Raw genomic sequence first — 56,680 nt, forward strand, 5'->3', positions numbered from 1 at the left:
CCGATGTGCTGACAAACGCCAGCGTATAAGCGACACCGAGTGACATCATCCACACGCTGCCGAGGAAGTATCCGCAGGCCGTTCCCCAGAAGTTTTGCCGCGCCGATTTGCCAAAACGGGTGTAATCCGACACCAGCGGCAACCACGAAAATGCCATCGACACCACGATGTCACAGGCCAGCGCGAACGGCATCGAACCGTCCCCGGCTTTATGCCACAGTGTGGATAACCCGGCGTGCAGGAACAGATAACCGGTCAGCCACGCACAGCTCGCCAGCAACAGCCAGATCCCCCAGCGGCGCAGCACCAGACGGATAAATGCCAGCGGCCCGCTGGCTGCCAGCAAGGTGGCAACGACGCCGAAGGTAAACGTCCACAGTGTCGGGTTCGCCCAAAAACTGCCGTCACCCCAGACGCGTTTCGCCAGCAGACTGGCGGCATCGCGCATCACCACAATTTCAAACGCGCCCCAGCCGATCAGCTGGATCAGATTAAACAGCACCGGCAGCGCCACACCACGTTTGCCCAGACTCAGCTTCAGCGACGCCATTGATGACATGCCTGTCTGCCCGCCGGTCACCCCGACCAGGGCCAGCAGCGCAACGCCGACGGCAGACCCCAGCACAATGGCTGCCAGCGAGCCCGCCAGTCCGAGGCCCGGAGCCAGAATCGCCCCAGCCTGCAACACCATCAGGCCCATACCGAGTGAGAACCACAGCGAGAATAAATCAGACCAGCCCAGCACCCGTGATTTTTCCGGCACAGAGACCTGAGGAGAATAAATACTATTATCTTTCATAAGGTTAATTTCGTGGCTAAAGCGAAGGTCTGTTATAGCATAGTGCGGTGAGATCCTGATGAAGGGCGGGGGAGAAGCGCACTTTTCGGCGGGGCGTGAGGATTTCAGACACAAAAAAACCGCTTCAGAGAGCGGTTATTTTGTCGAGGAAGTTCAGTTAGCGCTAAGCTTTCTCAATTTTCATTTGCTTAAAATAAGCGGGACAAGCAGCCCAGACTGAGAATGATGGATGGAGCATTAATGTTTCTCATATCAATATCAACGTCAATATTGGCCCGGTTTTATAGCAGTAAATGAACCGCCCTTCGGGGCGGTTTCATGCGAGGGTTAGATTAACCGCTATTTTTGCAGTCCGGGGAAACAGGTAGAATAAATCCATTGTTTGCTGAATCAACGCCCGTGCTGGCTGAAGGAGTAAGTACCGATGGATGAACACATTACGCCTCTGGCGCCGGAAGGTGAGTTTGTTCTGTTTCGGACTAAGGATGGACAGTTTCAGGTTGAGTGTCGGTTTGAGTCGGAGACTTTGTGGTTGTCTCAGGCTGCGATGTCAGTGCTTTATCAGGTAACTCCGCAGGCGATTACCCAGCACATTAAAGCGATCTACGCTGAAGGTGAACTCATTCAAAGTTCAACCTGTAAGGATTACTTACAAGTTCAAACTGAAGGTAAAAGAGAGATAAACCGCCAAATTCGGCATTACAATTTATCGGTTATTCTTGCGGTCGGATATCGCGTCCGCTCTGCCCGTGGTACGCAATTCCGTCAGTGGGCGACACAAACCCTGCAAGAATATGTCATTAAAGGGTTTGTCATGGACGATCCACGACTGAAAAATCCGCCAGTGGGTCAGTCAGTCGTGCCGGATTATTTCGACGAAATGTTGGAGCGCATCCGGGATATACGTGCCAGCGAACGCCGTATTTATCTTCGTATCAAAGATATTTTTGCGATGGCGGCGGATTATCGGCCCACAGATAAAGATACCGCGCGTTTCTTTCAGGCAATCCAGAATAAGTTGCATTTTGCCTGCACCGGCCTTACAGCGGCGGAAATTATCGCTCAGCGCGCGGATGCCAGCCAGCCGGATATGGGACTGACCAGTTTCAAATATGATCAGGTGCGTAAGACTGATACGACGATTGCGAAAAATTACTTACGCGAAGAAGAAATTGATCAACTGAATCGCATTATTTCAATGTGGCTGGATTACGCAGAAGATCAGACTAAGCGCCGCCAGCAGATATTCTTAAAAAGCTGGGAGGATAAACTTGAGCAATTTCTCAATTTCAATGAGTTTGACGTTTTGCAGGGCAGCGGTAAAACCAGCAAAAAAGAAGCGGATGAAAAAGCCTGCCAGCAATATGAGAAATTCGCTGAACAGCGTCGCAAGCTGAAAGAGGCCGAAGGCGAAAAAAGTAATATTGAGGCGCTTTGCACTCTCGCACAGAAAAAACGTTAACTGCTCTTTCAAATCCCGTCATTTCGAATGAATGACAATCACACCCAATTTCTCCAGCAGATGACTCTGTTGCCAGTCATCGATTTTCACGCCATCCAGATCAACTTTACGGATATTCAGCTCGCCCAGATCTGAGTTCGTCAGGTCGCAATGGGTGATGTTGAGGTTGTTCCAGTCGAACTCGGTGAATTCGCCGCCGGAAAGATCGGAGCCGCTGAAGTTTGCGCCTTGCACATTGGCACCCGTCCAGCGGTTTTCCCACAGTTCACATTTCTCCAGAATAACTTTGCTGAAGTTCGCATAACTGAAGTTATTTTTAGTCATGAACGCGCTGCAAAACCAGGTGCGCGCGGTGATCATATTCATAAAGCTGGCACCGCTGAAATCTGCGCCGGTGGCTTTGCATTCGCGGATTTCACAGCCCAGCGCCTGAACGTTTTTAAAATCAGCCATCGTCAGATCACAGCGTTTGAAGCTGGCATCCTGCAATTTGGCATGCTGGAAAGAGCAGCCTTTTTGCTCTTCATCATCGTAAAACAGACAATCGACAAACGCGGTTTCCGACAGATCGGTGCTGTCGAAACGGCAGCGATAAAAGCGGCAGTTTTCCAGTGTTTCACCGGTAAATTGCCTGGCGCTAAAACGTTGGTCTGTAAAGAGTTGATTGGTGAACATATCAATCCCTATAATTATTATTTCAGTTATGAGTAAGTTATCAGAAGTGCAGAGCCTCGTATAATAATTTTATCCCGGCGTAACCCGATTTATTATTGTTATGCTTTAGGTGTGATTAATTATTAAGTAAGTGGTTGAACAGGTTTTTTTATTCTACAGTGATCATTGTTTTTATTTAATATGGAATGTTAATATATGTTTGAGCCTAATAAAAAAGTTCTTACAAAGAATGAAGCAGGAAAACGAATTTTACACAACATGCGTAATAAATGGGCTACGCAGGTGAATGATATTATGACAGCAAAGGGAATAATATGGGATCCCGGTAAGAAAAAAATAGATGATTATTCCTTGCACAATTATCATGTGTTACGCATTGCATTGGGTAAACTGACCCGTCAGGAGCAGAATTTTTTCAATGTTCTGACGCAGGCACCTTTTTATGCTGTTCACTGTACGGATTCATTTGATGTGGTTAATAAGGGTAGCGATCTGACCTTATATTCCAGAAAGAATTTAATTTCCAAAGGGATCCGGTTTAATGAAGATAACACTCAGCCTGTTGATATTTCTATGCTGGGAAATGATGGTTATGTGTTTTTTTCTTTGGAAATTGGATTGCCATTACTCAAAACCTCAAGTCGTTTTGGCAGTATATTTTATAAAGTAGCCTATTCTCATTCTGTTTTCCGAAACTCATCAATGGTATTAACGGATCAGGTCGCTCTGGTAATACCGAGATGCCATATTCCCGAGCTGAGCAGAGAGGCTGTCAGAATATTAGAAACCCGGGAGTTTAACCGTCACGCGATAATTTTTAATGGGAAAATGTTCTCTGTTTTAGGGCTGGCTTATTCTATTATTCTCGCTAACAGAAGTTTACCGCCGGCAGATCAGCAAGTCATTCTTTCTGCCCGTAATGACACCCAACTGTCTAACATCGTGAACAGTTTTTACCGGCCTGAAATTCGCGTTCCGAAAATGGTGTCCCTCAAATCGGATGAATACTCAATAAATATGGATCATTACAAACCACGAGTCATGAGTTCAGGTGAAAGTGATGATGGCTGGTCAGGGATGGACTCCTCTGGTTCGGGGTCAGATTACTCAGACACTGAAGACTGATAGCCCGTTGTCTTTTGAGTCTGGGGTGGGGGACTCATTACAAACTTATTGGCGCAGAATGAAATTGTCTGAAAATTGCATCCCTACAATTTTGCCCAATTCCCCGCCTGTTACTATGCTGAAAGACTTAAAGGAACTCAGGTAAAGGAAAATCCAAAATGCGTATTTCTCCTCTTTTTCTGGCTATTACTTTGGCATGCAGCCAATACGCGGTCGGTGCAGAACCCACATCTGCACCAGCATTAACGCAGGAGCACGTCATGAATCACGCAATCAATGCAGATAACCCATTTCTGAAACCCAGCCCGCTGGAATATCAGGCACCGCAATTTAATCTCTATAAAGACAGCGATTATGAACCGGCGATCCTCGAAGGCATCCGCCAGAAACTGGCTGAAGTCGATAAAATTGCCAGCGACAGTGCACCGCCAACCTTTGAAAATACCTATGTGGCGCTGGAAAAATCCGGCGTCATGCTACAACGCGTACAGAATGTTTTTGGTGCGATGACCGGTGCGAACACCAACGATACGCTGCAAAAAATTGACGAAGATACCTCGCCAAAACTGGCGGCGATGGATGACAGCATTCATCTCAACAGCAAGCTGTTTGCGCGGCTGAAAGCGGTCTATGACCAGCGCAGCAGCCTGAAAATTTCCCCGGAATCACAGCGCCTGATTGAGGTAACTTTTAAGGATTTCGAACTGGCAGGTGCCAATCTTTCTGATGCCGATAAAGACAAACTCAGGGCGCTGAACCAGCAGGCCGCGACGCTCAGCACGCAGTTCACTAATAAATTGCTGGCCGCCACCAAAGCGGGCGGGCTGACGGTGAAAGATAAAGCGCAGCTCGCCGGGCTGAGTGATGCCGAATTATCGGCAGCCGCGCAGGCCGCCAAAGATCGCAAACTGGATAACGCCTGGCTGCTGGTGCTGCAAAACACCACCCAGCAGCCGTTGTTACAGTCGCTGGATGACCGTGAAGCGCGCAAGGCGCTGTATGAGGCCTCGATCAATCGCGCTGAAAAAGGCGATGCCAATGACACCCGCGAACTGATCGCGAAGCTGGCAAAAGTGCGTGCGGAACAGGCCCGTGTACTGGGCTTCCCGAGCTATGCGGCATGGAAGCTGGAAGACCAGATGGCGAAAACGCCTAAGGCGGCTCTGGATTTCATGCATAAAATTGTCCCGGCAGCGACCGCCCGCGCCGGGCGTGAGGCCGCTGACATTCAGGCAGAAATCGATAAACAGAACGGCGGCTTCAAAGTGGCCGCCTGGGACTGGCAGCATTACGCGCAGCAGGTGCGCAAAGAGAAATATGATCTGGACGACGCGCAGATCAAACCCTATTTCGAGCTGAATAATGTGCTGGAAAACGGTGTATTTTATGCCGCTAACCTGCTGTACGGCATCACTTTTAAAGAACGTAAAGACCTGCCGGTGTATAACCCTGATGTGCGGGTTTTTGAAGTATTCGATAAGGACGGCAAATCGATGGCGTTGTTCTACGCCGATTATTATCAGCGCGATAATAAAGGCGGTGGCGCATGGATGAGCAATTATGTCGATCAGTCGAAACTGCTGGGTAACAAGCCGGTGATTTATAATGTGGCGAATTTCCAGAAACCGGCTGCGGGGCAACCGGCGTTGCTGTCGTGGGATGACGTGATCACCCTGTTCCACGAGTTTGGTCACACGCTGCACGGCCTGTTTGCCGATCAGGAATACCCAGGCCTTTCCGGTACCGCGACGCCGCGTGATTTTGTCGAATTCCCGTCGCAGTTTAACGAGCACTGGGCGAGTGACCCGAAAGTGTTTACTCATTTTGCGAAACATTATAAAACCGGTGAAGTGATGCCGCAGGCCTTGCAGGACAAAATCGAGAAAGCCAGCAAGTTCAACAAAGGTTATGACATGACCGAACTGCTGGCGGCTGCGTTACTGGATATGCACTGGCACAGCCTGGGCGCGGACGCACCGCAGCAGGATGTCGATAAGTTCGAAGCGGAGTCGCTGGCGAAAGATAAAGTGAATCTGGCGTATGTGCCGCCGCGCTACCGTTCCAGCTATTTCCAGCACATCTGGGGTAACGGTTATGCAGCGGGATATTACGCTTATCTGTGGACCGAAATGCTGGCCGACGATGCCTTTGCGGGCATTACCGAACAGGGCGGGCTGACGCGGGAGAACGGTCAGAAATTCCGTGATCAGATCCTCTCGCGCGGCAACAGCGAAGATCTCGAAAAACTCTATGAAACCTGGCGCGGCAAAGCACCGTCGATTGAGCCGATGCTGAAAAACCGCGGGCTGGAGGAGTAAAAATAGCCGTGCCCGGTATCCTGCCGGGCACGGATACTCTTGTCGGAAAGGATTAACGGAAATAGTTAAAATCAACGCCCGAAAAACGTCGCTTCTCCCGCTGAAATTCCCCTATGCTTTTCCTCACGTATCCAGCCTGTGAGTAAAATCATGCTGTTCGATTTGCCTGACGATGATGTTCTTTATGCTGCGCTGATTGCCCGTGACCCGGCTTACGACGGCTTTGCTTTTGTCGGCGTCAAAAGCACCGGTATTTTCTGCCGTCTGACTTGTCCGGCACGAAAACCTAAACGTGAGAATTCAGTATTTTATCCGTCGATAGTCAGCGCGATGGAGGCCGGGTTTCGCCCGTGTAAACGCTGCCAGCCGCTGATGCAGGGCGGAGAAAAAGACCCGCTGGTACTGAAATTGCTGGCTGCGCTGGAAAACGAGCCGGGCAGAAAGTGGAGCGAGGGCGATGTACAGGCGATGAACGTTGATCCTTCCACCGTCCGCCGGGCTTTTAAGCGACAGTTTGGCATCACCTTTCTGGAAATGGCGCGTTTGCGGCGGATCGGCAAGGGCATTGATGCGCTTGCCAAGGGTGAAGCCGTGATTGAGGCGCAACTGGATGCCAGTTTTGAATCTGGCAGCGGATTCCGTGCAGCGCTTACCCGGCAAATCGGCAGTAATCCCAGCCAGGTCAGAAAGCATCAGTTTCTGAAAGCAGACTGGCTGGATACGCCGATCGGTTCCATGCTGGCGATTGCCAGTCGCGACGCGCTGTATCTGCTGGAGTTTATTGATCGTCCGGCATTACCCAATGAAATTGAGCGGCTGAAACTGCTCACGTCATCTGAAATTATTTTTGGACGAACGCCCCTGATTGATCAGGTTGAACAGGAGCTGACCGCCTATTTCGCGGGCGAAAAACATACGTTTGCCACACCGCTGGCAGAGTTTGGTTCGTTATTTACCCGCAAAGTCTGGGATGCACTCAGGGCGATTCCGGCAGGTGAGCTGCGCAGTTATTCCGCGCTGGCGGCGGATATCGGGCAGGCAACGGCTTCCCGCGCGGTAGCCCGTGCCAACGGCGCTAATCAGATTTCAATCCTGATCCCTTGTCATCGCGTCATCGGTGCTGATGGATCGCTTACCGGTTACGGCGGCGGATTATGGCGCAAGCGGTGGCTGATTGAACACGAACGAAGAATGGCGCTGAGCCGTTAAACGAGGAGCAGGCAGGAGCAAAAGCCATCGCGACCGGAAGCTGGTCATGTGCGGCGGCGCAGGGTTATCAGGATGGTGAACCTGACACCGCCGCTGGCCGGACTCACGGCGGCGGGTGTCAGCCGGATAAGCTATGGTCCGCATCCTTATATCGGGCTGATGGACACCCTCAGATTGCAGGCGGGCGCGTTGTATTAGCCGCCAGCCGGTGCCCCATCCAGAAGAACACCAGGCCGCCAACCGAGGCGGCGATCAGTGCGATAAACATTACCGGCGGGGCGGTGTAACTGAGCAGAAAACCGCACATGACCGGGTTTATCGCGCCACCCAGATTGCTCAGGTTCTGCATGCCGTAATAGCTGCCCTTCATATTTTCCGGTGCGATAAAGTCGATAAACATATATTCCACCGGGATAACAATCAGTTCGCCAAAGCTGAAAATCGCCATCGCGATCACCCAGAACAGCACCGATTGTCCGGCGGTCATAAAGCCGATCAGGCCGATGATGAAGAAAATGGTGCCGAGCAGCAGCCATTTCAGCAGGCTGTTTTGTTTCATCCGGCTGCTTAAGACGTACTGGAAGGCGATAACAATCACGGCGTTGGTGATCATCACCGCGCCGATGATTTTGTAGGCAAAATCGGCGTTTGACACCAGAATCAGATACTGCGACAGATAACCGGCAAATTGCCCGAACACCACCGAACCCAGCGTACTGCCCAGCGTGAAGTAAATCAGGCGGCGGTCATGGGCCAGAATGCTCAGTGTCTGACGGAGGTTCGGTTTCGGCAGCGGTTTCTGTTCCTGTTCTGTTTGCGGCGGCTGATGCGGGATATTGCGCAATCCCCAGGTGAGGGAAATCACGGTGCTGAGTGCCAGCATGCCGGAAATCATGAACGGCAGCAGCGGGCTGAAGCCCGCCAGCCACACGCCAAGCGACGAGCCCACCGCCCAGCCGACATTCACCAGCGTATAGTTCATCGAAAATGCCTTCACCCTTTTTTCTACCGGCAACCAGCTGGCGATACAGGCTTTGAGCGTGATACTGAGCAGGGCGTAAGAGGCATTGAGCAGCGCCAGAACCAGCAGCACGCCGGTCACATTTGGCAGAAACGGCAGCAGTAAAAAGCTCAGTCCGAACAGGCTGATTGAGACGGTAATCAGCGTCCGGTGATGGAATTTATCCACCAGATAGCCGCCGTACAGACTACTGAGAATGCCGATCGCCAGACTGGCACCGAGAATAATCCCGACGCTTTTGGGCAGCAGATGATAGTGCTCAGTCAGATAAATAGTGATAAACGGCAGTGTGACGCCACGTCCGATAGTCAGCACTAACGAACTGGCGAGTAAGGCGAGGATTAACGGTGGCATTCCCTTCATATTGAACGGCATTCCCTGATTAACAGCAACACTTTTGTTACATCATAAAGGAGTCCGCGCAGTATTTTTCATTACAAAAAAGAGGGTTTTAAGAGAGTTGCGCGGCGGTACCCGCGCTGGCCGGGGATCCGCTTACGGCTTCTGCGGTGCAACGCCGTGGAACAGCAAAAGGGCGACGTGTTTGCGCAGCATATCGGGGGAAATCGGCGAGGCGCCTTCCTGTCTCATTTTCATTGAGGCCATCGGGAACAGCGTCAGGCCGAACAGGGAAATGAACAGCAATGCCGGATTGAGATCCGGATTCAGTTTGCCTTCGGCCTGCCAGCGGGTAATGCATTCCTGCACGATTTTGCGGTTCCTGTCACCGTTACGTTCTTCCATGCGTTTTTTCAGCATACCGCTTTCGCTGATGACTTCGCGCACCCACAGCGGTGCCACCCAAGGGTATTTTTCTGCCGCATCAATCATGCACTGCGCCATGTTAGTGATCGCCATCAGCGGGTCATCGGCGTGCGTTTGGAAAATGTCCGTAAATCCGGCGCGGACCGGCTGAAAACGTTCGTCGATCATCACGTCCAGCAGATGTTCACGGGTCCTGAAATAGTAATGCAGCATGGCGGTCGTGACGCCTGCTTCTTTGGCGATCATGCTCAGTGGCGTTTCGGCGATGCCGTATTGGGCAAACAGTTTCAGGGCCGTGTCCAGCAGCAGTTCGCGCTTATCCGCGCCTTTTTTGGCACTGTGAGGGCGACCCGGACGACGCGCGGGCGTGGTGGCTTGCGTTTGATCCTTTTGTGCGGATCCAGCCATATCTGAGATTTTTCTGTCTGCCATAAGAAGGGTGATCCATTGACCAGATGAATTTGATGCTTCAATATTAATTATACAGTTAATTAATTACAAGTCAGGATGTCATTCATGACGACAATAAATTCGGCACAGAGCGATGCGGCGGAGCACAAGCCATCAATAAAGCTGCTGTTCTCCGCGCTGCTGCTGGTGATGCTGCTGGCCGCACTCGACCAGACGATAGTGGCCACCGCGCTGCCGACCATCGTCAGTGAACTCGGCGGGCTGGATCAGCTCTCGTGGGTGGTGACCTCATATCTGCTGGCCTCGACGATTGTGGTGCCGCTGTACGGTAAGTTTGGTGATCTGCTCGGCCGCAAAATTGTGCTGCAAACGGCGATCATCGTGTTTCTGCTCGGTTCGGTATTGTGCGGACTGGCGCAAAACATGACGCAGTTGATCCTGATGCGTGCCTTACAGGGGCTTGGCGGCGGCGGGCTGATGGTGGTCAGCATGGCGGCGGTCGGTGATGTGATTCCGCCATCAGAACGCGGGAAATATCAGGGGCTGTTCGGCGGGGTATTTGGTCTGGCGACCGTCATCGGCCCGCTGATCGGCGGTTTTCTGGTTGAGCATATTTCATGGCGCTGGATTTTCTACATCAATCTGCCGCTGGGGATTTTCGCCCTGCTGGTGATTGGTGTGGCGCTAAAATCGCAGACTGCGCGTATCCGCCATGAAATCGATTTTCTCGGCGCGGGTTATCTCGCGGCGGCGCTGACCTGCATCATCTTGTTCACCAGCGAAGGCGGCACGGTGTATCAGTGGTCGGATCCGCAACTGTGGTGCATTCTGGCGTTCGGGCTGGTGACCCTTGGTGGCTTTATTTATGAAGAGACGCTGGCGGCCGAGCCGATCATTCCGCTGGGTTTGTTCCGCGACCGCACGTTCCTGCTGAGTTGTGCGATCAGCTTTATTATCGGGATGTCTCTGATGGGGTCGATGACCTTCCTGCCGCTGTATTTGCAGGTGGTGAAAGGCTCGTCACCGTCAGAAGCCGGGATGCAACTGCTGCCGCTGATGGGGGCACTGCTGGTCAGTTCGATTATCAGCGGGCGGCTGATCAGCCATTTCGGGCGTTACCGCATCTTCCCGATTATCGGAACATTACTGAGTTTTGCCGGTATGGTGCTGCTGGGCTTTCTGAAAGTCAGCACGCCGGTGCATATGTTGTATCTCTACATCGGTGTACTTGGCCTCGGGCTGGGGATGGTGATGCAGGTGCTGGTGCTGGCGGTGCAAAATGCGGTATCGATGAAACAGATGGGCGTGGCCACCTCCGGGGTGACGCTGTTCCGTTCGATTGGCGGTTCGATTGGCGTGGCGATGTTTGGCGCGATTTTCACTCACGTGCTGCATGATCAACTGGTGGTGCTGATCCCCGAAGGCACGGTGCTTCCGCGTTCGCTGGGTGCGCAGGCGGTGCAGGAATTACCGGCCGACATCCGTACTGATTATTTGCAGGCCTTTGGTTCGGCGCTGCACTCGGTATATCTGATTGCCGCGTGCGTGATGCTGCTGGCGTTTGTCCTGTCGCTGTTGCAAAAAGATGCGGTGCTGAAGAAATAACCGGCCGCAATCCCGGCGATTTGCACTAAGCTTTGCCCTTTACGGCGTTGAAATGGCATGGAAACCAGCAGCGCCGACAGGGATATCATCAAGGGGATCGCTATGCTGTTTCGCCGTTTCGAGCGAATGATCGACATCTTCCGTGAGGCACCGGCCGCTGAGCCGCCGGATCAGGTTCTGCCTTTCTATCTTTATTATCTGCGCCAGGTCTGGCCGAGTTTCGCCATTTTACTGGTGGTGGGGTTGATCGGCGCGCTGATTGAAGTCTCGCTGTTCAGCTATCTCAGCCAGATTATCGACCTGACCAAAGACACACCGCCGGGCAGTTTTTTCACCGACCATCGGGGCGAGCTTTTATGGATGGCGGCGGTGGCGATGATCCTGCGGCCGGTGTTTATCGGGCTGCATGATTTGCTGGTTCACCAGACCATCAGTCCCGGTATGACCAGCATGATCCGCTGGCAGAACCACAAATACGTCCTCAAACAGAGCCTGAACTTTTTCCAGAGCGATTTCGCCGGACGTATTGCCCAGCGCATTATGCAGACCGGTAGCTCGCTGCGCGATTCTGCGGTGCAGGCGGTGGACGCCATCTGGCACGTGGTCATTTACGCCGCCAGTGCGCTGTTCCTGTTTGCCGAGGCGGACTGGCGGCTGATGATCCCGCTGATTATCTGGATTTTCGGCTACGGTATCTGTCTGCGCTATTTCGTGCCGCGCGTGAAACAACGCTCGGTGCAGTCATCGGAAGCGCGTTCAAAACTGATGGGCTGCATCGTCGACGGTTACACCAACATCACGACGCTGAAGCTGTTTGCGCATACCGATCTCGAGCAGAAATATGCACGCGAAGCCATTACCGAACAGACCGAGAAAACCCAACTGGCCGGGCGTCTGGTCACCGGCATGGACGTGTCGGTCACCACGCTGAACGGATTGCTGATTGTCAGCACCACCGGTCTGGCCTTGTGGTTGTGGACACAGTCGCTGATAAGCGTCGGGGCTATCGCCCTGGCGACGGGTCTGGTTATTCGTATCGTGAATATGTCAGGTTGGATCATGTGGGTGGTGAACGGTATTTTCGAAAATATCGGCATGGTGCAGGATGGCCTGCATACCATTGCGCGGCCGCTGACGGTCACGGATATCCCGCAGGCGAAAGCGCTGAAAGTGGATCAGGGGGCGATCCACTTTGATCATATCGATTTTAACTACGGTAAAGAAAATCACGGTAAAGAGAATGGCGGCAGAGTGATCCCGAATCTGGATCTGGCGATCCGCCCCGGCGAGAAGATCGGCCTGATCGGGCCTTCCGGCGCAGGGAAATCCACGCTGGTAAATCTGCTGCTGCGCCTGTATGACATCGACGGTGGCCGCATTCTGATTGATCAGCAGAATATCGCCGAGGTCACCCAGGAAAGCCTGCGCGCGCAAATTGGCATGATCACGCAGGACACCTCGCTGCTGCACCGTTCAATCCGCGATAACCTGCTGTACGGCAGGCCGGGGGCGACAGAAGAGGAGTTGCAACTGGCCATCCGTCAGGCGCGTGCCGATGAATTTATTCCGCAGCTTTATGATTCCCTGGGCAGAACCGGTCTGGATGCGCATGTCGGTGAGCGTGGCGTCAAACTCTCCGGCGGCCAGCGTCAGCGTATTGCGATTGCCCGCGTGTTACTGAAAAACGCACCGGTTCTGATCATGGATGAAGCCACGTCGGCGCTGGATTCCGAAGTGGAAGCGGCGATTCAGGAAAGTCTGGAAACCCTGATGGGCGGCAAAACGGTGATTGCCATTGCACACCGCTTATCGACGATTGCCAAAATGGACCGTCTTGTCGTGCTGGAAAAAGGCCAGATTGTCGAGACGGGCAATCATGCCGAACTGCTGGCGCACGGCGGGCTTTATGCGCGCTTGTGGCAACACCAGACCGGCGGATTTGTCGGCATGGATTAAGGCCCGCACTTAACAGACGTCGTGCCGGTAGGGCAGCACTTGGCGGGCTTCGTCCGCCCAGCGCTGCACGGCGGCACGTTCTTCCACCAGAAAATCTTCCACGGCGTCACGCAACCCCGGATGGCGTAAATAGTGCCAGGAGTCGGTGATCACCGGCTCAAAACCGCGCAGCAGTTTGTGTTCCCCTTGTGCTCCCGCATCGAAGCGCGCCAGCCCGCTGGCAATCGCGTATGCCATGCCCTGATAGAAACAGGTCTCAAAATGCAGCCGGTCGAATTCCGCCACGCATCCCCAGTAGCGGCCATAAAATGTATCCCCACTGATTAAGCTGAACGCCATCGCTACGTCGCGACCGTTAAGCTGTGCGAATACCACGCGGATCGCCTCCGGCATTCTTTCCGCCAGCAGGCTGAAGAAAGCGCGGGTCAGATACGGTGACTGACCGCGAATGTGATAGGTGTTGCTGTAGCAGGCATACACAAAATCCCATTGTGCTTCAGTCAACTGCGCGCCTTCCAGCCAGACAAAATCAATTCCCTGCGCGGCCACCTGTTCGCGCTCTTTGCGAAACTGTTTACGCTTGCGCGACGTCAGCGCGTCGAGGTAATCCTGAAAATCGCGATAACCCCGGTTTTGCCAGTGATATTGCAGGCCCTGCCGGTGCTGCCAGACGGCTTCATGACCCATCAGCCGGTTGGCGCGCTCGTCGGTAAAATTGATGTGCGCGCCGGTCAGGCCGTTCTCTTGCAGATAATCCGGCAATGCCTGCAACAGGCGGATCGCAGCAGACTCCTCGCCCAGCAGCCGCGCGCCGGTCACCGGGCTGAAGGGCACTGCACCCAGCCATTTCGGGTAATAGGCAATGCCTGAACGCTGACAGGCATCTGCCCAGCCCTGATCAAACACGTATTCACCATAAGAATGGCGTTTGCGATAGCCGGGAATGGCGGCGCGGATTTCCCCGTTTTCCTGCCAGAGAAGATGCTGCGGACGCCAGCCGGAATGCGGTCCCAGGCTGCCGCTGTCTTCCAGCGCGGATAAAAATGCATAGCTGAGGAAAGGCTGTTGCGCAGGCACCAGCGCATCCCACTGTGCGGCAGGACAATCGGCCAGACGGTTCAACGTGATAACAGGCATGAATTATTCTCGCGATGGCATTGAAGGAGAAAGCGGTTAAGTGTCGTTCAGGTGGGGAAATATTGTCGGCTGAAAGGTGCGGACGAAAATATAAATTCGTTTAACCCGCTGATTTATAAAACGGAACATTTTTGAAAATGTTCCGTTTTAAATGCCGGCAATCTGACATGCCGGCGTTTCTAATTAACTGGCTCTGACTTCAGGATTATCGGACAGCGAAATAAAGGCTCCGCTTTTTGCATCAAAGGCTTCGATACAACCTGATTCAATATCATAAACCCAGCCGTGCAGGGTAATTTCCCCTTTCGCCAGCGCGACCGCCACGCAAGGGTGTGTACGCAGGTTACTCAACTGGGCCACGACGTTCTGATGCACCATTCCGTTCACGCGGGCTTCCGGATTTTCGTGTTCGATGGATTCATTGATGGCTTTCGCGGCATCGGAATAACGCAGCCAGTGCGCGACTGCAGGCATGTGATCCAGACAGGTGCAGTTGGCAATCGCGCTCATCGCACCGCAGTTGGAGTGCCCGCAGATGACGATATCTTTCACGCCCAGCGCCATGACGGCGTATTCCACCGTAGCGGAAACGCCGCCCGGTTCCGGCCCGAATGGCGGCACGATATTACCGGCATTACGGATAACAAACAGTTCGCCCGGTTCCCGCTGTGTGACTAATTCCGGCACTAACCGGCTGTCAGAACAGGATATAAACAGGGTCTTCGGATTTTGGTTTAACGCGAGTTTTTTGAATAACTTAGAACGTTGTGGAAACGCCTCTTTCTGGAATCTGAGGAAACCTTCAATGACATCTTTCATAGGGGAATTCCATGTATTTCAATGCCAGTGAGTCTGCCACGAAAAAAAAGTCAGATCAATCAGACACAATATCAACACTATTTACAGGGAAATAAGCAGGCGCAAAATAATATAATTTACCGGCGATAAGCATTTCACATTCTGTTTTTTTAATGCCATACCTTTATCTCAGCTTTATCCGTCCCCATATTTCCTCTATCCCCTCAGTGAAGGAGTCTGTATGACAATCGAATACGCTATTTTCGGTGGCGGCTGTTTCTGGTGTACGGAAGCGGTGTTCAAAGACGTCATCGGCGTGGAGTCGGTGGAAAGTGTCTACACCGGCGGGCGTCGTCCGAATCCGAATTATGAGCAGGTTTGTACCGGCACGACCGGTCATGCGGAAGCCATCCGCGTAGGGTTTGACCCGGAAAAACTGACTTATGGTGATCTGCTGGATATCCACTTTGTGACGCACGATCCGACCCAGCTTAACCGCCAGGGAAATGACGTCGGCACGCAATACCGTTCGGCGATTTTCCCGGCTAACGAACAGCAAAAAGCCGAGGCAGAAGCGGCTATACTGCGCGCGCAGCATGACCACAGTGATCCCATTGTCACCAGCATCGAACCCCTCGGTGAAGTGTACGTGGCTGAAGGTTATCACCAGAATTACTGGGATGGTGCGGGGCAGCAGAACCGTTATTGCATGGCGGTGATCCCGCCGAAATTGCAAAAGTTGCGCAAGAGCTTTGCGCAGCGGACGAAATCGTTACAGCAGTAAAAACATCCTTATCCGTTGCTCAGCCAGCACATTCACTTTGTGCTGGCTGACAACGATTCATCTCCTCCTGTTATTCTTCCGGCAACACTCCCCCTTTTGCCCAATGTGATTTTGGTATTTCAGTGATCACCACATCCACACTTTCAGGTTTACATTTCAGGGTTTCTGCCGCCAGGCGGGTCACTTCGCGAACAAAGTCACGTTTTTGTTCAGGGGTACGGCCAGGAAACATTTCCAGACGGATCATCGGCATAGTAAATCCTTCGTTATTAGGCCCTCACGGCGGGGGCAAAATCTATTCTACGTAAGGATTGGGAAGAATAAAGATATGCAAAACAAAAGCCGGAACCTCTGTTCCGGCTTTTGAGTGCCTCAGAATCCGTAGCGGATGGCATCCTTACTTTGCTGCATCAGTGCATCGATTTTTTCAGAATACTGCTCCAGCCCTTTGCCGTCACCGGCTTCAGAGCACTGCCGTCGCCGGGCATTGTAGGCTTTCATCAGCTGTGCCTGGGCAAAGCCGGGTTTGCCGTAACAGGCCATGCTTTGCTCCCAGCAGGCAATGGCCGCGTCCAGATCCTGCTGTTCCTGATACTGTTTTCCCAGTTCATTAAGTGCTTTCGCTGACGCCTGTGGCGGCAACTGTTGCGCTAAAATTTGTCCGATGCGTGTGTCCAAACTTTTATCCATAAAGAAGGCCCTCCGGTTCGCTTAGTGGAAGAAGTTGAGAATGTGGCCGAATACCAGCCCGACGCTGATGACGTCTGAGTCACTGAACGTCACATTCGAGAAGCCAAACTTACCCAGCAGCGGCAGCAACAGCGCAGGCAGCAGGGTGATAAACAGGCCGTGGAAGATACCGCCGATAATTGCGCCGCGCCGTCCGCCGACGGCATTGCCGAAGATACCCGCTGTGCCACCCGCGAAGAAGTTGGTCAGCATGCCCGGTAAAATCATCGCCAGCCCGAGGCTCGGAAACAGGAACATGCCGATGACGGAACCAATGGTGGTGGAGATGAAGCCGATAATGACGGCGTTCGGTGCATACGGGAACAGCACCGGGCAATCGAGTGCCGGGATGGCGTTCGGCACGATGCGCAGGGCGATGCCGCGAAATGCCGGTACGATTTCTGCCAGCAACAGGCGGACACCCGACAGCAGAACGTAAACACCGACCACAAACTGAATGGATTGCAGGAACGAATAGACCAGATAGTTGACGTTACTGGCGTAAGGCGCGACGACTTCCGGCCCTGCGGCAATCGCCGGGATCAGGTAAATCGGGATCATCACCACCATCATCGACAGGTAGGTGTCCTGCAGAAAAGAGAAAGATTGCGGCAGCTCGAAATCTTCGGTGCTTTTACTGACATCGCCGGTGATTTTCGCCACGCCCGCCTGCACGATATAACCGATGGTGCAAAAATGGCCGAGTGCAATATCATCGGAACCGGTGATTTTACGCACGATCGGCTGAGCCAGCACCGGCATCCCGACGGCCATAATGCCCGCAATAATGCCGCCGGTCAGGATCAGCTCCGTACCGCGCAAACCGCCCATATACCCGATAACGGAACACACCGTGGCCATCCACAGGGAGGCCTGTCCGGTGAGAAAGATGTATTTGAAACGGGTCAGGCGGGCAATCAGGATATTGACGATAAACGCCAGAACCATAATTAATGCGGTTTCACGCCCGAGGGTTTGCTGAGCGATACCGGCAATTGAGCCGACGTCGGTAACAATCCCGCGCATATGAAACCCTTTCTGGAATATTTCCCCCAGAAAGGTCAGGGCATTAACTATAATGCTGGCACCGGAAAGCAGGACCAAAAAACCCAGCAGCGTTTTTAATGTGCCGGTAATAATTTGCCCAGTGCTTTTCTTTAAAGCGATCAGACCAATCATGGCGATCAGTGATATTAAAATTGATGCCTGGCCTAATACGTCATTGACAATAAAGTGAAGGAAAGACATAAGCGTCCCCTGTAGAGTTCACGGTAATTGTTCTGTCGATTTATAAGTGTTGTGAATTAAGTTGGCGTGTTATTACGTGGCCAGGTGTCCCATTTCCTGAAGAATGGGTGTCAGCTTGGTCTTTATTTCATTTTTATCTACCAGTCTTTTCAGGTAAATAATATTGGCGTTAATGCTGTAATGCTGGAATTGTGATCTGAAGTTTTCGCCGGTCATAATAATGTCGGCTCTTGAAGAGGTGGCGCTGGAAATATCACAATGTGATAAATCGGCTTCCACACCCAGATCCTTCAGTGCCGCTTCGATACTCATTTCACAGGCAAAACTGCTGCCCAGACCCGCACCGCATACCGCCAGGATTGATAGCTTTTTCATCATTTTTCCTTACGTTCTTTGTAGGTGTACATAAAGGGTTATGTTTATCTTTTTTCACTTCACGTCTAAAACTGCCGGATAATTTCTAATGCTTCCTGCTTGTTTTTACTGCGTTTTAATCGTTCCGCTGCCTCGTCATCGCAGAACAGATGGGAAAGGCTGGCAATCATTTCGATGTGCGAATGGCTGTCCACCGCGGCCAGCGCGAAGATAACGTAAACCGGATCATTACCTTCACTGCCAAACTCAACGCCTTCTGAAACAATGACCAGAGACAGTGCCGTCCGGTTAACCCCTTCTTCCGGCCGGGCGTGCGGCATGGCAATACCTTCGCCCAAAACATAATAAGGCCCGATTTCGCGGTGCATATCATATATAGCCTGAAGATAACGACTTTCCGCTGCGCCCGAATCAATTAATGGTTGCACGGCAAATGCCACGGCACTTTTCCAGTCATCTGTTTTGCTAATGATTTGCGTGTTATTTTCATTAATCCAGTCGCTTAACATAATACCTCTTCATATGAATAGGGTCTTTTCTCAGTATGATATTTAATTAAAATAAAAACTGTGATCTATCCAATCCTATTAGCCATCAATGAACGATAATAATTTCAAACAACCTGAAAGAATGAATGATAGTAGAGGCTTAACAAGATCCTGATATCAGAATTAACTTACTTTCTCAGTAAATGAATATTTCCTCCGGTCAGTATTTATTGAATTTGTGTGTTGAATGAATTCATTATCCACGTATGAATATCAACAATATTTACAGGCTTATTTTGTCCGATAACATTCTGATCAACAGAATAAACTGGCCCTGAGGTTATTGGTCGTGCATTTCCGGCGAGAATTTTTAATTCGGGAATATATTCTGCCCCGACATGGCCCGGTAAACGTTCGCCCAGTCGTGAGGAAAATCGTTCGGCCGCCAGTTCAGCATCAATCTGGCACCAGATTTCCACCACCTGCGTGACGCCCGCCCGTTGCAGATAATCCTGCAACACCTCTTGGGGCTGAAAACCAAACCACGCATCGACAATAAAGGTGCTGCCCTGCGGCGCGCCGCCGATGATGTCCCAGATAACCTGATAACTTGCCAGCCCGAGCACGCGGTTAAAAGGGCGGTCAACATTCTCTAATCGCTGAAGAAATGGATTTTTAATGCCATCAAGCGACAGTTGCAGCCAGCCGCTGTATGCAGAAAGCTCAACGGCGAGCCGGCTTTTACCTGACGCCGGGATCCCGTTCACCAGGATCACGCGTTTGCTGGTAAAGCCATTTCGTGAGGTGCTTCTGTTTTCAGACATGTTCCACCTGTTGTGTCTGGTTGTGTGACGGTGCATGGAAATGCTGTTCAATGACGGCCTGAAGTTCGTTCAGACGCGGTACCGCCAGCGATTCCAGACGGGATTTCGTCGCGTTGCGGTCCAGTGAGATGCAATCTTTCCACAATGAACGGCCCGCAATAACGCCTGATGCGCCTTCGCTCATGGCATCAGCCACTTGTTTGAGGAAGGTGGAATGGTCAACGCCCGCAGAAAGTACGGCCCACGGCACGTCGCCCGCGAGTTTCGTGATGTCGGCACAGGCTTGTTTTGAGCCAGGATAAGGCAGTTTCAACACCTTCGCGCCGCATTCCAGACAAATCTTCGTGCCGCCATAAATCAGAGACGGGACTTTTTCTTTATATTCTTCCCCGGTTTCGTTGTCGAGTTGATAGGTCAGGAACTCCACCACCAGCAGCAGGTCTTCGCGGGCGAAATCTTCAATGCACTGGCGCAGAATATCCATGTTATGACGGTTTGCCGCTTCCTGGTCTGAACGCAGATACACCATAATTTTGCCGCCGGTCGCGCCGAGTTCACGCACACGACGCGCATCGACATTCTCCACCAGCCGCGACAGACGGTAACCTTCCGGTGAAGTGTCCCAGCCTGACGCATCCAGGCCAATCAGCAGCGCGGTATCGCGGGCAATAATGCCGTTGTCCACCAGTTGCGGCACGGCACAGACCGGATCGACCAGTACGCAGGAGGCTTTGCTGGCAAGATATTGCGTGATGTCGGCTTTAATCAGCCCGAGTTCGTGTTCTGAAATGGCAGATTGTTGTTGCGGGTCGCTGGCGAGCAGGCTGCGCATGGCACCGCGCTGGTCACAGGCGATCACCATCATCGCGCCGTTTTTGCCGCAAATCTGCTGATAGCTGCGTAATTCTGACGTGGACATTTTTGACATGGAACTCTCCTTTGCGTGAAATTTATTACAGATTAAAAAATCTCGATTACACTGGACGTTCTGTGTTTACCCCCTGAACAAACGGGGCGGAAAATCGCGTAACATGCCGTATTACAAGGGTTGAAGCCCGATCCGGCACATTGCATTTTTACAGGTGTTGCGCAATAATCCCTCAATCGACAATTTGAGTGTAATTCATTACTGAAAGGAATTTCAAGCTGAAAGAGCCAATTTTGCAAGATATTGCAGCGACGCGTGCCATGATGCATCTGGTGGCGAAGCTGCATTACGAGTCTGATATGTCTCAGGTGGAGATTGCACGCAAGCTGGATGTGTCGACGGCAACCATCTCCCGGTTGCTGAATAAAGCCCGCGCGGCGGGGATTGTGCGCATCGAAGTGGTGGGATTATCGTCACCGGAAGACATGACGGCAGACCTGATAAAACGTCTCGGTCTTAAACATGCGTATGTTGTGGATGCACCGCCGGGCAATGTGCTCGGCGCGCTGGCGACGCCGCTGGCCTCTCTTTTACAGGAAGCCGGTTTAGGGGCGGGATCGGTGCTCGGTATTGGCTGGGGAAGAGCGGTGCGCGAAGTCACGCTGGCCGGTATGCCTCGTCTGCCGGGGATCATGACTGTGGCGCTCAACGGCGGTATGCAACAATCTGCGCCGCATTTTCAGATAACCGAGTTCGTGCGCCGTGCGGCGGAACAGATGGAAGGCACGCCGTATTTCCTTCACGCCCCTTATCTTTCGTCGGCGGAATTGCGTGATGCGTTTCTCTCGGACCCGAGTGTGCAGGAAATCATTTCACTGTGGGACAGGCTCGATGCGGCTATTGTTGGCGTGGGCCTGACGCATACCCCGAAACCGAGCGAATCCACCACCGCGACGCCCGGCGAGCAGGCGCTGAGCGATGCCGCAGGCGATGTGCTGCGCCATTACTTCACGGGAACCGGCGAGTTATTGCACTGGGAAGGTGAGGAGCGGATGATTGCGGCCTCGGTTGAACAGTTGCGCAAAACGCCGCTGACTATCGGCGTGGCGGCAACGCCGGAAAAAGCGGCAGGGATTATCGGTGCCGTGCGTTCAGGGATGATCAATTCATTAGTGACGGACGTGAATACCGCACAGGCGATTCTGGATAAACTGCCGGTAGTAGTCTGACGGCGGATTTCTTAAACGAAGCGCTTAAAGCATGCTCAAAAGAAAAAGGCATTCCTTTGCGGGAATGCCTTTTCGTTTCTGCGGCTGACGTTATTTACGCGTGAGCAATACCGGTGAGGAATGCCAGCAAATCGTCGTTCAGCTGATCCTGATGGGTCACGGCAAAACCGTGCGGTGCGCCTTCATAGATTTTCAGTTCTGCGTTTTTAATCATTTCTGCCGCCAGTTTACCGGTGGCTTCGAACGGCACGATCTGATCCGCGCTGCCGTGAATAACCAGCGTCGGCACGGTAATTTTTGCCATATCCGGGCGGAAATCTGTTTCAGAGAAGGCCGTGACACAATCGACGGTGCCTTTCAGCGACGCCATCAGCGCAATGTTCAGCGTCTGTGTCATCACGCCGTCGGAAACGGTCATCCCCTGATGGGTGCCGTAGAACGGTGTCGCAAAATCGCTGATGAACTGCGCACGGTCTTTCAGTAAACCGGCCCGGATGCCGTCAAATACTGATTTATCCACGCCCTGCGGATGATCATCCGTTTTAATAAACAGCGGTGTGACCGCACCCAGCAGGACCAGGCTGGTGACGCGTTCTGAACCGTAACGGCTGATGTAGCGGGTGACGTCGCCGCCGCCCATCGAGAAGCCGACCAGCGTAACGTCATGCAGGTCGAGATGCTCAATCAGATCGTTGATGTCAGAGGCGAAAGTGTCGTAGTTGTAACCTTCCCAAGGCTGTTCTGAACGGCCAAAACCACGACGGTCAAAAGCGATAACGCGGTAGCCGCGATCGGCCAGGAAATTCATCTGGCTGTCCCACATATCGGCATCCAGCGGCCAGCCGTGGCTGAATAACACCGGCTTACCTTTGCCCCAGTCTTTATAATAAATTTGAGTGCCGTCTTGGGTATTGAATGTGCTCATTTTTATATTTCCTCAGCGATTATTTGCAGGTTTTAAACAGGGTGTGTGTTGTGTTGCAAACAACATTAGGCATGGCTGGGAAATATTGATAATGGGTTATTTTTGACAAGTCGTTAAAAGATTTTGTTGTTGCTATCAGACTGAAAGTAATGGGGATTTACGATGGTATAGAGAGGGAAGTGCCTGTCAAAAAAATCTGAACAAGTTGCCAAATTCTTTCCGCTATCCGCTTTTGATGTCCTGACCTATTGTTAATTCCAGCAGCACAACAACACAACGTGAAATACAAACACACAACCCAACAATGCACTCTGAGAGGAAATGAAAATGTCTAAATTCGATCTGCTGGACCCACAGAACTCCACCCTGATTTTCATCGACCATCAGCCACAAATGTCATTCGGCGTTGCGAATATCGATCGCCAGCAGCTTAAAAATAATACGGTCGCTCTCGCTAAAGCGGGCAAAGTTTTTAACGTGCCGGTGATTTACACCTCGGTCGAAACGGAAAGCTTCAGCGGCTATATCTGGCCGGAGTTACTGGCGGTGCATCCGGATGTGAAACCGATTGAGCGTACCTCAATGAACTCCTGGGAAGACGCAGCATTCGTGAAAGCGGTTGAAGCCACAGGCCGTAAAAAACTGATTATCTCTGCCCTGTGGACAGAAGTGTGTCTGACTTTCCCGGCACTGATGGCGCTGAAAGAAGGGTATGAAGTGTATGTGGTGACTGACACTTCCGGCGGCACCAGCGTGGACGCACATGAACGTTCCATTGACCGTATGGTGCAGGCCGGTGCGGTGCCGGTGACCTGGCAGCAAGTTCTGCTCGAATACCAGCGCGACTGGTCACGCAAAGAGACTTACGACGATGTGATGAGTCTGGTTCGCGAGCACAGCGGTGCGTACGGTATGGGCGTCGATTATGCCTACACCATGGTGCACAAAGCCCCGCAGCGTAAAGCGTAACCTTCTTCATTTATCCATCAAGCCGGAACCGTGCTCAGGCAGGTTCCGGCAGGAGAGAAATCATGCATCATGCCCCTGTTTCCCGTCTGTCGGCTCCTGTTGTCCCTTTCGCGGTGATCCGCTGGTTCGCCCTGCTGGCCCTGTGCGCCGCGTATTTGCAGGGCGGTATCGTCAAGCTGTTCGATTTTCCCGGCGCGATTGCCGAGATGCAGCATTTTGGTTTGTCACCCGCCGCGCCGATGGCCGCAGCCGTGATTGTGCTGGAACTGGGCGCGTCCGCACTGATTCTTTCCGGACGCTTTCGCTGGGCAGGTGCGCTGGCACTGGCGCTGTTCACTTTCAGCGCCAATTTTATGGCGAATGCCTTCTGGCAGGTGTCGGGACAGGAACGCGCCATGATGATGAACGGTTTCTTCGAGCACATCGGGCTGGTCGGCGCTTTTATCTATGTCGCCTGGGATGACATTAAGGGGCGGGTATGAGCCAGAATAATGTTACGAACGGCGGCGCTTTTTCGCCGCTGAAACAGGGATTATTTGCCACGATTTGGGTAGCCACCATTCTCGGTAACACCGGCAGTTTTATGCGTGATGTGGCCAGCTCGTGGTTAGTCACCGGGCTGTCATCAAACCCTGCGGCGGTCGCGCTGATGCAAACCGCAGCAACGTTGCCGATTTTTTTGCTGGCGATACCCGCCGGCGTGTTGTCCGATATTCTTGACCGTCGCCGCCTGCTGATTTTTGTTCAGTTGTTGCTGGCGAGCGTCAGCGCAACCTTGCTTCTGTTGTCGCACAATAATTTGCTGACCGTGGAATATCTGGTCGCGCTGACCTTTATCGGCGGTATCGGTGCCGCGCTGATGGGCCCCGCCTGGCAGGCGATTGTGCCGGAACTGGTGCCCCGTTCTGATTTACGAAATGCCGTCGCGCTGAACTCGCTGGGAATTAACATTGCCCGCGCAGTCGGGCCTGCGGGAGGCGGCTTATTGCTGGCCAGTCTCGGTGCCGGTGCGGCTTATGGCGCGGATGTCATGAGCTATGTTTTTGTGATTGGTGCTTTGCTGTGGTGGAAGCGTCCGGTCAAAGCCAAAAATGAGTTATCAGAGCACTTTCTTGGTGCGTTCCGTGCCGGGCTGCGATATGTCAAAGCCAGCCAGGAACTTCACCGTGTGCTGTTGCGTGCGGCGATTTACTTCGCTTTCGCCAGCGCCATCTGGGCGATGTTGCCGCTGATTGCCCGCAATATGCTGCATGGCACCGCCGGATTTTACGGCATCCTGCTCGGCGCGGTGGGCGTTGGCGCGATTTTCGGTGCGCTGCTGCTGCCCCGTTTACGCCAGAAACTGAGTGCTGACGGGCTGGTGCTGCTTTCTGCCTTACTGTCCGCCGCCGTGATGTTGCTGCTGGCAACGTCTCCGGCAAAATGGCTGGCCGTGGTACTGATGGTGATATTAGGGATTGGCTGGATTATCGCGCTGACGTCCATGAACGGCGTGGCGCAGGCGGTGCTGCCCGACTGGGTGCGCGGTCGCGGTCTGGCGGTATATCTGATGGTGTTTAACGGCGCGATGGCGGCGGGCAGCCTGTTCTGGGGGTTAATCGCCCGGGAAATCGGTCTGGTCGGGGCGCTATTACTCGCCGGCAGCGGCCTGGTTATCGCCGCGCTGGTATGCTGGCGGCTGAAACTGCCCGCAGGCGAGGCGGATTTGCAGCCTGCCGGTCACTGGGATAATCCGGTCGTCGAAGGGGATGTGCAGGGCGATCGCGGTCCGGTGATGATCCAGATTGAATATAGGATTGCACAGGAAGATCGTCCGGCATTTCTGACTGAAATCCGCAAACTTTCGCTGGCACGCCGTCGTGACGGGGCTTATGCGTGGGGGATCACTGAACACAGCGATGACCCGTCGCGTCTGGTGGAATGGTTCCTGGTGGAATCCTGGCATGAGCATTTGCGTCAGCATCAGCGTGTGTCGCACGCCGATGCCGATTTACAAAGCGACGTGACGCGTTATCACCGTGGCGAAAATAAACCTCAGGTGCATCATTATCTTTCGGTGCGTTAATCGCCGTAAAAAGCCGCATGATGCGGCTTTTTACATGTTTCATTTGTGACTGTACACCGCCGCAATCCCGTCGAAATCCTGTAAGTTTTCGCGCCACCACATGGCGGCATTGCCGGTGTCATTTTCGTTCCAGGCCATAAAAGCCTGATCGCGGCGGGTTTCGGTATCGAGACGACGCTCAACCAGCGCACCGCTGGCGAGATGTGGCGCGGCCAGATAACGTGGCAGATAGCCGCAACCCAGCCCGGCAATTTGTGCGTGAACTTTGGCGTTAAAATCATGAACGCTGAGCATTTTCTGTTCATCAAGCACGCGTAAATCAGCCCCTGTGCCATGGCGGGACGTGTCGTGAACCACCACCGCGCGATACTGACGGATTTGCTCACGCACCAGCGGTTCCGGCAGTGAAGCGAGCGGGTGATGCGGCGCGACGGCAAACACATATTCCAGCCAGCCGATCGGGCGGTATTCAATACCGCTGCGCGTCACCGGTTCCTGGACGGCCCCAAATACGATGTCAGCTTCGCCATAACTCAGCGCTTCCCAGCAACCGGCCAGTACGTCGTGGCGGAACAATAACTGTGTGTGCTGATGTTCTGCGTAAAAACGGTCAATCAGCGGCGCAAGTAGCGCGAACGGGACGGAAGCATCGACACTGATGGTCAGTTTGCTTTCCCAGCCGCTTTCGACGTACTGCGCCTGTTGTTCCAGTTCGCTGACGGCACGCAGCAGCACACGGCCTTTTTCCAGCATCAGACGCCCTGTTGGTGTGAATGTCGCGCGGTGGCCTGAGCGGTCCAGGAGTTTGATGTTCAGGTCACTTTCCATTTTCTGCACGGTATAACTCAGTGCAGAAGCGGTTTTAAACAGTCTGGCGGCCGCTGCGGCAAACGTGCCGTGTCTGTCCAGCGCATCCAGGATCAGCAGCGCTTCAAGGCTTAATCGCATTATTTTCCCCACCCCAAAAATTGTTTAACAACAACCCAAAATATTTCCGTTATCAATGATCGTGTTGATTTCGTATCGTGTATGAATATAACGCAACATTCAGTTAACCAGAACAACGGTTAATCAGAAGGAACATCCTGTGACTTATCCGCATCAACCTGACCACATTACTCTGGTGATCACCCACGGCGTACAGCGGGATAAGCTGACGGAATATGAACACTGGCTGGAGAAACTGATGGCCGATGCGGCAGGGTTTGCCGGTTACCAAAGTGTTAAAATACTGCGGCCGGTTCATGGTGAAACCATTTACACCGTCCTCGTTCGCTTCGATAACATTGATAATCTGTATCAATGGATACAATCCGGGCAGCGCGAAAGCCGGGAAAAGGCGTTAGCCAGCTTACTGAGCGGACAGGAATATATTGAGCTGCGTACGCAGGCGTAAGTCCTGACATTCAACATTTACACAAGGTTTGTTCCACAAAGGTTGAAGGCTGTATAAATCATCAGTATCATTCGGCTGTTTTTTATACGGTATTTTTTTAGAGAAAAGCAGGTCAGCTATTTTGTGGAATCCCGAAAAAGAGCTTTTTACCGGGCTCTATCAGTACCCTGAACATCTTCGTCATACTTTAGAAAATTTACCTAACGGCAGCGGCGTCTATATTTTTTACGGCGACGATAATGCCTTTCCGCTGTATATCGGTAAAAGCGTGAATATCCGCAGCCGCGTGATGTCGCATTTCCGTAATCCTGCCGAAGCCAAACTTCTGCATATGACCCGCGATATTGAATTTATTGAAACGATTGGGGAAGTCGGCGCTTTATTGCTGGAATCGGATCTGATCAAAACCCGGCGGCCGCTGTTTAATAAGCGCCTGCGCACCGCCCGCAAGCTGTGTTCTGTCCGGCTACAGGGGCTGACAGCCAGCATTGTATTCAGTGATGACGTGGATTTTTCCCACAGTGAAGACCTGTTTGGGCTGTTTAAAACCCGGATGTCGGCGGTCGAAAAAATCCGTGAGATAGCCGATCAGGAAAAACTGTGTTACGGCGCGCTGGGGCTGGAGAAACTGGCAAAAAACCGCGCGTGTTTCCGCTTTTCACTGGGCAAATGCGCCGGTGTCTGTTGTGGTAAAGAATCGCCGGAGGCCCATCAGGCGCGTCTGCGGGATGCGCTCAGTACCCTGAAAATTCGCAGCTGGCCGTATCCGGGGCGCATTGCCATCGCCGAAGAAGCCAACGGGCTGACCGATTATCACGTCATTAATCACTGGTTCTATCTGGGCACGGTGAATACGCTGGAAGCCGCCAAAGCCTTTGATACCGCCGTGCCGCATTTTGACCGCGACAGTTATAAAATCCTCTGTAAGCCGTTATTCGAGGCCGACAGCCCCAAAGTGATTTTGCTGGACTGACATCACTACGATTACAAGGGACTGTTTTCTGTGATTTCTTCAATTTCCCAGACAGGCTTATCCTGCGCGATAATCCGGTAAGTGGTTGTCGTTCCCCAGCTACCCTCAGTAACAAATGAACCCAGCGTAATAAACTGCGTTAAATTCCCGGCCTTATCTTTAAATACCCGCATTCCGCTGATCCTATAACCCTCAGCGTTTTTGGCTGAAACTAACCGGTTATCACCGTCAGGTTTTAAATCATCATCTTTCTGGCTGATGGTTTTGCCCTGATATTGCGTTTTCACTTTCGCGACTTCTTCATCACTGATCGCAATGGCCGCAGTGGCCGGGAAATGATCAACCACATCTTTCAGGGTGGGCGTTTTCGGCGCCGGGGTGATTTCAGTCAGCCTGTGATCGAGGGCATAGTGGGTCAGATAACAGTCAATCAGTGAGTCTCTGGCTGCGGTCATAAATCTGTCCGGCATATCAGGATAACCGGCAACGGTTTCGCCGGAGCGCCGCAGGGCAATAAATTCCTCACAGGTGGTGACGCGTGCGGAATTAGTATCACCCAAGGTCAGCAGAATGGATTCTGAATCTTCCTGTAACGGTGTGCTGTAAGCATTCCCGGTAAGACCTGCCAGCAACAAACCCGCAATTATTTTACGTTTCATAGGTTCTCTTTTGAGTAAAAAAGAAGTGGCGAAAAGTACAGTTTACGTTGCGGATCTAAACACACTTTCCGGCGGTGTAAATAGCGCTATAAAAAAAGGCCGGGGATCATAAGATCCTCAGCCTTTTGTTTGCCGGAGATAACACTTTTCCGGCAAGAGCGTGACGCTATCAGCGCATGGTCACAAACTCTTCCGCACCGGTCGGGTGGATGGCGACAGTGTTGTCGAAGTCTTTCTTGGTTGCGCCCATTTTCAGGGCGACCGCAAAGCCTTGCAACATTTCGTCCATGCCATAACCGATACCGTGGATGCCGACGATTTTCTCTTCCTTACCGACGCACACCAGTTTCATGCGGCACGGCTGGCGGTGCTGCGTGACGGCGGTGTACATGGCGGTGAAGGCCGATTTGTAGACTTTCACGTTATCTTCGCCGAACTGCTCTTTCGCCTGCGGTTCGGTCAGGCCGACCGTGCCGATTGGCGGATGGCTAAATACCACGGTGGCGATGTTGCTGTAATCCAGATGTTCGTCAGGCTTGTTGTTGAACAGGCGCTCAGAAAGACGACGGCCCGCCGCCACGGCAACCGGGGTCAGTTCAACCGCACCGGTGTTATCGCCTACTGCGTAAATGCCCTCTACGCTGGTGTTCTGGAACTTATCGACGACGATGTAACCTTTTTCGTTGGTTTTCACGCCGGTGGCTTTCAGGTTGAAGTTGTCCGTTTCCGGTTCGCGGCCAATCGCCCAGACCAGGCTGTCGACTTCAAATTCCTGACCGTTTTCCAGTTTCAGCGTCAGGCTGCCGTCGGCATTTTTCACCACTTCTTTCGGAATGGATTCTTTATGCAGTACCGGGCCTTCGGTTTCCATCACTTCTACCAGCGTCTCGACGATCAGCGGATCGAAAGTCCGCAGCGGCGCGTGTTTGCGCACAAACAGATGCGTTTCAGCACCCAGCGCGTTCATCACACCGGCGATTTCCACCGCAATGTACCCTGCGCCGACAACCGCAACGCGTTTCGGCATTTCTGTCAGATCAAAGAAACCGTCTGAGTCGATACCGTATTCTGCACCCGGAATATCCGGATGGCTCGGGCGTCCGCCGGTGGCGATCAGGATGTGATCCGCAGTGATCTTCTCACCGTTCACTTCCACGGTGTGATCGTCAACGAAACGGGCGAAGCCTTTGATCACATCAACGTTATTTTTTCCCAGCACGTTATCGTACGAGGTATGGATACGGTCGATGTAAGCGGTACGGTTGGCGACCAGCGTTTTCCAGTTGAAGCTGTTCACGGTGGTATCAAAGCCGTAATCCGGGCCGTAGTTGCGGATCGCTTCAGCGATTTGCGCGGCATGCCACATCACTTTTTTCGGAACACAACCCACGTTGACGCATGTGCCGCCCAGCTCTTTAGCTTCGATCAGCGCACATTTTTTCCCATACATGGCTGCACGGTTGATTGATGCGATACCGCCGCTGCCGCCGCCAATTGCCAGATAGTCATAATGTTTGGTCATCGTTTTATCCGTAAGTTGTGAAAATGGAGACACTGATACAGCGTCATTAATCTCAAAATTTGCCTAAGAGTTTAACGTGTTGTAGAAAAGATTGGATCAATGATTGCAATAGGTTTGATAGCTGAGACCTTAGAAAAAGGTCTCAGCGAAGGGAAATTCTTTACTTACTCAGGCACAACCCAGTTAACCGTGGTGTGGCCGGTACCGGAAGGCACCAGTACTTTCAGCAGCCACGGCAGCACGTTGTTCATCTGCTGTTCGAGTTTCCACGGCGGGTTAATCACAATCATGCCGGAAGCGGTCATGCCTCGCTGATCGCTGTCCGGGCGTACACCCAGTTCGATTTGCAGAATACGGCGGATGCCGGTGGCTTCGAGATCACGCAGCATTTTTTTGATTTGCTGGCGCATCACCACCGGATACCACAACGCGTAAGTGCCGGTAGCAAAACGTTTGTAGCCTTCCTGAATGCCTTTGACCACGTCCTGATAATCGGTTTTCATTTCATACGGCGGGTCCATCAGGATCAGCCCGCGGCGTGAAGGCGGTGGCAACTGGGCTTTCAACTGCTGATAACCGTCAGCGCGGGCCACGCGGGTGCGGTCATCTTTCTGGAATTCACTGCGCAACAGCGGAAAATCGCTCGGGTGCAGTTCGGTCAGATGCAGTTTGTCGTCTTCGCGCAGCAACTGCCGGGCAATCAGCGGCGAACCCGGGTAATAACGCAGGTTCTCATTGCGGTTGAAGTGATTGACGACAGACATGTAGGCCGCCAGTTCTTCAGGAATATCATCACGCTGCCAGATGCGCGCGATGCCTTCCAGATATTCGCCGGTGCGTTCGGCGTGTTCGCCGCTCAGCTGATAGCGCCCGGCACCCGCGTGGGTGTCGAGATAAAGGAAGGGTTTTTCTTTTTCTTTCAGAGATTCAATGATCAGGCTCTGAACGGTGTGTTTCAGTACGTCGGCATGGTTGCCGGCGTGAAAACTGTGGCGGTAACTCAACATGTGCGGCTTCTCCTGCGGCTTCGCGGCATTATCCATTAAAGACTATCCCGCCGCCAGCCATTGATTTCACCGTAACTTGACCGCATGTTAGAAGTTACGTCATCTTTAAGACGACCCGAATTCACGGCGTGGTGCGCCACAGGCGCATCAGCCCCAAACGCTATTACGAAGGACTGGCCCTATGACTGAACAGCAAAACGCGTCGAATCCGCTCTTAACACCGTTCTCCCTGCCACCTTTCTCTGCGATCAAGCCTGAACATATTGTCCCTGCGATGAAATCCGCCATTGAAGAAAGTCGTCAGACGATTGAACGTGTTGTCGCACAGGGCGCGCCTTATACCTGGGAAAATCTGTGTCAGCCGCTGGCCGAAAGCGACGATCGCCTGAGCCGCATCTGGTCGCCGGTCGGGCATCTCAATGCCGTAAAAAACAGCCCGGAATTGCGTGAAGCTTACGAGCAGTGTCTGCCTATTCTGTCTGAATTCAGCACCTGGACCGGTCAGCACGCCGGTTTGTATCAGGCGTACCGCGATTTAAAAGACAGCGAACATTTCAGCACGCTGTCCGTGGCACAGAAAAAAGCCATTGATAACGCGCTGCGTGATTTCGAACTGTCCGGCATTGGTTTGCCGATGGAAAAACAAAAGCGTTATGGCGAAATCTCTGCACGCCTGTCCGAACTGGGCTCGACCTACAGCAACAACGTGCTCGATGCCACCATGGGCTGGAGCAAATTAATCACTGACGTGAATGACCTGAAAGGTCTGCCGGAAAGCGCACTGGCCGCCGCGAAAGCGCTGGCAGAATCGAAAGAGCAGGAAGGCTGGCTGTTAACGCTGGATATCCCGAGCTATCTGCCGGTGATCACCTACGGCGAAAACCGTGAACTGCGCGAAGAAATGTACCGCGCATTTGCCACCCGTGCCTCCGATCAGGGGCCGAATGCCGGTAAGTGGGACAACAGTGAGGTCATGGCCGAAGAACTGGCGCTGCGTCACGAACTGGCTCAGCTGTTAGGTTTTGATTCGTTTGCCGATATGTCTCTCGCCACCAAAATGGCCGAAAGCCCGAAACAGGTGATCGATTTCCTGAGCGGTCTGGCAACGCGAGCGCGTCCGCAGGGCGAGCAGGAACTGGCGCAACTGCGTGCTTTTGCCAAAGAACATTTCGGCGTGGACGAAATGGAAGCCTGGGATTTACCGTTCTACGGTGAAAAACAGAAACAGCATCTGTTCTCCATTAATGACGAACAGTTACGCCCTTATTTCCCTGAGCAGCGCGCGCTGGAAGGGTTATTCGAAGTGGTGAAACGCATCTACGGCATCACTGCTAAAGAACGCAAAGATGTGGAAACCTGGCACAAAGACGTGCGTTTCTTCGATCTGTTCGATGAAACCGGCGATCTGCGCGGCAGCTTCTATCTTGACCTGTATGCCCGCGAAAATAAACGCGGTGGCGCATGGATGAACGACTGCGTCGGCAGCATGCGTAAAGCCGACGGCGAACTGCAAAAACCGGTCGCGTATCTGACCTGTAACTTTAACGGTCCGGTGGGCAACAAACCGGCGCTGTTTACACACAACGAAGTCACGACGCTGTTCCATGAATTCGGTCACGGGCTGCATCATATGCTGACCCGTATCGACACGCCGGGCGTTGCCGGGATTGCCGGTGTGCCGTGGGATGCCGTCGAACTGCCAAGCCAGTTTATGGAAAACTGGTGCTGGGAGCCGGACGCACTGGCGTTTATCTCCGGTCATTTTGAAACCGGCGAGCCGTTGCCGAAAGAAATGCTGGATAAAATGCTGGCGGCAAAAAACTATCAGGCGGCGCTGTTTATCCTGCGCCAGCTGGAGTTCGGTCTGTTCGATTTCCGTATGCATGCGGAGTACGACCCGGCAAAAGGCGCGCAAATCCTGCAAACGCTGGCTGAAATCAAGAAACAGGTTGCCGTCGTGCCGTCACCTTCATGGGGACGTTTCCCGCATGCCTTCAGTCATATCTTTGCGGGCGGTTATGCGGCGGGTTACTACAGCTATCTGTGGGCGGAAGTGTTGTCTGCCGACGCCTATTCGCGCTTCGAAGAGGAAGGGATTTTCAACCGCGAAACCGGTCAGTCGTTCCTGGATAACATTCTGTCGCGTGGCGGTTCCGAAGAGCCGATGGAGCTGTTTAAACGCTTCCGCGGGCGTGAGCCGCAGCTGGATGCTATGCTGCGCCACTACGGAATCAAAGGATAACCTCTGCCTGTGAGTGTGTGTTTACTGTGTGAAGAAGGCGCCGATGAAGGCGCCTTATCTGTTCTGGCGCAGCGCTGGAATCTGACGTCTGACCCGGATGCCGTCATGGCGCTGGTGCTGACGCCTGAACGTCTGGAATTACGCAAACGTGACGAGCCCAAACTCGGCGCGATTTATGTCGATTTTGTGGGCGGCACGATGGCGCATCGTCGCAAATTCGGCGGCGGACGCGGTGAAGCGGTGGCCAAAGCGGTGGGTATCAAGGGCCGTTATCTGCCGGATGTTGTCGACGCCACCGCAGGACTGGGTCGTGATGCGTTTGTGCTGGCGTCCCTGGGCTGCAAGGTGCGGATGCTGGAGCGCAATCCGGTGGTCGCGGCGCTGCTCGATGACGGGCTGGCGCGCGGTTATCGCGATGCAGAAATCGGCCCGTGGCTGCGTGAGCGAATGACGCTGCTGCACGTCTCAAGCCTGACGGCGCTGGCTGAGCTTTCGCCAAAACCGGAAGTGGTGTATCTCGACCCGATGTATCCGCACAAACAGAAAAGTGCGCTGGTGAAGAAAGAGATGCGGGTATTTCAGGGACTGGTCGGCCCGGATGAAGATGCTGACGGTTTGCTGGAACCGGCACGCCGTTTAGCGACAAAACGTATTGTCGTGAAACGTCCGGACTACGCGCCGCCGATGGCTGATATCGCCGCCCAGGCCGCAGTGGTGACCAAGAGCCACCGGTTTGATATCTATACGCCGTTATAGACAGCCGCTGTTGTAAAAATCACAACGAGATGAAACAGAAACCAGAACGCACTGCACATACGTTCTGGTTTCTAATTTTCATGCCTGATTACGCAAATCTTCAATAAACTCAGTGACTGGCACGGTTTTTTCGCGATCACGCTGTGCTTCGTCGATCTTGTTTAGCTGGTCAATCAGGATCTTTTTCATTTCCGCTTCTGCAAAACGCGTAAGCAAATCCCTGACCATTGGCTGGTAGCCAATCTGATGATGTGCCGCGATAGTTTTCAGGTTACTGAGCAGCGATTTTTGCAGCCTGATAGAGATCGCCTGAAGTTCCATCATGTCATCGAACTCAGCCGCAAGAGAGGGGGAGATTGCCTCTGCGTGTTCTTCGGATGCACCCAGATCGCGGTTATCCCACATGTCTGCATTATCCTGAGCGTCGTGGCGGGTTGTCATAATGTCTTCCTCTAAATTATGGGTGTTACTGCCGGTGAAAACTGGATTTTCATAATACATCCTGTATGAAAAGCTTCGTCCGTATATACCCATTGTTTTTATTTATTATTCATAATAAACAAATGGATGTGAATTATATCTGAATATAAAAACATACTGTATATACAGGTTGCGCGCTTGCTCACAGATTAACCAGTTTTTTGCGGCTAAAAGACAAAAAAATGCCCGCCGGTTTTCACCTGCGGGCATTTTATCTCAGCGACAACGCAATAATACGTCTTACGCTTCTTCTTCCTCATCACGCAAAGGCACGATCAGCATGTCGATATGAACGGTGTTAATCAGCTGGCGAGCCGAGGACATCAGCTTGCTCCAGAAATCCTGATGATGGCCGCACAGCACTAAGTCCACGCCATATTTGTTGATGGCATCGACCAGCACCTGCGCCAAATCGCCGCTGCCGCTCAGGGTTTCTGAAATCGGATAGCCGGCATTTTGCGACAGTTCGTTCAACGCGTGATGTGTTTCTTCGGAAATACGTTTCTGCATGTCACCCAGATTAACGTCGATCAGGCCAGTATAGAGGTCTGAATAGTTCACATCGACGTGGATCAGGGACACTTTGGCGTTATACGGACGCGCCATGGAAACGGCTTTCTCGACCAGAACTTTACTCTCCGGCGACAGATCCACAGCAATAAGTATGTGTTTGTAAGCCATAAGAAAACTCCTTCCATAAGTCGGTTAATAGCAATATCAGCATCATGCAAATGTCATGACTTCAGTATAGCGCCAAAAGGGTTAAATAAATCAAGCATACAGATCCCATTTCCGTTTCCGGCTATGTATAGATATAAATAATATGAACAGTTCCGGATTCGTTTCCTACACTCAATAATGCAGGCGTCTCCTGTTTTGGCAATCTTCTGTGATATGACGAGAGGGCGGGCGAACGTAGCCCGGGGGTGTGAAATTGCGGAAAGGCAGGGCGAAACGCCGGGTGTGTGCCAGCATGACAGGCGCATTGCGCGGTGTCAGTTCGCCTTGAGGGGGAATCATGATCAGTCCCGTTGCGCTGTTTTGGGCTTTATGTTTTGTGTGTGTCGTGAATATGCTGCGCTATTACTCTTCTTTGCGCGCATTGCTGGTGGTTCTGCGGGGGTGTGATCCGCTGCTGTATCAGTACGTCGATGGCGGAGGGTTTTTTACGTCTCACGGTCAGCCCAGCAAGCAAATAAGGTTGGTACGCTATATTTATGCTCAGCGCTACGTTGAACATCACGATCCTGAGTTTATCCGCCGTTGTGAACGGGTTCGCGGTCAGTTTATCCTGACCACAGCACTGGTCGGCTTAATATTAATCAGTATGTTAGCCATGCTTATCTGGTATTAGCATACCCTTCGTACTTGAAGCTGCAGCGGCGTTAGCGGCTCTCGTTCACCCGAATCACTGACCTGTGTCAGCTCATCGGGATTCTCTCGCTTGCTGCCTTGCTGCAACTCCAGTTACTTTGGTTATGAATTAGGGAGGATGTGTGAAAAAGGAAACAAAAAAGGCGACCTGCTGAGCAAGGTCGCCTTTTTATTGCATGCCGGTCAGACAATCATCAGATAAGCTTCAGTGCAATCCAGTACAGGACACCGGAAAGCACAATCGACACAGGCAGGGTTAAGATCCATGCCATGGCGATGTTTTTCACGGTTTTCGACTGCACACCGCCGCCATCCACAATCATGGTACCTGCCACCGCAGAAGACAGTACGTGCGTGGTGGAAACCGGCATGCCGGTGTAACTGGCCACGCCGATGGACACCGCCGCCGTGAGCTGTGCGGACAGACCCTGTGCGTAGGTCATGCCTTTCTTACCAATCTTCTCACCGATGGTGGTCGCAACACGTTTCCAGCCAATCATGGTCCCCAGTGCCAGAGCCAGTGCCACCGCGATAATGATCCAGATTGGCGCATATTCGACGGTTTGCAGAATGTCTGTTTTCAGTTTGCCGAGGAAGCGTTTGTCTGCGGCGGAGGTTTCCGGCAGTTTCGCCACTTTATCCGCAGTATCAGAAACACACATCAGCAGGCGGCGCATATGGCTGCGTTCATCCGGTGCCAGATCGTTATACGATTGCAGATTGGTCAGCAGGGTTTGCGCACGGCCAATAGCGTCAAGTGCGTGGCTGCTGTCGCAGTGGAACACTTTTGGCTCGTCGGTTGGCGCGATATTGACATCCGGCGCAGGCACCAGAGGGGTCAGCGCAACGACATGCGGTACGGCATCAGCATGTTGCTGATAATACTGTCCGAGGTGGGTCACGGCGTCGCGGGTCCGGGTAATGTCGTAACCGGTCGCGCTCATGTTCAGCACGAAACCCGCCGGAGCCACACCAATCAGAACCAGCATGATCAGGCCAATGCCTTTCTGACCATCGTTAGCGCCGTGAGAGAAACTCACACCGATAGCCGACAGGATCAGGCCGATACGTGTCCAGAATGGCGGCTTTTTCTTACCGTCTTTCTTCTCACGTTCAGCAGGGGTCAGGTGGATACGCGCATGTTTCTTGTTGCCACTCCAGTAACGACGCAGCAGGAAAATCATGGTGCCTGCCATCATCATCCCGACCAGCGGGGAGACGATCAGTGAGGCAAAAATACCGATCATTTTAGGGATGTTTAACGCTTCGACCACCGAGGTGTGAGTCATTAATGCGTTGGTCAGCCCTACGCCAATGATGGCGCCGATCAATGTATGAGAACTGGACGCCGGCAGGCCGAAATACCAGGTACCGAGGTTCCAGATGATCGCCGCCAGTAACATAGAGAACACCATGGCAAGACCATGAGCAGACCCTACGTTGAGCAGCAAATCGGTTGGCAGTAAATGGACGATGGCATAAGCCACACTCAAACCACCGAGCAGGACACCCAGGAAGTTAAATACTCCAGCCATCACGACCGCTAATTGCGAACGCATTGCCCGGGTATAGATGACGGTTGCCACTGCGTTGGCCGTATCATGGAAGCCGTTAATGGCTTCATAGAACAGAACAAACAGTAACGCGAGAATCAATAACGAACCGGTATGAATATCCAATCCGGCAAATAGATGCAGCATAATTGTTACGCCAGTTAGTGGTCATGAACGCCGCGCATTATCTGCGAGAACAGGGGGAGGGGAAAAGGAAAATATGACATTTTTTTGACTAAAAACAGTTCAATATTCGCTCTGGATTTAATTAAGTTTTTATTTATCAAAAGGTTATCCCTCCTTTGATGATTGAAACATTTACTTACGACGTTCAGGAAACAATCTGTCTGGCTGGTTTAACAGGCCTCAGTCCCTTACAATCCGCGGCTCAAAGCCCCGGTAAGCAGGGCAAACCTTATCTAAAACGTAGTTGAATTTCCGCAAAAGAGAGGCCAAAAGTGGAACAGGTTGATGTGGTGGTCATTGGTGCAGGTGCGGCAGGCATGTTCTGCGCGGCGCAGGCCGGACAAGGTGGCTGCCGGGTTCTGCTGCTGGATAACGGCAAAAAAACCGGACGCAAAATTTTGATGTCAGGCGGCGGACGCTGCAATTTCACCAACCTTTATGCTGAACCCGCTGCCTATCTTTCCGAAAACCCGCATTTTTGTAAATCCGCGCTGGCGCGTTACACCCAGTGGGATTTCATCGATATGGTCAACCGTTACGGCATCGCCTGGCACGAGAAAACCCTCGGGCAGTTGTTCTGCGACGACTCGGCACAGCAAATCGTCAGCATGCTCGATAAAGAATGCGAGCAGGGCAATGTCGATGTACGCCTGCGCAGCGAGATTTCCGACGTGCAGAAAACCGAAAATGGCTTTGTCATCCAGGTGAATGGCTCAACTGTAAGCACTCACTCACTTGTTATTGCCAGCGGCGGGCTTTCCATGCCGGGGCTGGGCGCGACACCCTTCGGTTACCGTCTGGCGGAGCAGTTTGGCCTGAAAGTGCTGCCGACCCGCGCCGGTCTGGTGCCATTTACCCTGCACAAACCGCTGCTCGATCATTTGCAGACGCTTTCCGGCGTGTCAGTGCCTGCGGTTCTGACTGCGCAAGACGGCACTGTTTTCCGTGAAAGCATTCTTTTTACCCATCGCGGCCTGTCCGGCCCGGCCGTTTTACAGCTTTCCAGTTACTGGCAACCTGGTGAGTTTGTGAGCGTTAACTTACTTCCTGATGTGGATCTGGCGGCGTTTCTGAATACGCAGCGTCAGGAACACCCGAACCAGAGCCTGAAAAATACACTGGCGATGCAACTGCCGAAACGTCTGGTGGAGTGCCTGCAAACGCTGGGTCAGTTGCCGGACGTCACGCTGAAACAGCTGAATGTGCCGCAGCAGGCGGAACTGGTTGAGCAACTGCAAAACTGGCAGGTTCAGCCCAACGGCACCGAAGGTTACCGCACGGCAGAAGTGACGCTTGGCGGCGTCGATACCAAAGCGTTGTCGTCCAAAACCATGGCTGCCGCCAAAGTGCCGGGCTTGTATTTTATCGGTGAAGTGGTGGATGTCACCGGCTGGCTGGGCGGATACAATTTCCAGTGGGCGTGGAGTTCGGCGTGGGCCTGTGCGCAGGATCTGGTGATGTTTTGGAATAATAAAAATGGTGATCTGAATAAATAGTTGGTGATCTAACTTATGTTTGAACCGGCACTCAAGCCCTTTGTGGATGCTCTGATCGTAAGACGACAACCGGGAATGCCAGCATTTGATAACATACTGGAACGTGTTGAATCAAAATTGAGTGGATCTCATGGGGTTCATTAAAGGCTCACTAGGCGCGTTTGCCGGTTCGATGGCTGTGTGGCTGTCTTTCTATTTCATTTTCCATTTTGAGACATGGACAATGAGGTTAATTTCTATTTTTACTCTCAACGCTTTTGTTTATCTTGTGGCAAAATTTTTAGACAAAAAATTTCCATGTGATTAATACAGTCGCTTAAATTATAAGGATGTAAAATGTCAAATCCAGCATATTTATGGTTAACTGATGAAAATGGATCACCCGTTTAAGATGTACCAGATTTTAGATGCAGGCATCGAATTCGAGTATTTTAATATAATTCTGGAAAATGTAAAAATAACTTCTATTACGCCGAACCTATATCAAGGCGGTCAGACGGGAACGCATTTTGAAACAATCCAAATGCGCTATGAAGTTATTACGTGGAAGTGTTGCGAGGGCAATATTATCTTTAAAGATTCGTGGAATAACCGCTGGGTTGCATAAGCAGGCTAGCGGCTTGTCGCGTTTATCTGTCCAGATGTTCTAATGCCGCCTGTGGGCGTACGGGATAATCATAGCGGTTTGTGAGGTTGGGCAGTCTACGCGTAAAACCCAATAATACGAACACGGCAATTTCTCATTGAAAAGCGCGAAGAAATAACACAGTCTGCGGCCTGCACCGGGCCATCCGGCATGTCTCTTTCTCTGTCACAAGGTCACCTGATGTTTATGCATAATTGTCACCGTGCTATTTATCTTTATAAATCAACAAAATGAAAAGAACTACGGGACGGTTTTCGGGCTTAAGCATCATGCTTCCACTGCTTCTGACATCGTGCGGTACACTTTCCGAAATGCAGGTGGAGGAAAATCCTCACGAAGTGAAGCAGTTTGCCTGTAGCCAAAATCCTGACGACATGGTGGATAGCGTCGCGCAGCGATATCTGCACAAAGAAAAATCCAGCGGCATGGCGGTCGGGATTATCAGAAATAACGGCCCGGCCAGAACCTGGGGTTATGGCTATACCAATGCGGTGAACGGCTACAAGATTGATGGCGAAACGTTGTTTGCGCTCGGTTCGGTCAGTAAAGGTGTGACGGGGGAAGTAGTGGCGGGGCTGGTCGATAAAGGTCAACTAAAGTGGGATGACAAACTGACAGATTTACTACCAAAAAATATCCCGCTGAGCGAAGACGCCAAAAATATCACCCTGCTGCAACTGGCGACGCACACCTCCGGATTGCCCCGACAAAACATGACCAAAAATATGCTGGAAAGTTTTCTCAGGTATTTATATACCGGCGACAACTTCTATCATGAACTGGACAGCGATGCTGTGGTCGGTGACCTGTCGTCCTTTAAAAGGCCCTTATTACATGTGCCGCAATATTCTAATTTAGGGTATGCACTGCTCGGTTATATTCTGAAATTAAAAACCGGTGAAGATATCCAGCAATTATCTTATGCCTTTATCTTTGATTCCTTAAAAATGGGTAACACCAGTTTTCATGCCAGCCAGTTAAAAGCCTATCCGTATCGTGCGATTGGTCATGCGGGGGATCAACCTAAACTTATCCGCCGTGGCGAGGTCGTCCCCGACTGGCATTTCTCGAACAATATGGTGGCGGCGGCCAGCCTTTACAGCAATGCCGACGATTTGCTGAAATATCTGCGGGCACATATTGATGATTCGCAGCCTGGCGATCTCAATGCCGCCATTCAGGTGACGGAAAAAATCTATTTCCAGCGAAAAATAGAAGCAGCGAATATCGCCTGGGTCACGGATTATAAAGATGATCAGGTTATTACTTATCAGGTCGGCTATATCGGCGGCTATTCCAGTTATATTGGCTTCGATAAAAAGCATAAAAATGCGGTAGTGGTTTTACAGAATTCCTTCAACTGGAGCAATTACATGGGTCATGATTTACTGCTGAAAATGGCCATGGCGGATGATTATAAGGGAACCTGCGGGAAAGAGACGCTTTTCTTCTCCCCCGTTAAATGGGGAGAAGCCCGGTGATCTATTCTGCCTGATGCACGGCAATATACCGCTCAAACTTCGCCGGTTTTAGCTGGCTGAGATCCACCAGCACCAGTCCGTCGATGCAGTGATTGAAGTCCGGGTCGCTGCCGAAATCAATAAACTGCACGCCGCCGGTTTCGCAAAGCTCGGAATATTGTTTATACAGCGCCGGAATGCTGCACCCCAGATTCGCCAGCAGGCGTTTCAGGCGCTGCAAATCTTCCTGATAATCATCGCCGCAAAACTGGGCCAACACGTCGGGCAGCGAAGCCGGATACGGGCGTCGTGACGTCGCCAGCGGTAATGCCGGGGAGAAATACAGGCGGTAGAACGCCACCAGCAAATCACGGGCGGGCAGCGGCATTCCGCCGGAAATCGATACCGGTCCGAACAGATAGCGTGTCTGCGGATATTTCGCCAGATACGCGCCGATACCGAGCCACAGATAATCCAGCCCGCGTTTGCCCCAGTAGGCGGGCTGAATAAAGCTGCGCCCGAGTTCGATGCCCTGCGCCAGAATCGGGTCCATCTGATGGCCGTATTGAAACAGGCTCTGGCTGTAGATCCCGTTCAGCCCTTTGCTGGCGACTTGTTCTGCGGTCGGGATGAACCGGTAAGCGCCGACGATTTCCAGCGCCTGCGGATCCCATAAAACCAGGTGATAATAATCGTCATCGTAGCCGTCGAGATCACGGCGGCGTCCGCTGCCTTCGCCCACGGCGCGGAAGGCGATTTCGCGCAAACGCCCCAGCTCGCGCAAAATTGGTACAGTGTCTTCGCCGTGGCGGCGGTACAGGTAAATCATTTTGCCATCCGGCGTTTTGCCCAACACTTCGCTGGCCTCCAGCGCGTGCTTCAGTACCGCACGGTTTTCCGCCCGGGCAATGGACGTTTCGGTATGAAACAGTCCCGGCTTGCCCGCGCCGAGGCGGTAAAGATGTTTACGAAAACGCGCCGCCAGATCGCCCGCCTGCATTTGTCCGTCGTGCCAGCTGGTATACGGAATGCGCGCACCGATTTTAAGCGTCAGGCTGTTGCCGCGCTGGCCGAACATTTCATGTACCAGTAAAAGCGTACTGAGCGGGCGGTAAATCATGGAACTGAGATAAAACAGCACGCTGTTGCTGCCGCTGATATGCACCGGCACCACCGGCGCACGGGCTTTGGCGGCGAGACGGATAAAACCGGTGTGCCATTTTCCGTCGCGCACGCCTTTTGAACTCATGCGCGAGACTTCGCCCGCCGGAAACACAATCAGCACGCCCTGATTTTCCAGATGTTCCTGCATCTGGGTGACCTGATTACGCCGCGTGCGGTTGCCCATATTATCCACCGGGATCATCAGGCTGCCGAGCGAGGACACCAGCGACAGCAACTGATTCGCCACCACTTTGACATCCGGACGCACCGATGCCACCGCATGCAATATCGCCAGCCCGTCCAGTGTGCCAATCGGATGATTCGCCACGATAACCACCGGGCCGTAGCTCGGGATCTGCTCCCGGTCGCGCTCGGTCAGTTCACAGCGGATATTAAAATGCTCAAGCACCTGCTCGGCCATATCAATGCCTTTCAGGTGCGGATACTGATCGGCAAAACGATGAAATTCTTTTTCGCGGAACAGGATTTTTAACAGACGGCGTTGCCAGGAAGGGGTTTTCTGCTGCGGGTCGAGATCCTGAAACAGGGTATCCATGCTGAACATAGGATGTCCTCCGGTTGAAGTCTCACGACCATAATCAGCGCGCATGACAGTGATGTGTCACTTTAATGGCAGTACGGGGAAGACTGAGTAAAACAGCGGTTCAATTTGTTGCGAAAGGAAGCCATTACTAATAAAGTCAAAGACTCATTTACGGCTTCGTAACACGCCTGAACCTTCTTTCGTGAGACGCTGATTTCCATGCCTGAACCTGCTGCGCCCGATCTGGCCTCTGCCAGTCCCTCAAAGACCACGCTGCGTATTCTCTCCATTCTGGTGTTCAATTTTGCCAACTATCTGACCATCGGCCTGCCGCTGGCGATCCTGCCGGGTTATGTCCATGAGCATCTTGGCTACAGCGCTTTCTGGGCGGGACTGGTGATCAGCCTGCAATATTTCGCGACGCTGATGAGCCGGCCCTATGCCGGGCGCTATGCGGATAAAGTCGGACCAAAAAAGGTCGTGATGTTCGGGTTGAGCGGCTGTCTGCTCAGCGGCGTATTTTATCTGCTGGCGCTGGGATTTGACGCCGCACCGGCGCTCAGCCTGGCATGGTTATGTCTCGGGCGCGTGATGCTCGGTGTCGGGCAAAGTTTTGCCGGAACCGGGTCGACGCTGTGGGGCATCAGTGTGGTCGGTTCCCTGCATATCGGCAAAGTGATTTCATGGAGCGGGGTCGTGACGTACGGCGCGATGGCGATTGGCGCGCCGCTCGGCGTACTGATTTTCAGTGTTGGCGGCCTGACATTGCTGTCGGTGTGCATCATTCTGGTGGCGCTGACGTCGCTCCTCACCGCGTGGCGCAAGCCGCCGGTGGTCACAAAATCCCCGGCGCAAATCCCGTTCCGCCAGGTGCTGGGGAAAATATTGCCTTACGGCATGATGCTGGCGCTGGCCTCCACCGGGTTTGGTGTGATTGCCACCTTCATCACGCTGTTTTACGCCGCGAAAGGCTGGTCGGGCGCGGCATTTTCCCTGACATTTTTCAGCCTGGCGTTTGTCGGCATGCGGCTGTTATTACCTGACAGCATCAGCCGTTTTGGCGGTTTGCGCGTGGCGCTGGCGTGTTTTGTGGTGGAAATTGCCGGGCTGATTATGGTGTTTTTCGCCCCGGCGGCGTGGGCCGCGATGGCCGGTGCTTTCATTACCGGCGTGGGCTTCTCGCTGGTCTATCCGGCGCTGGGCGTGGTGGCGGTGAAAAAATTACCGCAGGAAAATCAGGGCAGTGCGCTGGCAACCTATTCGGCGTTTCTCGATTTATCGCTGGGAATTACCGGCCCGCTGGCCGGTGTGCTGATGGCGCAGGCCGGAATTGATGCGATATATCTGGGTTCGGCACTGCTGGTGCTGATAGCGATGGCGCTGGTCGTCCGGTTGCTGTTACGTCAGCCTTCGTCTGAAACCAGCGCCTCTGTCAGTGCCGATTAAACCGGTTGCCGGACGCCACGTATGCGACCCATATGCAACGTATCCACCAGCTCGCCGTCACGCATTGCGTAGCTCGGGCTGAGGCCTTCAACGCTGAAACCGAACTTTTTGTACAGCCCGATTGCAGCATCATTATCGGCATAAACCGTCAGCTCGACGCGGATCACCTGCAGCCATTTGTCACATAACTCCAGGGCGGCGGCCATCAGCTTGCTGCCGACACCTCTTCCCTGAAATTGCGTAGCCACCCCAATGCCGAAAGTGGCCACATGGCGGCGTCGCCACGGCTGTTCAACCATCAGGGTGAGATTGCCCACCAGTTTGCCGTCGATACAGGCTACCAGCGCGAACCGGCCCGGCGAGGCGTTCGCAAGCCTGTCTTCCCATAGCGTGGCAGGTGGATAAGGGAGTTGTAGCGTGTCGCTGTAAACAGGAACCTGAGCGTATAGGTGTTGAAGCGCCTCTGCATCTGCGGCTTCAGCGTGACGAATGACTATTTCGCTCATGGCGACACTCCTCTTATTGTGGTTACCGTTTGAATATCCACCAGATTTATCAGGATTAAGAAAAGTGTCAATCGAATGTTGGTTGAAAAATAATGCTTTACAAGTGCGAATGATAATGATTATTATTGCCATGCGTTCCGGGGATGGCCTCACACCAAGGTCAAACGGGTCCCCATGAATGCACGACATTGCTCACATTGCTTCCAGTATTACTTAGCCAGCCTTATGCGCTGGCTTTTTTTTTCTTCATATTTTGAAAAACGTCCTTTATCTCTTTGCATGAGTCGTTCAGTTTACTGAATCATTTTGTGTGTAACGGCACCCAGAATTAGAATCAAATAAGGACTTAATATCATAGCGGAGGTTATTGAGGGGACAAGCCGGGGGCTAATCTCACTCAATAACCTCCGCTATTTTTTATTAATTTCAGATGGAAAAAGGAAAGTAAATTATATGGCATGGAACAGAGAAACAGCCGTTTCTTACGCGAGAACGCATGCGGGAGCATCTTCGCAGAGTCGTTGTGCGGAGTATACGCGAAGAGCTATAGAAGCAGGGGGCGTGGATATAGGTAATACCCGTCATGCAAAAGATTATGGGGGGAATTTAGAACGTGCGGGATTTAGGGCGGTTCCGCCAGGCTCAACATTAATTGCGGGGGATGTTGCAGTTATTCAGCCGCATCCTGGCGGTAATCAGTCGGGGCACATGACGATTTTTGACGGGACAACATGGTTTTCTGATTTCAGGCAGCGGAGCATGTACCCTGGCCCCGGTTATCGGGCGGCACAACCATCATACAAAATCTACCGGAAAGACTGATGCGGATATTCATTATTCTTGCCGTTAGCTTACTGGCTGCATGCAGCGCAAATACAAATCAGCAGGCAGGGCAGCAAGTAAAAGAGTTTTACGGCTTCTACCTCACCACCTTTGCGGGTGATACACCTCCACCCAAATATGATTCAGCTGTGATGAAAAAATATATTGCAGGGGAAACCCTTAAGCAGCTGGGGATGATTTATAAAATCCCTGAACAAGAACTTCTTGGGTCAGATTATTTCACTTATACGCAGGATTATGATGCGGCGTGGATCCCAGCATTAAAAGTTGGCGAAGCACACGATCTGATGGGTGGGAAAGTGATTAATGTGTGGTTAGGCGGAGCGCCGGAAGAGGAGTTATTGCTTTTAGAAGTTTTCGTGCGTAAAGAGGCGGGAACCTGGAAGATATATCGGGTACGTGATGTGACGAATAACTATGAAGCACCAATATTTAGCGCTGGACGTATCCAGTACGGATGGTGAAATAAAAAACCCGCGCTTAAAAGCGGGTTTTTTATAGAGCATAATCTTTATTGGCAATGATTACGGCAGGATTTTCGGAACTGAGGCCGCGTCTTTGCTGAGGTTAAAAACCCGTCCAAAACGCGTTGAAATGCAGCTTAAGGCATATCAGCATGCGTTCTTATTTCCCCACTTTGGACGCGGGCAACAACATTCGATACCTTCCAGATAATAGCAGCCAGATAAACTACGTAACTTTGATGCCTCACGAACGGGTTTTCCTCTCAGGCAAGAATCACATTCTGCTGCCATATCACCCGTTCTCCGGCGGGAGGCTGTGCAATGACGGCGCTGCCGGATAAGCGGTTGTTGAGAAACATCAGTGAACCGGCGGGTTGGGCGGTGAAAGCGGTGAAATCCAATGTTGCCTGCGTCAGCGTCGAGGAAAGGATATCGATTTGCTTTGGCTCTGTGCCGGAAAGCGTGAAGCCAACCTGATTAAACTGCGAAGCCTGAACCGACAGCGTGGAGGATTTCAGGGTGAGCGGGGCAAATTCCGGGGTGGCATTAAACGTACAACGGACAAAATTCAGCGGCGCGGTGCTGTCAAATGCATGCCCGTTGATGTCGTTAAACACCGTATCGGTAAATGTAATGTCGGCAGTGACGTTGCTTCGTACCACGGGCGCGCCGTCCTCCTGCAGGGAAAACTGGCACTGACGGATGAGGTTCGGGCGCGCAGCGCGTTGCGATGCCTGACTGATAATCAGTGTGCGATCGGCGGTACAGCCGGTCATCTGCAAACCGTCAGCATTGACCCACAACATCCCCGACTGCGGGATAGTGTCGCTGGCAATCACCACCAGATCTTCCAGTGTCAGTTCACTCACGCCGGTGCGTGCGACAAACCACGGGCAGACGTGCTTACGCACATTGATACGTTTGGCGCTGCCTCCCCAGGTGGCACCGGAATTGGCAAAGGTCATCAGGCCGGAGTTGCCGGTATAGGTAAGATCATGTTCGTACTGACCGTGGGTCACGAACGGGCCTTTTTCCGCGCTCTGCCCGCTGGCGTGACAATTTTCAACCAGGCAATATGCCGATGCCGTGAAATCATTTAAATGCCGCGCGTTGGCGACGCTGCAATCACTGACATGACCGTAAAGACAATAGATTTGCTGCGTCAGATATCCGGCACCGCCAAAGGCAGTGTTAGGCGGATTGGTGAGGGAACATTGCTGCGTAAGATAATGGGTATTCCAGCGGCGCATCACCACCGGCCAGAACGAGCCTGTCGAATGGATACCTGCGACGTTGGCATACACCGCGTATTCAAACGCTACCGGATGGCTGCCGGTGATCTGATCAGCACCCGCCCCAAAAAACTGCATATTTTTGATGGTGACGAATTTGACCGGCTCGACTTTCTGCCAGCTGATTACCCTGCCGGCCAGCAGTTCCCAGCCGTTATAATAGCCAATCTGAATATGTGTGCTGTCAGGAATGGCGATGATTTCCACCAGCTTTTGCAGCTCCCGTTCTGCCGCGCCTTTTACCGCCGCTACCTGAACCGCATACCAGTCGCCCACCTGAAAAACTGACGGATCCGTTACCGGGAAAATATCTGTTTGCTCCTGTAACGTTTCCGTCAGCGTGAAGGTGACAGGCGTGCCGGTGACGGTGCCCTGGAAAAACAGCACGGCGGCAAACGGGTCATTGACCGGTGCGCTGGCAATGCCCGCAGTGAAAACCCGGTAGTTCTGGAAATCCAGGGTGATGTCTGAGCGTGAGAAGCGATGGCGGCGCTGAAAGAGCAAATCTGAAAAAGCGAAGATCTGACTGATGGCCGGGTCATTGACTAAGGCATCCAGCGCATCGTCGGCGGGTTGATCAGCATTGAGAATACCGAAAGTGCGGAAATCGCCCACGCCCTGATGGATAAGCAGCCAGCGTCCAGTGTCCGAGTGGTCAGAACGGATGACTGTGCCGTTATTGGCGGGCAGAACGCAGTTTTTGTCCCAGTGATAATGACCACCGCCGCCGTCACCGGCCTGAAAATAACCATTAACGAAGACATTATGATCCAGACGTATTTTATGATTCTTCAGTGCGGATACAGAATTGAACGTTTTCATGGGTGAATCCTTTTAAGGCTCAGAGGTGAGCCACTTTATTTTGTTATATCTCCGTATTTTCAACCACAATATGCGGCCCTGTACTGGCTGGCACAACAGATGCGGTATTTATCATAATATTGTTCTGTTCAATAAAATAAGACGGACGGGAAAATGCCTTATCTGTGAATAATCGCTTACCGTGCGTGAATGTCACGTGATGCGCGTGATAATGATTAATACCGGTGGTAATTTGAATATGAAGCTGATTGTCACCGGTCACTTCACTTTGCAGGGGGCCTAACCGCCAGGTCACAGGATGTTCGCCGGTGCGTGAAAGTAAAGGTCCGGCGGCCTCATCTCCGGCCAGCGTGGAATCACCATTAATAACGATTTTCTGAGGGTGATCTGCGGTTAAAATAAGAGACACATTTTCAAGACGGCAGGCGTTAAAGTTAATTTCTTTATTTTTGATTAACAGCGAGACATCTTTATCCGTGCCTTTGAACTGGCAATGGGAAAAATACAGCAGTGAACGGCCATTAATGGAGTTCCGGGCTTCGGCCGCCGGATGGGAAACAATAAACGGGTCGTCCGGTGCCAGATTACTGATAGTGGAATCATGACGCGGATCCAGCACAAACCCGCAGTTTTCAAATACATTCATTTTAATGCTGCCCTGACTGTTTTGCACTAACGTCAGTTCGCCGCTAAGGCTGCAGTTTTGCACGGTCAGTCCGTCGCAATTAAGACGTAATATACCGAGATTTTCCTGTTCCACATTCCGGTAAATACAGACATCCGTTAATGTCAGATCGGTAACGTGAGTATCGGCTGTCAGCATGGAACAACGGTGCTGGCTGACGACAATACGTGCCGCCGACTGGCCCCAGCTTTCACCTGAATTAGCCAGCGTCAGAATGCCGGAATTGGCGGTAAAGCGCAGGTCATGTTCATACTGACCGTGCGTCACGAAGGCGCCGGAGCTGTCACCGTTGCTGTGACAGTTATGCACGACGCAGGAAGAGCAGGCGGTGAAATCGTTAAGATGCCGGGCATTGGATGCCGTACAGTCGGTAATCGCACCATACTGACAGTAAATTTGCTGGGTCAGATAGCCTGCGCCGCCCCAGGAAACCGAAGGCGGATTCGTCAGTGAGCATTGTTCGGTGCGAAAGAAGGTATTCCAGCGGCGGAAAATGACTGACCAGAATGTCCCCTGCGCATGAACGTTCAGGACATCGCAATAAATGGCATATTCGAAAGCGACCGGCTGAGAACTGCTATTGGCCAACTGTCCCTCTGCGAAATAATACATATTTTGGATACAGACATTGTTAACCGGCGTGACTTTGCGCCAGTGCAACTGACTTTGTGCTTCCAGCGCCCAGCCGCTTCTGTAATTAAGCCGGATGTGCGTTTCATCAATGCGTTCAGTCACCTGTACCAGTCGTTGTATTTTTCGTTCCCAGTGGCCGGATATTTTGTCAGATGCCAGGCAATACCACTGACCGACAGGATATAAATCACTGTCCTCTACCGGATAGATTTCTGATAGTAATGGTAAAGGATCCCTGAGAACGGATACTGATGTTTGCTCTTCAGCCAGGCCCCTGAAAGAGAAAATAGCCGAAAGATAGTTGTCTTTGGGCTCTGCCAGGATTTCCAGCCCCGTCGCGGTTACTGTCTGGCCATTAAAATCAAGGGTGATATTCGAACGGTTAAAGCGGTGGCGTGATATGAAATTTAGCGAGGTATGCGCTTCAATCCGGTGAATCAGTGGATCACTTACCATCGCCTTCAGTGCAGCATCCGCAGCATTCTGTCGGTTAACTATACCAAACTGACGAAAATCCATAACGCCGTTATGTAATTGCAGCCAGCGGCCTTTAGCGGTTTTTAAAGAGGAAATCACGGTGCCCTGATTGGCCTCTCTCTCACTGTTCGCATCCCAGTAAACCAGCTTTGGCGCACCATCTCCGGCAAAGTGATAGCCAAAAACCACCGCGCAGGTCCTGTCAGCAGGCGCAGAGAGGTTTCTTAACGCCATAATATTGCCCGCGCAAATCATTTTATCCGGATTAATTTCAACAGATTTAAATAATCCCGCCGACACTACACCACCGGTGATCCCCGCGATCAACTCGCGGCGGTTAATCATGATAATTTCCGGGAACAGATGTCACATTAATTTCCCTTAAGGAGTTTGCTCTTTGAGTATTGTACGGATGGGTAATTAAGCAAATTATATGAGAACAATTCGCCTCACCCCTTTCTCAAATCCTTTGGATTGAGTCACCTGCATTTGTTCATATTTTTTGAACAGAGGGGTGAAGTTTTTACGCTTTCTTATTCTCAGCCGTTGACTAGACTAGAGAAAACATTGAGGAGAGTTGAACATGATCTATTTACGTCAGGCACAAGAACGCGGTCACGCCAGTCACGGCTGGCTGGAAAGCTGGCATACCTTCTCTTTCGCCGATTATTACGATGCGCAATTCATGGGATTCTCCGCACTGCGGGTGATCAATGAAGACTTTATCGATGCAGGGCAGGGATTTGGTAAGCATCCGCATAAAGACATGGAAATTCTGACCTATGTGCTGGAAGGCACGGTGGAGCATCAGGACAGCATGGGCAATAAAGAACAAATCCAGGCCGGTGAGTTCCAGATTATGAGCGCCGGTACCGGGGTGACGCACTCGGAGTACAACGGTAACAGTGACCGTAAACTGCACCTGTATCAGATCTGGATTATTCCAAATCAGAAAGGGCTGGAACCGCGTTACGAACAGCGCATGTTCGATGCGCCGCAGGGCCGTCAGTTAGTGCTTTCCCCTGATGCCCGCGATGGCTCGCTGAAAGTCTTCCAGGATATGGAATTGTCCCGCTGGGCGCTGAAAAAAGACGAACAGTCTGTATATCAGATTCAGGCTGAACGCCGTGTGTGGATCCAGGTCGTTAAAGGCACGGTTTCCATTAACGGCCAGAAAGCCGGCCCGAGTGATGCGCTGGCGATCTGGGATGAAACGGCGCTGTCCGTTCACGCGGATGAAGACAGCGAAATCCTGCTGTTCGATCTGCCGCCAGTCTGATAATGGGGAAGTCAAAAGCAAAAGGCGGTGCTCCGGCATCGCCTTTTTTGCATCATTCATTCGTCATTTGAAGCTGACATTAATACCGATATTGCCCCGGTAACCTTCCTGTTTGCCGTCAAAGCCACGCTGATAATTTACGCTGGTGTAAAACGATGAATTTCTGCTCAGCGGTGCGGTGATCCCGCCGCCTGCTTTCCAGGCGCTTTGCGTGAAGTCAGGTGAAATCTCAGTGCTGCCGATGGTGACGGCGGGCGCATCGCTGAAAGTCGTTACCGCATCAAGGTTCAGGTACGGCGTAATGTTGGGCTGATCTATTTGCGGCAGATGAGAAAGCCGCAGACCGGCCCGTGCCTGCACGCTGCTGTCAGTCGTTTTTTCCACCGAGGCTATACCGTCACTGAACCCTTTCATGTGCAGATACTGATAAATCACCTGCGTCTGAGGTTCGAGCCTCCAGCTTTGGGTTATCGCAAACGGGATGCCGCCTTCGGCTGAAAACGCCACACTGTAGCCATCCTGGCTGGCGTCGCTTTCACTGTGAAAATCGGTGCGGTAAGCGGTGTATTGCCCGACGAAATCCAGATACGCACCCTCATGGGTTTTCAGGGTGTAATAACCGCCAATGCCGTAAGCATCGGTGGAGATATCCCCGGTGTCGGCGGATCCACCGACCAGACCGCGGGCGCTGTCCGAGGTATTCGTTTTTTGATCGCCCAGCGTAATCATCACACCGGCGTGCACGTCGTTGCCACGCGGGGTGGCATCCTGATACAAATCCTTGCCGATCTGCACATAACGAATATCGCTGTCAAAACTGAAGTGTCCGATATCGTAATTATCATGTGTTCCGCCGACGCGTGCCCATGCGCCATCCTGAGTGTGTTTGACGCTGGCGCCGGTACGTTCGTGATAAGACCCCATTGAGTTAAAGCCGTACTGCCGGTTAAGGAAAGGTGCGGCAATGTAACCCACGATATCCGTCCGGTAGGCGATCACCGGTTTAGGTATCGGTTGCGGTGTGGGTTCTGGTGCCGGATTCAGATCAGGCACCGCTTCCGGTTCCGGCAGCGGCACCGGCTCCGGATAAGTGCGTAAATACCTGTCTTTCGGCGAGGTCTTGCCGCCTTTATACAGGTAATAATCGAACGCGCCTGCACTGACTTTTTTCAGCAATTTCGGCGACGAGGCATTATGATCATTTGTCAGAATCAGTGGCGCGGTGTAATTCGCCGCACTGGCACTCATGATGAATATATCAGGCAGGCAAAGTATCAGCAGAATAAATCGTATGATATGACGGTATATAAACCCCGGCATCGGGCATTCCTTACAGATAATAAGCGGTAATTGCCGGGCAGTGTATTTATTAATCTTCAGTGGATAAAATCATTCGATATCACTTTTTAACAGAACGCAGTCAATGATATTCATTGGATTTGGTTTTTATTTTTGATAACCCAAAATATTTTCTTGATGCGCTATTTCATGCTCCGGTGATAATTGTTATGTGTTTTTCCCTTTAGCTTGTCTTCTTTCCTGCGCGAATGACATTTATCAAAAGTGTGAAATGTTTCACATTGCCGCACAATCGGTGCGAAATTTTATGAACAGGTTCGCACATTTCCCCGGAAGCCATGGAAACCGGTTTCCATAAAGCCTCAAATACCTCCGGCAGGCTAAAACGGGCAGAAATATTAATCATTCTGGAGTGAAGCAAAATGAAAAGAATCATGCTTTGTTGTTCGGCGGGGATGTCGACCAGTTTGTTGGTGCGCAAGATGAAAGAAGTGGCCGCGGAACGCGGGGAAGAAGTGCAGATTGACGCATTCGGTGCCAGCGAGTTTGACGAAAAATTCCGCGATTATCAGGTGGTGCTGCTCGGGCCGCAGGTGCGTTACATGCAGGCTGATTTGTCGGCCAGAGCGGCAGAATTCAACATTCCGGTCGAAACCATCAACATGATGGATTATGGCATGCAGCGCGGCGATAACGTGCTCGACTTCGCCTTCGGCCTGATCGCACAGGAAGGAAGCCGCGTATGAGTGGCCTTTATCAGGCGATGGTTAACGTCATCGAAAAACACATCACGCCACTGGCGGGCAGCGTCGGGCAACAGCGGCATGTCATTGCCATCCGCGACGGCTTTATCGCGGCGCTGCCATTTATGATTATCGGCTCCTTTATGCTGGTCTTCATCTTCCCGCCTTTCTCGCCGGACACCACCCTGGGATTCGCGCGCGGCTGGCTGGATCTGTCGCTGAAATACCGCGAACAACTGATGTTGCCGTGGTATCTGAGCATGGGCGTCATGACGTTCTTTATTTCGGTGGGCATTGGTGCGAGCCTCGGTAAGCACTACAAACTCGATCCGATCATGACCGGTTTGCTGGCGTTTATGGCTTTTCTGCTGGTGGCCGCGCCGTATCACGATAAACAAATCTCCACCCAATATTTCTCCGGCGAAGGCATCTTCACCGCCATTCTGACGGCGATTTATGCCGCTGAAGTGTATGCGTTGCTTAAACGCCGCAACATCACCATCCGCCTGCCGAAAGAAGTGCCGACCGGCGTGGCGCGCTCGTTTGAGATTCTGATCCCGGTGGTGGTGATTGTCGCCACGCTCCATCCGCTGAACCTGTTTATTCAGTCCACCACCGGCATGATTATTCCGGAAGCCATCATGCATTTGCTGGCACCGCTGGTGTCTGCCTCGGATTCCCTGCCGGCGATTTTAATTTCAGTGTTTATCTGTCAGGTGCTGTGGTTTGCGGGGATCCATGGCGCGCTGATCGTCACCGGCATCATGAACCCGTTCTGGATGACCAATCTGGCGCTCAATCAGACGGCGTTGCAGGCCGGTGCGCCATTGCCACACATTTACCTGCAAGGATTCTGGGATCACTATCTGTTGATTGGAGGCGTGGGGTCGACCTTACCGCTGGCGATTTTATTGCTGTGCAGTAAGGCCGTGCATCTGCGCACTATTGGCCGGATGGGGGTAGTGCCGAGCTTCTTCAACATCAACGAACCGATCCTGTTCGGCACGCCGATTATCATGAATCCGGTGTTCTTCCTGCCGTTTACGCTGGTGCCGATGCTGAACGCTATTTTTGCTTACACCGCCACAAAACTGGGCTGGGTCGCGCAGGTGGTCTCGCTCACACCCTGGACCACTCCCGCGCCGATTGGTGCGTCATGGGCCGCAAACTGGGCATTCAGCCCGGTAATTATGTGCCTGTTCTGTATGGTGTTATCAGCCGTAATGTATTACCCGTTCCTGAAAGCCTATGAACGTACGTTGCTGAAACAGGAAGCGGAAAAAGCCACGGCACAGACGGCGGGCAATGCCGTGCCGGCGAATTCTTAACCATTCACAGTTAAAAACGTAAAGCTAACGGACAGCGAGGATCACGATGAAATACGCATTTCCAAAAGAATTCTGGTGGGGCAGTGCCAGCTCAGCGCCGCAGACGGAAGGTGAAACACTGAGCCACGGCAAAAGCGCGACGGTATGGGATCACTGGTATTCACAGCAGCCGACACGTTTTCACAACGACGTCGGCCCGCAGGATACATCGACGTTTTATAAAAACTGGCGCGAAGATATCGCGCTGCTGAAACAGCTGAACCACAACACGTTTCGTACGTCGATTTCCTGGGCGCGTTTAATTCCCAACGGACGCGGCGACGTCAATCAGGAAGCGGTCACTTTTTATAATCAGGTGATCGACGAAATGCTGGCGCAGGGTGTGCAGCCGTTTATCAATTTGTTCCACTTCGATATGCCGATGGCGATGCAGGAAATCGGCGGCTGGGAAAACCGCGAGGTGGTGCAGGCTTATGCAAAATATGCCGATACCTGTTTTGAACTGTTCGGTGACCGTGTGAAGCACTGGTTCACCTTCAACGAACCGGTGGTGCCGGTGGAAGGCGGCTATCTGTATGATTTCCATTACCCGAACGTGGTGGATTTCAAACGCGCGGCCACCGTGGCGTATCACACCATGCTGGCGCATTCGCTGGCGGTAAAAGCCTACCGTGCCCGCCATCTCAGCGGCGAAATCGGCATTATCCTCAACCTGACGCCGTCTTACCCGCGGTCACAGAATCCGGCTGACCTGAAAGCCGCTAACATTGCGGACCTGATGTTTAACCGCAGTTTCCTCGACCCGGCGCTGCGCGGTGAATATCCGCAGGAACTGGTGGAACTGCTGAAAAAGCACCATCAGCTTCCGGCCTGCCAGCAGGGCGACAAAGAGCTGCTGCAACAGGGTGTGGTAGATTTGCTCGGCATCAACTATTACCAGCCGCGCCGCATTCAGTGCCGCGACAGTATGGTCAATCCTGAAAGTCCGTTTATGCCGGAATGGTTCTTCGATAACTATGTCATGCCGGGCCGCAAAATGAACCCGCACCGTGGCTGGGAAATCTACGAACAAGGCATTTACGATATCCTGACTAATCTGCGTGAAAACTACGGCAATCCGCGCTGTTTCATTTCCGAAAACGGCATGGGCGTAGAGCATGAACTGCGCTTCGAAAAGGACGGCAGGATTGAGGATGATTACCGCATCGAGTTTGTCAGCGGGCACCTGAAGTGGCTGCACCGGGCGTTGCAGGAAGGCAGCGGCTGTCTCGGCTATCACATGTGGACATTTATTGATTGCTGGTCATGGATGAATGCCTATAAAAACCGGTATGGTTTTATCCAGCTGGATCTGGAAACGCAGAAGCGTACGGTGAAGAAAAGCGGCGAATGGTTCGCGGCGGTGTCTAAAAATAACGGTTTCGATTAACGCAAGGAAAGACATGGCAAACATTAACGACGTTTCGCGGCTGGCGAAGGTGTCGAAAGCGACGGTGTCCCGTGTCCTGAGTGGCAGCCGCGGTGTCAAAGAAGAAAGCCGCCTGGCTGTGATGCAGGCGGTTGAAACACTGCAATACAAACCGAGTGTGATTGCGCAGTCGCTGTCCACGCAGTCCACCG

At 52.4% G+C, this 56,680-nt stretch carries 53 protein-coding genes and 1 pseudogene (2 of these 54 cut by a window edge); 28 read left to right on the forward strand and 26 right to left on the reverse strand.

Going from position 1 to position 56,680, the window contains the following annotated elements; genetic code table 11:
• Window positions 1–799, reverse strand: partial view of a putative hydroxymethylpyrimidine transporter CytX gene (cytX, locus tag RAHAQ2_RS00775; RefSeq protein WP_014333428.1) — the 5' portion only. It extends 455 nt beyond the left edge of the window; 799 of the gene's 1,254 nt are visible here — the first part of the coding sequence; the start codon lies at window positions 797–799; its stop codon lies beyond the left edge, outside the window.
• A gap of 424 nt (window positions 800–1,223) precedes the next feature.
• Between cytX and RAHAQ2_RS00780 the strand changes: the two genes are divergently transcribed.
• Complete coding sequence (locus RAHAQ2_RS00780) at window positions 1,224–2,261, forward strand: virulence RhuM family protein (protein ID WP_014333430.1); 1,038 nt, start codon at window positions 1,224–1,226, stop codon at window positions 2,259–2,261.
• 18 nt (window positions 2,262–2,279) lie between these two features.
• Here RAHAQ2_RS00780 and RAHAQ2_RS00785 read toward each other — a convergent pair whose 3' ends face one another.
• Window positions 2,280–2,936 carry a Qnr family pentapeptide repeat protein gene (locus RAHAQ2_RS00785; RefSeq protein ID WP_014333431.1) on the reverse strand — a complete coding sequence of 219 codons (657 nt, stop codon included), beginning with the start codon at window positions 2,934–2,936 and terminating at the stop codon, window positions 2,280–2,282.
• Window positions 2,937–3,131: 195 nt separating this feature from the next.
• Here RAHAQ2_RS00785 and RAHAQ2_RS00790 point away from each other — a divergent pair, with 195 nt between their 5' ends.
• The 4 genes from RAHAQ2_RS00790 to RAHAQ2_RS25425 all read left to right on the forward strand — a co-directional run bounded on the left by RAHAQ2_RS00790 (window position 3,132) and on the right by RAHAQ2_RS25425 (window position 7,786).
• Window positions 3,132–4,061, forward strand: coding sequence for a hypothetical protein (locus RAHAQ2_RS00790; RefSeq protein WP_014333432.1), 930 nt, complete (start codon window positions 3,132–3,134; stop codon window positions 4,059–4,061).
• A 158-nt stretch (window positions 4,062–4,219) separates the two neighbouring features.
• On the forward strand, window positions 4,220–6,379 hold the full coding sequence (gene dcp, locus RAHAQ2_RS00795) for a peptidyl-dipeptidase Dcp (protein ID WP_014333433.1): 2,160 nt from the start codon (window positions 4,220–4,222) through the stop codon (window positions 6,377–6,379).
• A gap of 138 nt (window positions 6,380–6,517) precedes the next feature.
• Complete coding sequence (locus RAHAQ2_RS00800; RefSeq protein WP_238532051.1) at window positions 6,518–7,588, forward strand: bifunctional transcriptional activator/DNA repair enzyme AdaA; 1,071 nt, start codon at window positions 6,518–6,520, stop codon at window positions 7,586–7,588.
• Window positions 7,589–7,660: 72 nt separating this feature from the next.
• Window positions 7,661–7,786 carry an isocitrate lyase/phosphoenolpyruvate mutase family protein gene (locus tag RAHAQ2_RS25425; RefSeq protein WP_238532052.1) on the forward strand — a complete coding sequence of 42 codons (126 nt, stop codon included), beginning with the start codon at window positions 7,661–7,663 and terminating at the stop codon, window positions 7,784–7,786.
• Here the strand turns inward: RAHAQ2_RS25425 and RAHAQ2_RS00805 are convergent.
• Together RAHAQ2_RS00805 and RAHAQ2_RS00810 are read right to left on the reverse strand one after the other, a co-directional pair.
• A complete protein-coding gene (locus RAHAQ2_RS00805; RefSeq protein ID WP_014333435.1) occupies window positions 7,758–8,972 on the reverse strand; it encodes an MFS transporter in 1,215 nt (404 codons plus the stop codon). The genes RAHAQ2_RS25425 and RAHAQ2_RS00805 overlap by 29 nt on opposite strands.
• A gap of 132 nt (window positions 8,973–9,104) precedes the next feature.
• Window positions 9,105–9,806, reverse strand: a complete 702-nt coding sequence (locus RAHAQ2_RS00810) for a TetR/AcrR family transcriptional regulator (RefSeq protein ID WP_014333436.1) — start codon at window positions 9,804–9,806, stop codon at window positions 9,105–9,107.
• Between the two features lie 84 nt (window positions 9,807–9,890).
• On the opposite strand from RAHAQ2_RS00810, the gene RAHAQ2_RS00815 reads away from it, so the two are divergent.
• The gene (locus RAHAQ2_RS00815; RefSeq protein ID WP_014333437.1) at window positions 9,891–11,390 is read left to right on the forward strand and encodes an MDR family MFS transporter; all 1,500 of its coding nucleotides are present in this window, start codon (window positions 9,891–9,893) and stop codon (window positions 11,388–11,390) included.
• A gap of 102 nt (window positions 11,391–11,492) precedes the next feature.
• A complete protein-coding gene (locus tag RAHAQ2_RS00820) occupies window positions 11,493–13,346 on the forward strand; it encodes an ABC transporter ATP-binding protein (RefSeq protein WP_014333438.1) in 1,854 nt (617 codons plus the stop codon).
• 9 nt (window positions 13,347–13,355) lie between these two features.
• Here RAHAQ2_RS00820 and RAHAQ2_RS00825 read toward each other — a convergent pair whose 3' ends face one another.
• Entirely contained in the window at window positions 13,356–14,483 is a 1,128-nt protein-coding gene (locus tag RAHAQ2_RS00825) for a GNAT family N-acetyltransferase (RefSeq protein ID WP_014333439.1), read from the reverse strand.
• 183 nt (window positions 14,484–14,666) lie between these two features.
• Window positions 14,667–15,302, reverse strand: a complete 636-nt coding sequence (locus RAHAQ2_RS00830; RefSeq protein ID WP_014333440.1) for a carbonic anhydrase — start codon at window positions 15,300–15,302, stop codon at window positions 14,667–14,669.
• A 220-nt stretch (window positions 15,303–15,522) separates the two neighbouring features.
• Between RAHAQ2_RS00830 and msrA the strand changes: the two genes are divergently transcribed.
• Window positions 15,523–16,065: a peptide-methionine (S)-S-oxide reductase MsrA gene (gene msrA / locus RAHAQ2_RS00835; RefSeq protein ID WP_013573501.1), complete on the forward strand. Its 543-nt coding sequence runs from the start codon at window positions 15,523–15,525 to the stop codon at window positions 16,063–16,065.
• 70 nt (window positions 16,066–16,135) lie between these two features.
• Here msrA and RAHAQ2_RS00840 read toward each other — a convergent pair whose 3' ends face one another.
• From RAHAQ2_RS00840 to RAHAQ2_RS00870, 7 genes are all read right to left on the reverse strand, one after another.
• Entirely contained in the window at window positions 16,136–16,318 is a 183-nt protein-coding gene (locus tag RAHAQ2_RS00840) for a 4-oxalocrotonate tautomerase (RefSeq protein WP_013573502.1), read from the reverse strand.
• Between the two features lie 119 nt (window positions 16,319–16,437).
• Window positions 16,438–16,755, reverse strand: coding sequence for a hypothetical protein (locus RAHAQ2_RS00845; RefSeq protein ID WP_014333441.1), 318 nt, complete (start codon window positions 16,753–16,755; stop codon window positions 16,438–16,440).
• A gap of 21 nt (window positions 16,756–16,776) precedes the next feature.
• A complete protein-coding gene (locus RAHAQ2_RS00850; RefSeq protein ID WP_014333442.1) occupies window positions 16,777–18,042 on the reverse strand; it encodes a PTS sugar transporter subunit IIC in 1,266 nt (421 codons plus the stop codon).
• A 72-nt stretch (window positions 18,043–18,114) separates the two neighbouring features.
• Window positions 18,115–18,417: a PTS sugar transporter subunit IIB gene (locus tag RAHAQ2_RS00855; protein WP_014333443.1), complete on the reverse strand. Its 303-nt coding sequence runs from the start codon at window positions 18,415–18,417 to the stop codon at window positions 18,115–18,117.
• A 65-nt stretch (window positions 18,418–18,482) separates the two neighbouring features.
• On the reverse strand, window positions 18,483–18,926 hold the full coding sequence (locus RAHAQ2_RS00860) for a PTS sugar transporter subunit IIA (RefSeq protein ID WP_014333444.1): 444 nt from the start codon (window positions 18,924–18,926) through the stop codon (window positions 18,483–18,485).
• Window positions 18,927–19,132: 206 nt separating this feature from the next.
• Window positions 19,133–19,729 (reverse strand): P-loop nucleotide/nucleoside kinase family protein, encoded by a 597-nt coding sequence (locus RAHAQ2_RS00865; protein WP_014333445.1) that lies wholly within the window; start codon window positions 19,727–19,729, stop codon window positions 19,133–19,135.
• Entirely contained in the window at window positions 19,722–20,657 is a 936-nt protein-coding gene (locus RAHAQ2_RS00870; protein WP_014333446.1) for a tagatose-bisphosphate aldolase, read from the reverse strand. Before RAHAQ2_RS00870 ends, RAHAQ2_RS00865 begins: the two co-directional genes overlap by 8 nt.
• Window positions 20,658–20,890: 233 nt before the next feature.
• Between RAHAQ2_RS00870 and RAHAQ2_RS00875 the strand changes: the two genes are divergently transcribed.
• Window positions 20,891–21,826 (forward strand): sugar-binding transcriptional regulator, encoded by a 936-nt coding sequence (locus tag RAHAQ2_RS00875; RefSeq protein ID WP_014333447.1) that lies wholly within the window; start codon window positions 20,891–20,893, stop codon window positions 21,824–21,826.
• Between the two features lie 94 nt (window positions 21,827–21,920).
• On the opposite strand, the gene RAHAQ2_RS00880 is transcribed toward RAHAQ2_RS00875, so the two are convergent.
• Window positions 21,921–22,751 (reverse strand): alpha/beta fold hydrolase, encoded by an 831-nt coding sequence (locus tag RAHAQ2_RS00880; protein ID WP_014333448.1) that lies wholly within the window; start codon window positions 22,749–22,751, stop codon window positions 21,921–21,923.
• 327 nt (window positions 22,752–23,078) lie between these two features.
• Here RAHAQ2_RS00880 and RAHAQ2_RS00885 point away from each other — a divergent pair, with 327 nt between their 5' ends.
• From RAHAQ2_RS00885 to RAHAQ2_RS00895, 3 genes are all read left to right on the forward strand, one after another.
• Window positions 23,079–23,720 (forward strand): hydrolase, encoded by a 642-nt coding sequence (locus tag RAHAQ2_RS00885; RefSeq protein ID WP_014333449.1) that lies wholly within the window; start codon window positions 23,079–23,081, stop codon window positions 23,718–23,720.
• A 62-nt stretch (window positions 23,721–23,782) separates the two neighbouring features.
• Window positions 23,783–24,202: a DoxX family protein gene (locus RAHAQ2_RS00890; protein ID WP_014333450.1), complete on the forward strand. Its 420-nt coding sequence runs from the start codon at window positions 23,783–23,785 to the stop codon at window positions 24,200–24,202.
• Window positions 24,199–25,785, forward strand: a complete 1,587-nt coding sequence (locus RAHAQ2_RS00895) for an MFS transporter (RefSeq protein ID WP_014333451.1) — start codon at window positions 24,199–24,201, stop codon at window positions 25,783–25,785. Before RAHAQ2_RS00890 ends, RAHAQ2_RS00895 begins: the two co-directional genes overlap by 4 nt.
• A 39-nt stretch (window positions 25,786–25,824) precedes the next feature.
• Here the strand turns inward: RAHAQ2_RS00895 and RAHAQ2_RS00900 are convergent, their stop codons facing one another.
• Window positions 25,825–26,733, reverse strand: coding sequence for a LysR family transcriptional regulator (locus tag RAHAQ2_RS00900; protein ID WP_014333452.1), 909 nt, complete (start codon window positions 26,731–26,733; stop codon window positions 25,825–25,827).
• A 139-nt stretch (window positions 26,734–26,872) separates the two neighbouring features.
• On the opposite strand from RAHAQ2_RS00900, the gene RAHAQ2_RS00905 reads away from it, so the two are divergent.
• Together RAHAQ2_RS00905 and cho are read left to right on the forward strand one after the other, a co-directional pair.
• The gene (locus tag RAHAQ2_RS00905) at window positions 26,873–27,181 is read left to right on the forward strand and encodes a putative antibiotic biosynthesis monooxygenase (protein ID WP_014333453.1); all 309 of its coding nucleotides are present in this window, start codon (window positions 26,873–26,875) and stop codon (window positions 27,179–27,181) included.
• A 121-nt stretch (window positions 27,182–27,302) separates the two neighbouring features.
• A complete protein-coding gene (gene cho, locus RAHAQ2_RS00910; RefSeq protein ID WP_014333454.1) occupies window positions 27,303–28,154 on the forward strand; it encodes an excinuclease Cho in 852 nt (283 codons plus the stop codon).
• Between the two features lie 11 nt (window positions 28,155–28,165).
• Here cho and RAHAQ2_RS00915 read toward each other — a convergent pair whose 3' ends face one another.
• The 3 genes from RAHAQ2_RS00915 to RAHAQ2_RS00925 form a co-directional block, all read right to left on the reverse strand.
• Window positions 28,166–28,813 carry a hypothetical protein gene (locus tag RAHAQ2_RS00915; RefSeq protein WP_014333455.1) on the reverse strand — a complete coding sequence of 216 codons (648 nt, stop codon included), beginning with the start codon at window positions 28,811–28,813 and terminating at the stop codon, window positions 28,166–28,168.
• Between the two features lie 169 nt (window positions 28,814–28,982).
• Entirely contained in the window at window positions 28,983–30,335 is a 1,353-nt protein-coding gene (gene gorA, locus RAHAQ2_RS00920; RefSeq protein ID WP_014333456.1) for a glutathione-disulfide reductase, read from the reverse strand.
• 164 nt (window positions 30,336–30,499) lie between these two features.
• Window positions 30,500–31,342, reverse strand: a complete 843-nt coding sequence (locus RAHAQ2_RS00925) for a 23S rRNA (adenine(2030)-N(6))-methyltransferase RlmJ (RefSeq protein ID WP_013573521.1) — start codon at window positions 31,340–31,342, stop codon at window positions 30,500–30,502.
• A 181-nt stretch (window positions 31,343–31,523) separates the two neighbouring features.
• Between RAHAQ2_RS00925 and prlC the strand changes: the two genes are divergently transcribed.
• Together prlC and rsmJ are read left to right on the forward strand one after the other, a co-directional pair.
• Window positions 31,524–33,584 (forward strand): oligopeptidase A, encoded by a 2,061-nt coding sequence (gene prlC, locus RAHAQ2_RS00930; RefSeq protein ID WP_014333457.1) that lies wholly within the window; start codon window positions 31,524–31,526, stop codon window positions 33,582–33,584.
• A gap of 9 nt (window positions 33,585–33,593) precedes the next feature.
• A complete protein-coding gene (gene rsmJ / locus RAHAQ2_RS00935; protein WP_014333458.1) occupies window positions 33,594–34,340 on the forward strand; it encodes a 16S rRNA (guanine(1516)-N(2))-methyltransferase RsmJ in 747 nt (248 codons plus the stop codon).
• Window positions 34,341–34,418: 78 nt separating this feature from the next.
• Here rsmJ and RAHAQ2_RS00940 read toward each other — a convergent pair whose 3' ends face one another.
• Window positions 34,419–34,781: a hypothetical protein gene (locus tag RAHAQ2_RS00940; RefSeq protein WP_014333459.1), complete on the reverse strand. Its 363-nt coding sequence runs from the start codon at window positions 34,779–34,781 to the stop codon at window positions 34,419–34,421.
• A gap of 279 nt (window positions 34,782–35,060) precedes the next feature.
• Complete coding sequence (gene uspA, locus RAHAQ2_RS00945; RefSeq protein WP_014333460.1) at window positions 35,061–35,501, reverse strand: universal stress protein UspA; 441 nt, start codon at window positions 35,499–35,501, stop codon at window positions 35,061–35,063.
• A 337-nt stretch (window positions 35,502–35,838) separates the two neighbouring features.
• Here uspA and uspB point away from each other — a divergent pair, with 337 nt between their 5' ends.
• Entirely contained in the window at window positions 35,839–36,174 is a 336-nt protein-coding gene (gene uspB / locus RAHAQ2_RS00950; protein WP_013573525.1) for a universal stress protein UspB, read from the forward strand.
• Window positions 36,175–36,388: 214 nt separating this feature from the next.
• Here uspB and pitA read toward each other — a convergent pair whose 3' ends face one another.
• Entirely contained in the window at window positions 36,389–37,894 is a 1,506-nt protein-coding gene (gene pitA / locus RAHAQ2_RS00955) for an inorganic phosphate transporter PitA (RefSeq protein ID WP_014333461.1), read from the reverse strand.
• 311 nt (window positions 37,895–38,205) lie between these two features.
• Between pitA and RAHAQ2_RS00960 the strand changes: the two genes are divergently transcribed.
• The 3 genes and pseudogenes from RAHAQ2_RS00960 to RAHAQ2_RS00970 all read left to right on the forward strand — a co-directional run bounded on the left by RAHAQ2_RS00960 (window position 38,206) and on the right by RAHAQ2_RS00970 (window position 41,556).
• Entirely contained in the window at window positions 38,206–39,429 is a 1,224-nt protein-coding gene (locus RAHAQ2_RS00960) for a BaiN/RdsA family NAD(P)/FAD-dependent oxidoreductase (protein WP_014333462.1), read from the forward strand.
• 388 nt (window positions 39,430–39,817) lie between these two features.
• Window positions 39,818–40,036: pseudogene (locus RAHAQ2_RS00965) on the forward strand (type VI secretion system tube protein Hcp); the annotation flags it as partial.
• A gap of 308 nt (window positions 40,037–40,344) precedes the next feature.
• Window positions 40,345–41,556 carry a serine hydrolase domain-containing protein gene (locus RAHAQ2_RS00970; protein WP_014333464.1) on the forward strand — a complete coding sequence of 404 codons (1,212 nt, stop codon included), beginning with the start codon at window positions 40,345–40,347 and terminating at the stop codon, window positions 41,554–41,556.
• 1 nt (window position 41,557) lies between these two features.
• On the opposite strand, the gene olsF is transcribed toward RAHAQ2_RS00970, so the two are convergent.
• Window positions 41,558–43,264: a bifunctional ornithine lipid synthase OlsF gene (olsF, locus tag RAHAQ2_RS00975; protein ID WP_014333465.1), complete on the reverse strand. Its 1,707-nt coding sequence runs from the start codon at window positions 43,262–43,264 to the stop codon at window positions 41,558–41,560.
• Between the two features lie 198 nt (window positions 43,265–43,462).
• Between olsF and RAHAQ2_RS00980 the strand changes: the two genes are divergently transcribed.
• A complete protein-coding gene (locus RAHAQ2_RS00980; protein ID WP_014333466.1) occupies window positions 43,463–44,689 on the forward strand; it encodes an MFS transporter in 1,227 nt (408 codons plus the stop codon).
• On the opposite strand, the gene RAHAQ2_RS00985 is transcribed toward RAHAQ2_RS00980, so the two are convergent.
• Window positions 44,686–45,195, reverse strand: a complete 510-nt coding sequence (locus RAHAQ2_RS00985) for a GNAT family N-acetyltransferase (RefSeq protein ID WP_014333467.1) — start codon at window positions 45,193–45,195, stop codon at window positions 44,686–44,688. The genes RAHAQ2_RS00980 and RAHAQ2_RS00985 overlap by 4 nt on opposite strands.
• A 453-nt stretch (window positions 45,196–45,648) precedes the next feature.
• On the opposite strand from RAHAQ2_RS00985, the gene RAHAQ2_RS25890 reads away from it, so the two are divergent.
• Window positions 45,649–46,017, forward strand: coding sequence for a hypothetical protein (locus RAHAQ2_RS25890; RefSeq protein ID WP_014333468.1), 369 nt, complete (start codon window positions 45,649–45,651; stop codon window positions 46,015–46,017).
• The gene (locus RAHAQ2_RS00995; RefSeq protein ID WP_014333469.1) at window positions 46,017–46,502 is read left to right on the forward strand and encodes a YqhG/Tai3 family protein; all 486 of its coding nucleotides are present in this window, start codon (window positions 46,017–46,019) and stop codon (window positions 46,500–46,502) included. Before RAHAQ2_RS25890 ends, RAHAQ2_RS00995 begins: the two co-directional genes overlap by 1 nt.
• Window positions 46,503–46,765: 263 nt before the next feature.
• On the opposite strand, the gene RAHAQ2_RS01000 is transcribed toward RAHAQ2_RS00995, so the two are convergent.
• Window positions 46,766–48,616, reverse strand: coding sequence for a hypothetical protein (locus tag RAHAQ2_RS01000; protein WP_014333470.1), 1,851 nt, complete (start codon window positions 48,614–48,616; stop codon window positions 46,766–46,768).
• A 43-nt stretch (window positions 48,617–48,659) separates the two neighbouring features.
• On the reverse strand, window positions 48,660–50,756 hold the full coding sequence (locus RAHAQ2_RS01005; RefSeq protein WP_014333471.1) for a hypothetical protein: 2,097 nt from the start codon (window positions 50,754–50,756) through the stop codon (window positions 48,660–48,662).
• 238 nt (window positions 50,757–50,994) lie between these two features.
• Between RAHAQ2_RS01005 and RAHAQ2_RS01010 the strand changes: the two genes are divergently transcribed.
• Window positions 50,995–51,690, forward strand: a complete 696-nt coding sequence (locus RAHAQ2_RS01010) for a pirin family protein (RefSeq protein ID WP_014333472.1) — start codon at window positions 50,995–50,997, stop codon at window positions 51,688–51,690.
• Between the two features lie 63 nt (window positions 51,691–51,753).
• Here the strand turns inward: RAHAQ2_RS01010 and RAHAQ2_RS01015 are convergent, their stop codons facing one another.
• Window positions 51,754–53,010 (reverse strand): autotransporter family protein, encoded by a 1,257-nt coding sequence (locus tag RAHAQ2_RS01015; protein WP_014333473.1) that lies wholly within the window; start codon window positions 53,008–53,010, stop codon window positions 51,754–51,756.
• A gap of 401 nt (window positions 53,011–53,411) precedes the next feature.
• Between RAHAQ2_RS01015 and RAHAQ2_RS01020 the strand changes: the two genes are divergently transcribed.
• The 4 genes in view from RAHAQ2_RS01020 to RAHAQ2_RS01035 are tightly spaced (at most 46 nt apart) and all read left to right on the forward strand, a layout consistent with a single transcriptional unit that may run on beyond the window.
• Window positions 53,412–53,735: a PTS sugar transporter subunit IIB gene (locus RAHAQ2_RS01020; RefSeq protein ID WP_014333474.1), complete on the forward strand. Its 324-nt coding sequence runs from the start codon at window positions 53,412–53,414 to the stop codon at window positions 53,733–53,735.
• Complete coding sequence (locus RAHAQ2_RS01025) at window positions 53,732–55,060, forward strand: PTS sugar transporter subunit IIC (protein ID WP_014333475.1); 1,329 nt, start codon at window positions 53,732–53,734, stop codon at window positions 55,058–55,060. Before RAHAQ2_RS01020 ends, RAHAQ2_RS01025 begins: the two co-directional genes overlap by 4 nt.
• Before the next feature lie 46 nt (window positions 55,061–55,106).
• Window positions 55,107–56,489: a glycoside hydrolase family 1 protein gene (locus tag RAHAQ2_RS01030; RefSeq protein WP_014333476.1), complete on the forward strand. Its 1,383-nt coding sequence runs from the start codon at window positions 55,107–55,109 to the stop codon at window positions 56,487–56,489.
• Between the two features lie 13 nt (window positions 56,490–56,502).
• Window positions 56,503–56,680 carry the start of a LacI family DNA-binding transcriptional regulator gene (locus RAHAQ2_RS01035; RefSeq protein ID WP_014333477.1) on the forward strand. 740 nt of this gene lie beyond the right edge of the window, so 178 of the gene's 918 nt are visible here — the first part of the coding sequence; the start codon lies at window positions 56,503–56,505; its stop codon lies off the right edge, out of view.

Origin of the sequence: Rahnella aquatilis CIP 78.65 = ATCC 33071 (assembly GCF_000241955.1) — a bacterium.
GTDB lineage: Bacteria > Pseudomonadota > Gammaproteobacteria > Enterobacterales > Enterobacteriaceae > Rahnella > Rahnella aquatilis.

What these genes read in the sequence shown, in the direction of transcription:
- RAHAQ2_RS00870 (WP_014333446.1), bottom strand. Translation starts at nt 20,657, where the DNA reads ATGTCAAAAATGTCCACGTCAGAATTACGCAGCTATCAGCAGATTTGC.
- RAHAQ2_RS00825 (WP_014333439.1), bottom strand. Translation starts at nt 14,483, where the DNA reads ATGCCTGTTATCACGTTGAACCGTCTGGCCGATTGTCCTGCCGCACAG.
- RAHAQ2_RS00940 (WP_014333459.1), bottom strand. Translation starts at nt 34,781, where the DNA reads ATGACAACCCGCCACGACGCTCAGGATAATGCAGACATGTGGGATAAC.
- RAHAQ2_RS01030 (WP_014333476.1), top strand. Translation starts at nt 55,107, where the DNA reads ATGAAATACGCATTTCCAAAAGAATTCTGGTGGGGCAGTGCCAGCTCA.
- RAHAQ2_RS00830 (WP_014333440.1), bottom strand. Translation starts at nt 15,302, where the DNA reads ATGAAAGATGTCATTGAAGGTTTCCTCAGATTCCAGAAAGAGGCGTTT.
- RAHAQ2_RS01020 (WP_014333474.1), top strand. Translation starts at nt 53,412, where the DNA reads ATGAAAAGAATCATGCTTTGTTGTTCGGCGGGGATGTCGACCAGTTTG.
- RAHAQ2_RS00985 (WP_014333467.1), bottom strand. Translation starts at nt 45,195, where the DNA reads ATGAGCGAAATAGTCATTCGTCACGCTGAAGCCGCAGATGCAGAGGCG.
- RAHAQ2_RS00850 (WP_014333442.1), bottom strand. Translation starts at nt 18,042, where the DNA reads ATGTCTTTCCTTCACTTTATTGTCAATGACGTATTAGGCCAGGCATCA.
- RAHAQ2_RS00895 (WP_014333451.1), top strand. Translation starts at nt 24,199, where the DNA reads ATGAGCCAGAATAATGTTACGAACGGCGGCGCTTTTTCGCCGCTGAAA.
- RAHAQ2_RS00865 (WP_014333445.1), bottom strand. Translation starts at nt 19,729, where the DNA reads ATGTCTGAAAACAGAAGCACCTCACGAAATGGCTTTACCAGCAAACGC.
- RAHAQ2_RS01025 (WP_014333475.1), top strand. Translation starts at nt 53,732, where the DNA reads ATGAGTGGCCTTTATCAGGCGATGGTTAACGTCATCGAAAAACACATC.
- RAHAQ2_RS00820 (WP_014333438.1), top strand. Translation starts at nt 11,493, where the DNA reads ATGCTGTTTCGCCGTTTCGAGCGAATGATCGACATCTTCCGTGAGGCA.
- RAHAQ2_RS00915 (WP_014333455.1), bottom strand. Translation starts at nt 28,813, where the DNA reads ATGAAACGTAAAATAATTGCGGGTTTGTTGCTGGCAGGTCTTACCGGG.
- prlC (WP_014333457.1), top strand. Translation starts at nt 31,524, where the DNA reads ATGACTGAACAGCAAAACGCGTCGAATCCGCTCTTAACACCGTTCTCC.
- RAHAQ2_RS00810 (WP_014333436.1), bottom strand. Translation starts at nt 9,806, where the DNA reads ATGGCAGACAGAAAAATCTCAGATATGGCTGGATCCGCACAAAAGGAT.
- RAHAQ2_RS00785 (WP_014333431.1), bottom strand. Translation starts at nt 2,936, where the DNA reads ATGTTCACCAATCAACTCTTTACAGACCAACGTTTTAGCGCCAGGCAA.
- olsF (WP_014333465.1), bottom strand. Translation starts at nt 43,264, where the DNA reads ATGTTCAGCATGGATACCCTGTTTCAGGATCTCGACCCGCAGCAGAAA.
- RAHAQ2_RS25425 (WP_238532052.1), top strand. Translation starts at nt 7,661, where the DNA reads ATGGTGAACCTGACACCGCCGCTGGCCGGACTCACGGCGGCGGGTGTC.
- RAHAQ2_RS00995 (WP_014333469.1), top strand. Translation starts at nt 46,017, where the DNA reads ATGCGGATATTCATTATTCTTGCCGTTAGCTTACTGGCTGCATGCAGC.
- RAHAQ2_RS00885 (WP_014333449.1), top strand. Translation starts at nt 23,079, where the DNA reads ATGTCTAAATTCGATCTGCTGGACCCACAGAACTCCACCCTGATTTTC.
- uspB (WP_013573525.1), top strand. Translation starts at nt 35,839, where the DNA reads ATGATCAGTCCCGTTGCGCTGTTTTGGGCTTTATGTTTTGTGTGTGTC.
- RAHAQ2_RS00860 (WP_014333444.1), bottom strand. Translation starts at nt 18,926, where the DNA reads ATGTTAAGCGACTGGATTAATGAAAATAACACGCAAATCATTAGCAAA.
- RAHAQ2_RS25890 (WP_014333468.1), top strand. Translation starts at nt 45,649, where the DNA reads ATGGCATGGAACAGAGAAACAGCCGTTTCTTACGCGAGAACGCATGCG.
- RAHAQ2_RS01010 (WP_014333472.1), top strand. Translation starts at nt 50,995, where the DNA reads ATGATCTATTTACGTCAGGCACAAGAACGCGGTCACGCCAGTCACGGC.
- RAHAQ2_RS00805 (WP_014333435.1), bottom strand. Translation starts at nt 8,972, where the DNA reads ATGAAGGGAATGCCACCGTTAATCCTCGCCTTACTCGCCAGTTCGTTA.
- RAHAQ2_RS00780 (WP_014333430.1), top strand. Translation starts at nt 1,224, where the DNA reads ATGGATGAACACATTACGCCTCTGGCGCCGGAAGGTGAGTTTGTTCTG.
- RAHAQ2_RS00790 (WP_014333432.1), top strand. Translation starts at nt 3,132, where the DNA reads ATGTTTGAGCCTAATAAAAAAGTTCTTACAAAGAATGAAGCAGGAAAA.
- RAHAQ2_RS00900 (WP_014333452.1), bottom strand. Translation starts at nt 26,733, where the DNA reads ATGCGATTAAGCCTTGAAGCGCTGCTGATCCTGGATGCGCTGGACAGA.
- RAHAQ2_RS00845 (WP_014333441.1), bottom strand. Translation starts at nt 16,755, where the DNA reads ATGGATAAAAGTTTGGACACACGCATCGGACAAATTTTAGCGCAACAG.
- uspA (WP_014333460.1), bottom strand. Translation starts at nt 35,501, where the DNA reads ATGGCTTACAAACACATACTTATTGCTGTGGATCTGTCGCCGGAGAGT.
- RAHAQ2_RS00815 (WP_014333437.1), top strand. Translation starts at nt 9,891, where the DNA reads ATGACGACAATAAATTCGGCACAGAGCGATGCGGCGGAGCACAAGCCA.
- RAHAQ2_RS00970 (WP_014333464.1), top strand. Translation starts at nt 40,345, where the DNA reads ATGCTTCCACTGCTTCTGACATCGTGCGGTACACTTTCCGAAATGCAG.
- RAHAQ2_RS00890 (WP_014333450.1), top strand. Translation starts at nt 23,783, where the DNA reads ATGCATCATGCCCCTGTTTCCCGTCTGTCGGCTCCTGTTGTCCCTTTC.
- msrA (WP_013573501.1), top strand. Translation starts at nt 15,523, where the DNA reads ATGACAATCGAATACGCTATTTTCGGTGGCGGCTGTTTCTGGTGTACG.
- RAHAQ2_RS00855 (WP_014333443.1), bottom strand. Translation starts at nt 18,417, where the DNA reads ATGAAAAAGCTATCAATCCTGGCGGTATGCGGTGCGGGTCTGGGCAGC.
- dcp (WP_014333433.1), top strand. Translation starts at nt 4,220, where the DNA reads ATGCGTATTTCTCCTCTTTTTCTGGCTATTACTTTGGCATGCAGCCAA.
- pitA (WP_014333461.1), bottom strand. Translation starts at nt 37,894, where the DNA reads ATGCTGCATCTATTTGCCGGATTGGATATTCATACCGGTTCGTTATTG.
- RAHAQ2_RS00840 (WP_013573502.1), bottom strand. Translation starts at nt 16,318, where the DNA reads ATGCCGATGATCCGTCTGGAAATGTTTCCTGGCCGTACCCCTGAACAA.
- RAHAQ2_RS00880 (WP_014333448.1), bottom strand. Translation starts at nt 22,751, where the DNA reads ATGAGCACATTCAATACCCAAGACGGCACTCAAATTTATTATAAAGAC.
- RAHAQ2_RS01015 (WP_014333473.1), bottom strand. Translation starts at nt 53,010, where the DNA reads ATGCCGGGGTTTATATACCGTCATATCATACGATTTATTCTGCTGATA.
- gorA (WP_014333456.1), bottom strand. Translation starts at nt 30,335, where the DNA reads ATGACCAAACATTATGACTATCTGGCAATTGGCGGCGGCAGCGGCGGT.
- RAHAQ2_RS01005 (WP_014333471.1), bottom strand. Translation starts at nt 50,756, where the DNA reads ATGATTAACCGCCGCGAGTTGATCGCGGGGATCACCGGTGGTGTAGTG.
- RAHAQ2_RS01000 (WP_014333470.1), bottom strand. Translation starts at nt 48,616, where the DNA reads ATGAAAACGTTCAATTCTGTATCCGCACTGAAGAATCATAAAATACGT.
- RAHAQ2_RS00980 (WP_014333466.1), top strand. Translation starts at nt 43,463, where the DNA reads ATGCCTGAACCTGCTGCGCCCGATCTGGCCTCTGCCAGTCCCTCAAAG.
- RAHAQ2_RS00925 (WP_013573521.1), bottom strand. Translation starts at nt 31,342, where the DNA reads ATGTTGAGTTACCGCCACAGTTTTCACGCCGGCAACCATGCCGACGTA.